Genomic DNA, 56710 nt, shown 5'->3' with positions numbered 1-56710 from the left:
GTGAAACCGGCCTTGGCATCTACCAGGAACAGAACGACATCCGCTTCTTCAATGGCCAGCAGCGACTGCTCGGCCATTTTTTCGTCCATACCGTGCTCGTCACCGGAGATACCGCCGGTGTCGACCAGAATGTAGGAACGCCCTTGCCACTTGGCCTCACCGTATTGGCGATCACGGGTCAGACCGGACAAGTCGCCGACGATGGCGTCGCGAGTCCTGGTCAGGCGGTTGAACAAGGTGGACTTGCCGACGTTCGGTCGGCCCACCAGGGCGATTACGGGAACCATGCGGCTCTCCACTTCGTTATTTCAGAAAATACAAAAGCCGCTGCGAGGCAGCGGCTGGTGCTCGGGGCATCACTGTGTGCGCGTTTGTGGGAGCGAGCCTGCTCGCGATAAACGCAAAGGCACCGCGTTTATTCAGGCCGCAAACGTTATCGTTGACGTCCATCGCGAGCAGGCTCGCTCCTACATTCATACATACAGGTGAAGCCGCTTGGGGGTTAAACCCCAAGCATAGTCAAACCTTTACTTAATGGTCAGGGCTTCCAGTTTGCCGCTGTTGCCATACAGATAAATCGTGTCACCCACCACCAGCGGACGGGCACGCAGGCCGTCGCTGTCGATGCGCTCGCGGCCGACGAAACGACCGTCCACCTGACTCAGCAGATGCAGGTAACCTTCCATATCACCGACTGCAACGTAGCTGGAGAACACTTCCGGAGCCGACAGTTGACGGCGGGCCAGCGAATCGTTGCTCCACAATGCAGTGGTGGAACGTTCGTCGACGCCTTCAACGGTGCCCGAAGACAGACTCACATAGACGCTGCCAAAACCCTGGGCAACGCCGGCATAGCTGGAAGCATCACGCTGCCAGAGCTGACGACCGCTTTCCAGGTCCAGTGCCGCAACGCGACCCTGGTAGCTGGCGACATACAGCGTACCGCCGGACAGCAGCAAGCCACCGTCGATATCGACCACACGCTCCAGCTCCGAACGACCTTGTGGAATCGCTACGCGCTGTTCCCACACCGGCACGCCGTTGGAAATATCCAGAGCGACCACTTTACCGGTCGACAGGCCAGCCACCGCGAGGCGGTTGGTGACGATCGGTGCGCTGGTGCCGCGCAGGGTCAGAACCGCTGGCGTGCTGTCATACAACCAGCGCTGGTTGCCGGTAGCGGCATCCAGACCGATCAGACGGTCATCCTGGGTCTGAACCACAACAACGTCACCGTTGGTGGCCGGCGGCGCGAGCACTTCACTGGTCACGCGAGCGCGCCATTTCTCTTCACCGCTGCTGGCGTCCAGGGCAACGATTTCGCCCTTGAGCGTGCCGATCATGACCAGACCGTAACCCACGCCAACGGCGCCGGAGACAGGCAGTTCGAGCTTCTTCTTCCATTTGACGTCGCCATTGCTGCGATCCATCGCCATCACCACACCGGTGACGTCGGCGGCATAAATGGTATCGCCATCGATCGCCGGAACCAGCATGTTGTAGGTTTCGCCCTGACCGTCACCGATCGAACGACTCCACTGCTTTTGCAGAACCACTTCTTCTTTGAAGTCGGTCAACTCGGCCGGTGGCAATTCTTTTTTGCTGTTGCTGCTGCAACCCGCGGCCAGTATGGCCAGAGCCAGCAATGCTGCATGTTTCCAACGGATCACGTCACGCATCCCCTTTGGCCAGATCGTCCAGCTTGATTTGTAGGCCACCGACCGCCGCTTCATCCGACAGTGCCGCCTTGGCTTTTTGATACGCCGTGTTCGCTTCGTCGGTACGACCCAACTGCACCAGCAGGTCGCCTTTGAGTTCTTCGCGAGTGGCCAGGAAGGCTTTGTCGGCATCGCCTTCGAGCAGTTTCAGGGCTTCATCGGCCTTGTTCTGCGCGGCCAGCACCTGCGCCAGGCGCTGACGGGCGATTTCGCCCAGCGCCGGGTTGGCCGGTTTGGCGACGATGGCTTTCAGCTCGCCGGCTGCGTCATCCAGCTTGCCGCTGTCGACCGCGACTTTCGCCACGAACAGGCTGCCGTATTGTGCGTAAGCGCTCCCGCCGAACTCGCTGTTGAGCTTGCCGGCCAGGTCCGCAACACGGGCGGCGTCTGGCTTGCCGTCAGGTGTCAGCGTGGTTTCGAGCAATTGCTGATAGAGCATCGAGGCGCCTTGCGACTGATTGCTCTGATACTTGTGATAGGCCTGCCAGCCGAACACGATGACCAGCGCCAACAGGCCGCCAGTGACCAGGGGCTTGCCATTGCGTCTCCACCAGTCCTTCAACTCCGCCAGATGTTCGTCTTCGGTACTCGACACCCCAATACTCCTTAATCGCTAAATCGGCTGTTTGACAGCTTCAACCCTGCACGACGCAGGTGGCCAGGTGTGCAGCAAGCGCATCCCAGGCAATGCTTTGTTGTTCGCCCTGGCCACGCAGGGGTTTGAAACCTACCACTTGCTGGGCCATTTCGTCGTCACCGAGGATCAGCGCGTACAGCGCGCCGCTCTTGTCGGCTTTCTTGAACTGGCTTTTGAAGCTGCCGGCGCCGGCATTGACTTGCAGGCGCAGGTTGGGCAATTGATCACGAACACGCTCGCTCAGAGCCAGGCCAGCCAGCTCGGCGGCTTCACCGAAGGCGCAGAGGTAGACATCGACCTGACGGGAGATTTCTTCGGGAATCTGTTCCAGGGTTTCAAGCAGCAGCACCAGACGCTCGATGCCCATGGCGAAGCCAACGCCCGGGGTCGGCTTGCCGCCCATCTGCTCCACCAGACCGTCGTAACGGCCACCGGCACACACGGTGCCCTGGGCGCCCAACTTGTCGGTGACCCATTCGAAAACGGTCTTGCTGTAGTAATCCAGCCCGCGAACCAGCTTCGGGTTGATCGCATAAGGAATGCCGGCGGCGTCCAGACGAGCCTTGAGGCCCTCGAAATGCACGCGGGATTCTTCATCAAGGTAATCGGCCATTTTTGGCGCGTCGACCAATGCCGCTTGAGTGTCGGGATTCTTGGTATCCAGAACCCGCAGCGGGTTGGTCTTCAGACGGCGCTGGCTGTCTTCGTCCAGTTGATCCAGGCGAGCGGACAGGTATTCGACCAGGGCTTCACGATAACGACCACGGGACTCGCTGGTGCCCAGGCTGTTGAGTTCGAGCTTGACCGCATCGCGGATACCCAGCTCGCCCCACAGGCGCCAGGTCAGCACGATCAGCTCGGCGTCGATGTCCGGACCGTCGAGGTTGAAGACTTCGCAACCGATCTGGTGGAACTGGCGATAACGGCCTTTCTGCGGACGCTCGTGACGGAACATCGGGCCGATGTACCAGAGTTTCTGCACCTGGCCGCCGCCGGTGATGCCATGCTCGAGCACCGCGCGCACGCACGCCGCCGTACCTTCCGGGCGCAGGGTCAGGGAATCGCCGTTGCGGTCATCGAAGGTGTACATCTCTTTTTCGACGATGTCGGTCACTTCACCGATGGAGCGCTTGAACAGCTCGGTGAACTCGACGATTGGCATGCGAATCTGCTTGTAACCGTAGTTATCCAGCAGACGCGAAACGGTACCCTCGAAATGACGCCACAGGGGAGTCTGTTCGGGCAGGATGTCGTTCATGCCACGAATGGCTTGCAGAGACTTGCTCACTTTAAATCCTTAAATTCGTTCGGCTCTTCAGTCAGGGTCAGCCGCGAGCGATTACCGCTGCGTCAGCTTCGACCTTTTCGGCCGCTTTCTGGCGGATCAGCTTTTCCAGCTCATCCACCAGATTGTCATTCGTCAGTTTCTGCGACGGCTTGCCGTCGATGTAAATCAGGTTTGGCGTGCCGCCGGTCAAGCCGATATGGGCTTCCTTGGCTTCGCCCGGCCCGTTGACCACGCAACCGATCACCGCGACATCCAGCGGCACCAGCAGGTCTTCGAGACGCCCTTCCAGCTCGTTCATGGTTTTGACCACATCGAAGTTCTGCCGCGAGCAGCTCGGGCAGGCGATGAAGTTGATGCCACGGGAACGCAGGTGCAGGGATTTGAGAATGTCGTAGCCGACTTTCACTTCCTCGACCGGGTCGGCCGCCAACGAGATGCGAATAGTATCGCCAATCCCTTCGGCGAGCAGCATACCGAGGCCCACGGCGGATTTCACCGTGCCTGAACGCAAACCACCGGCTTCGGTAATCCCCAAGTGCAGCGGCTGGACGATTTCCTTGGCCAGCAAACGGTAGGCTTCAACGGCCATGAATACATCGGAGGCTTTTACGCTGACTTTGAAGTCCTGGAAATTCAGGCGTTCGAGGTGTTCGACGTGACGCAAGGCAGACTCGACCAGCGCCGCCGGGGTCGGTTCGCCGTATTTCTTTTGCAGGTCTTTTTCCAGGGAACCGGCGTTCACGCCGATGCGGATCGGGATCCCGCGGTCACGGGCGGCATCGACCACCGCACGCACGCGGTCTTCGCGACCGATGTTGCCCGGGTTGATCCGCAGGCAATCGACGCCCAGTTCGGCGACGCGCAACGCGATCTTGTAATCGAAGTGGATGTCGGCCACCAACGGCACTTTGACCAGTTGCTTGATCTTGCCGAAGGCTTCGGCGGCGTCCATGTCCGGTACGGAAATCCGCACGATATCGACGCCAGCCGCTTCCAGACGGTTGATCTGGGCCACGGTGGCGGCCACGTCATTGGTGTCGCTGTTGGTCATGCTCTGCACAGCGATAGGCGCATCGCCGCCCACAGGCACGTTACCGACCCAGATCTTGCGGGATTCGCGACGTTTGATTGGAGATTCGCCGTGCATGACTTATTGACCCAACTTCAGGCGAGCAGTCTCGCCACTGGTGAACGGAGCGACATCAACCACCTGCCCGTTATAGCTGACCTGCGCGCCACGGGCGAAGCCCAGACGCACGGAAAAAGGCGGCTTGCCGCTGACGGTAACATTTTCGCCTTTACGCTTGAGACCGCTCAACAGCACCTTGCCGGCGCCATCGGTCACTTGCGTCCAGCAATCGGCGGTGAATTGCAGTTGAACCTGACCTTGGCCGGCCACCGGAGCCGCCGCCGTCGGCGCGGGAGTGCTCGGGGCGACCGGAGCTGTGATCACCGGAGCCGGTACGGCAGGAACAGCCGGAGCTGGCGTTGCCGGTGTTGCGACAACCGGAGCGGTGCTGTGGACCGGAGTCGCAGGCGTTGCTGCCGGAGCAGGAACCGGTGCGCTCGCTTCGGCGCTGGCGGGCTCCTCGGCCGATGTCTCGGCCTGAGGCAACGCAAGGGCCGTTTCACCTTCAGCCTGCCCCTGCGCGACGGCCTGGTCTTCCGGCTCGTCCAGCGGATGGATCTGGGTGGTGCCGTCAGCACCTTCGACTTCAACGTGTTCCGGGGCCAGGCTGACCAGGTCCTTGGTACGCAAGGAAGTTTGATCCTGCCACCAGACAAAACCACCGCCAATCACCGCGATCAGCAACAGCAGGCTGACAATTCGCAAAATGGTGTGGGAAACCCGGACCGGCTCTTCGATACGCCCCAGGCTGTGGACATTGCTGCCCTGGGAGTCGGTGCCGGTGGATTGATCGAACTGCTGGACCAGAACGGTCTGGTCCATGCCGAGCAATTTGGCGTACGCGCGAATATAACCACGGGCAAAGGTATGCCCAGGCAGCTTGTCGAAAGCGCCGGCTTCCAGATTGCTCAGGGAATTGACGGTGAGGTTGAGCTTGAGGGCCACTTCGGCCAGCGACCAGCCATTGCTTTCGCGGGCCTGGCGCAAGGTCTCACCGGGATTAACGCGATTCGCTGCTACAACTTCGGGATGCGCCGCTTTCATCATTGCTCCGACAGGTATTGCTGATATTCCGGCGTGCCGGGATAGAGTCGTTTTAGTTGCAGGCCAAAACTGGCGGCCTTGTCGCGATCTTCGAACACTTTCGCCAGCCGAACGCCGAGCAATAGACTACGTGCATTTTGCTCGGTGAGCAGGCTAAAACGGTCGTAATAGTCACGCGCGGGCACATAATGCCTGTCTTCGTAAGACAACTCAGCCATTTCCAGCAATGCACGTGGTTGTTGGCGGTTCAAACGCAGGGCTTTTTCCAGTTGCTGACGGGCCAGGTCACGCTGACCAAGCTTCGAAGCGGTCATGCCCAGGTTCTCGAATACCCGCGAACGTTCGGGATACAGGGTATCGGCGGCGGCCTGCTCAAAGCGCTCGTACGCTTCTTTGTAACGTTTTTCTTCGAAAAGAAAACTGCCGTAGTTATTCAGGATTCGCGCATCGGTGGGACGAGAAGACAGCGCCTTGCGAAAATGCTGGTCAGCCAGTTCCGGCTCCATTTCGGCCTGGAATACCAACCCCAGGGCCGCGTTGGCGTCAGGATCCGAGTCATCCAGCTCCAAAGCCTTTTTCAACGGGACTTTGGCACGCTCGGTCATGCCCTGCTGCAAGTACCCCAAGCCCAGCTGCACATAGGCGGCGCGCGCTTCGTCGCGGCCCTTGCTGGTCTTCATCGGGTTGAAATCGCCCGACAGGACACAACCAGCACAAAGACTGGCCAACAGCACAAGCAGCGCGAAGCGCAGGGACATAGAGATCCTCTCTTAATTATTGTTCGCAGCGCTTTGCGGCATATCGTTCTCGGCGCTCAATTCACGCACGGCGATATAACGTTCGCTGCGACGGGTGCGATCCAGCACCTGCCCTACCAATTGGCCACACGCGGCATCGATGTCTTCACCGCGGGTGGTGCGTACGGTGACGTTGAAGCCTGCATGGTGAAGCTGATCCTGGAAACGGCGAATCGCGTTGTTGCTCGGACGCTCGTAACCGGAATGCGGGAACGGGTTGAACGGGATCAGGTTGATCTTGCACGGGATGTTCTTGAGCAACTCGATCATCTCAACGGCATGTTCAACCTTGTCATTGATGTCCTTGAGCAAGGTGTACTCGATGGTCAGCACACGCTTTTCGCCCAGGGACGACATGTAGCGCTGGCACGACTCGAGCAGCATCTTAAGCGGATATTTCTTGTTGATCGGCACCAATTGGTTACGCAATGCGTCATTCGGTGCGTGCAGCGACAACGCCAGGGAGACGTCGATGTGCTTGGACAGCTCATCGATCATCGGCACCACGCCCGAAGTGGACAGGGTCACGCGGCGCTTGGAGATCCCGTAGCCCAGGTCATCCATCATCAGATGCATGGCGGCCACGACGTTGTCGAAGTTCAGCAGCGGCTCACCCATGCCCATCATCACCACGTTGGTGATGGCACGGTCGGCGGTCGCCGGGATGCTGCCGAACGATTTATTGGCAATCCACACCTGGCCGATGACTTCGGCGGCGGTGAGGTTGCTGTTGAAACCTTGCTTGCCGGTGGAGCAGAAACTGCAATCCAGGGCACAGCCTGCCTGGGACGAAACGCACAGAGTGCCGCGTTTGCCCTGGGGAATGTACACGGTCTCGACGCAGCTGCCGGACGCCACGCGCACCACCCACTTACGGGTGCCATCGGTGGAGATGTCCTCGCTGACCACTTCGGGGCCGCGGACTTCGGCAATGGCCTTGAGCTTGTCGCGCAAGGCCTTGCTGACGTTCGTCATGGCGTCGAAATCATCGACGCCAAGATGGTGAATCCATTTCATTACCTGACCGGCACGGAAACGCTTCTCCCCGATCGAGTCGAAGAATTTTTCCATTTCCTGCTGAGTCAGACCCAGCAGGTTGGTTTTTACAGTCGATGTAGTCATGGATTCACCTTCACTCTTAAGCCAATGCTTAGCGAGTGGTTACTTCAGTAGCTGCGAAGAAGTACGAGATTTCGCGAGCAGCAGCGGCTTCGGAGTCCGAACCGTGTACAGCGTTGGCGTCGATGGAATCAGCGAAGTCAGCGCGGATGGTGCCGGCAGCAGCTTCTTTAGGGTTGGTAGCGCCCATCAGCTCACGGTTCAGAGCGATAGCGTTTTCGCCTTCCAGAACCTGAACGACAACCGGACCGGAGATCATGAAAGCAACCAGGTCGTTGAAGAAACCACGAGCGCTGTGCTCAGCGTAGAAGCCTTCAGCTTCAGCTTTGGACAGTTGCTTCAGTTTCGAAGCTACAACGCGCAGGCCCGCTTTTTCGAAACGAGTGGTGATCTCGCCGATAACGTTTTTTGCAACAGCGTCAGGCTTGATGATGGAGAAAGTACGTTGAACAGCCATGGTGTAACTCCAGAAACGGTAATTTGCGAAAAATTAAACCCGCGAATTATACGCGGGTTCTTGGGTATTGCCTAACCTGCAGCGTGGCTCAGTCGCGTTCTTCGATCCAGTGGGCCTGAATGGCCTCCAGAATCTTTTCGCCACAATGCTCAGGCTTGTCGTCGAATTCGGGCAATTCCATCACCCATTTACGCAGATCGACGAAGTTGACCGACATAGGGTCAACATCAGGCTTGGTTTCAGCCAGCTGGATTGCGATCTCCAGCACATCAGTCCACTTGAGTTTCATGACAATTCCTTGAATCAGTGCGGAGCTTCAGCTGCGTGATTGAGCGAGTATTTCGGAATTTCGACGGTCAGGTCTTCAGTCCCGACGATCGCCTGACAGCCTAGACGCGAATGCGCTTCCAGACCCCAGGCCCGATCAAGAAAGTCCTCTTCCAGCTCATCCGCCTCTTCCAGCGAATCGAAACCTTCGCGGATGATGCAATGGCAAGTAGTGCACGCGCAGACGCCGCCACAGGCGCTTTCCATCTCGATATGGTGTTCATGGGCCAGTTCGAGAATGGAAATACCGGGCTCAGCCTCTACAACCATGCCTTCCGGGCAGAACTTCTCGTGTGGCAGAAAAATGACCTGCGGCATCAGTTATCCTCGATTTCATTCAGGTTGCGCCCCGCCAGAGCGGCTTTCACCGTCGAGTCCAGGCGGCGGGCAGCAAAGGCATCGGTCACTTGCGACAGACGCTTGGTCTGCTGCTCGATGGCGTAACCATCGGTGCCTTTCATCAATTCGGTCAGTTCCTGCATCTGCAATTCGATGACCATGCGCTCTTCGGCGTCGAGCAGGCGTTCACCGTCGATATCCAGAGCGCCCTGCACCGCCTCGATCAGGCGCTGGGCATCGACCTGCTGCTCACGTAATACCCGGGCGACCTTGTCGTCGTTGGCGTGCTGGAACGAATCCTTGAGCATTTTGGCGATTTCGCCGTCGGTCAGGCCGTAGGACGGCTTGACCTGGATGCTGGCTTCGACGCCCGAACCCAACTCGCGGGCCGAGACACTCAGCAGACCGTCAGCATCAACCTGGAAGGTCACGCGAATCTTCGCCGCGCCAGCCACCATCGCTGGAATACCGCGCAATTCGAAGCGTGCCAGAGAGCGGCAGTCGCTGATCAGCTCGCGCTCGCCCTGCAATACGTGGATCGCCATGGCCGACTGGCCATCTTTATACGTGGTGAAGTCCTGAGCCCGGGCGACGGGGATGGTGGTGTTGCGCGGAATCACCTTTTCCATCAGGCCGCCCATGGTTTCCAGCCCCAGGGACAACGGAATCACGTCGAGCAACAGCAGTTCACCGCCGTCACGCTTGTTGCCGGCCAGGGTATCGGCCTGGATCGCGGCACCAATGGCCACCACTTGATCCGGATCGATTTCGGTCAGCGGTTCGCGACCAAAGGCTTGCGCAACAGCTTCGCGAACGCGGGGCACGCGAGTCGAGCCGCCGACCATGACCACAGCGTGCACGTCGTCCAGCTCGATGCCGGAATCACGCACCGCGCGGCGGCAGGCTTTCAGGCTGCGAGCAACCATCGGCTCGATCAGCGCATTGAAGGCTTCACGGGTCAACTCGGCCTTCCAGTCACCATAAGCCACTTCGACGGACGAGGACTGGGTCAGGGCTTCTTTGGCCGCGCACGCGGTTTGCAGCAGATTGCGTTGCGCACCCGGATCGAGGTCGGCCGACAGACCGGCGCTCTCGATGATCCAGCCAGCAATGGCATGGTCAAAGTCATCGCCACCCAGGGCGCTGTCGCCACCGGTAGCCAGCACTTCGAACACACCGCCCGTCAGGCGCAGAATCGAAATATCAAAGGTGCCGCCGCCCAGGTCGTAAATGGCGACCAGGCCTTCCGCCTGCTGATCCAGGCCGTACGCCACCGCAGCAGCGGTCGGCTCATTGAGCAAACGCAGCACATTGAGGCCGGCCAGCTTGGCCGCATCTTTGGTGGCTTGACGCTGAGCATCATCGAAATAGGCCGGAACGGTGATCACCGCGCCGACCAATTCACCACCCAAGGTCGCTTCAGCACGCTGACGCAACACCTTGAGGATATCGGCGGAGACTTCGACCGGGCTTTTCGGGCCTTGCACAGTGTCGATGAACGGCATGTGCGACTCACCGCCGACAAAGCGGTACGGCAGTTGCTCGCCCAGCTGCTTGACGTCAGCCAGACCCCGGCCCATCAAGCGCTTGACCGACAGCACAGTGTTCAAAGGATCGGTAGCGGCAGCCAGTTTGGCCGACTCGCCGACTTCGACGCTATCAGCGTGATAGCGCACGGCAGACGGCAGGATGACCCGCCCTTGCGCGTCGGCCAGAGGCTCGGAAAGACCACTGCGCAACGCAGCGACCAGCGAATTGGTAGTGCCCAAGTCGATCCCCACAGCCAGACGACGCTGGTGCGGTTGAGGACTTTGGCCGGGTTCGGCGATCTGCAGTAGGGCCATCGTGATCAGGACTTATCTGTATATCAGGCGTGCGACCGGAGCGGCACTGGGTTAATCGTCGAGGCGCTCTTCTAACTGGCGCACTTCGTAGGTGAGCTTGTCGAGGAACTGCATGCGCCGCATCAGGCGTTCGGCCTGCTCACGTTGCGCTGCATCATCCCAACAGGCTGCGAAGCTTTCGTTCAGTTCATCCTGCGCGGTTTTCAGGCGGCGCTTGAACGCTGCAATACCGGCCATGTCGGCGCTGTCTTGCAGGTCTTCGAGCTCTTCACGCAGCTCCATCTGCTGCAGAAGGAACGCCGGATCATGCACCGTGACCTCCAGCGGCAGCTCGCGACCACCCATGGCGAGCAAGTAACGCGCGCGCTTGGGGGGACTTTTGAGCGTCTGGTAGGCCTCGTTGAGGCTCGCGGATTGCTCGAGCGCCAGCCGCTGCTCGCGCTCGGAAGCGTCTGCAAAGCGGTCCGGATGAACGCCGCGCGCCAACTCACGGTAGCGCGTGGCCAACTGATCGAGATCCAGACGGAAGCTCGGCTTCAGTTCAAATAAAGCGAAATGACAAGGAGTACCCACAAGCAGCCTCAGATGTTGAAGCTTTCGCCGCAGCCACATTCACCGCGTACGTTGGGATTGTTGAACTTGAAGCCTTCGTTCAACCCTTCCTTGACGAAATCGAGTTCGGTGCCGTCCAGGTAGGCCAGGCTTTTCGGGTCGATGATCACTTTCTCGCCGTGACTTTCGAACACCTGATCCTCTGCCACCACCTCATCGACAAACTCCAGCACGTAGGCAAGGCCGGAACAGCCTGTGGTGCGAACACCCAGACGTATCCCTTCACCTTTGCCGCGCCCGTTGAGGGAGCGTCGCACGTGTTGAGCAGCCGCTTCTGTCATGCTGATAGCCATCGGTGACTCCTTACTCGTCGCCAAATCTTGAAAGTCAGATCAAGCCTTTCTTCTGCTTGTAGTCGCGAACAGCCGCTTTGATAGCGTCTTCAGCAAGTACGGAGCAGTGAATTTTTACTGGCGGCAGGGCCAGTTCTTCGGCCAGCTGAGTGTTCTTGATGGTCTCTGCTTCATCCAGAGTCTTGCCTTTCATCCACTCGGTCGCCAGGGAGCTGGAGGCGATTGCCGAACCGCAACCGTAAGTCTTGAACTTGGCGTCTTCGATGATGCCTTGCTCGTTGACCTTGATCTGCAGGCGCATCACGTCGCCGCACGCTGGAGCGCCGACCATGCCGGTGCCGACATCAGGATCTTCCGCGTCCATCTTGCCGACGTTGCGCGGGTTCTCGTAGTGGTCGATGACCTTTTCGCTGTAAGCCATGATTCTTAATCCTCACTCATCAGGAGTCGCTCTTGAAACCCTGCCAATCGTGGATTCGCAGGGCCCGTTGCGGCGACTTGAATATCAGTGCGCCGCCCACTCGATTTTCGAAATGTCGACGCCGTCTTTGTACATGTCCCACAGCGGCGACAAGGTGCGCAGCTTGGTAACGGCCTCGCAGACTTTCTGCGCGGCATAATCGATTTCTTCTTCGGTGGTGAAACGGCCGAAGGTGAAGCGGATCGAGCTGTGTGCCAGTTCGTCGTTGCGGCCCAGGGCGCGCAGTACGTACGAAGGCTCAAGCGATGCCGAGGTGCAGGCCGAACCCGAAGAAACCGCCAGATCCTTGAGCGCCATGATCAGCGACTCGCCTTCAACGTAGTTGAAGCTCAGGTTCAGGTTGTGCGGTACGCGGGAGGTCATGCTGCCATTGACATACAGCTCTTCCAGGCCTTCGACCTGCTTGAAGAAACGCTCGCTCAGGGCTTTGATACGTACGTTCTCGGCAGCCATGTCTTCCTTGGCTACACGGAAAGCTTCGCCCATGCCAACAATCTGGTGAGTCGCCAGAGTGCCGGAGCGCATGCCGCGCTCGTGACCGCCACCGTGCATGGTCGCTTCGATGCGAACACGCGGTTTGCGGCTGACGTACAACGCGCCGATGCCTTTAGGGCCGTAGGTTTTGTGGGCGGAGAACGACATCAGGTCGACTTTCAGCTTCGACAGGTCGATCTCGACCTTGCCGGTGGACTGAGCGGCGTCGACGTGGAACAGGATCCCCTTGGAGCGGGTCAGTTCGCCGATGGCTGCGATGTCGTTGATGGTGCCGATTTCGTTGTTCACATGCATGATCGACACGAGGATGGTGTCGTCGCGCAGGGCTGCTTCGACCATCTCCGGGGTGACCAGACCGTCTTCGCGAGGATCGAGGTAGGTCACTTCGAAACCTTCACGCTCCAGTTGGCGCATGGTGTCGAGGACAGCCTTGTGCTCAATCTTGGTGGTGATCAGGTGCTTGCCTTTGGTGGAGTAGAAATGCGCCGCACCCTTGATTGCCAGGTTGTCGGACTCGGTGGCACCGGAAGTCCAGACGATTTCACGCGGGTCGGCGTTGACCAGGTCTGCGACCTGGCGACGAGCGTTCTCGACGGACTCTTCAGCTTTCCAGCCGAACACGTGGGAACGGGAAGCCGGGTTACCGAAGTTTCCGTCGACCAGCAGGCATTCACTCATCTTTTGCGCGACACGCGGATCAACCGGGGTGGTCGCAGAGTAATCAAGGTAAATCGGCAATTTCATGGACTATCTCCTAATCAGGCTGGCTGGCGTGCCGCTAGCTCTTTGGCTGTCATTCGACGGCGGACGCTTCAATCTTGTCCAGGCGTGGCGCCTTGCTGTTGCAACGGCGCTGATCCTGACGCTGGGCTACTTCTTGCACCTCACGGCGAGTTACAAGGTCAGCCAAGCTGATACCGCTCAGAAATTCGTGAATCTGCAGGCTCAGATCGCACCACAAGTGGTGAGTCAGACAGGTGTCGCCGGAATGGCAATCACCCTGGCCCTGGCACTTGGTAGCATCGACCGATTCGTTGACCGCATCGATCACCTGGGCCACCTGGATGCCCTGCATGTCGCGCGACAGCTGGTAGCCACCGCCTGGACCGCGAACACTGGAAACCAGATTGCTGCGGCGCAATTTGGCAAAAAGCTGCTCGAGGTAGGACAGGGAGATGCCTTGGCGCTCGGAGATATCGGCCAGGGACACCGGCCCGTGCTGCGCGTGCAACGCCAGGTCAAGCATGGCGGTCACGGCGTATCGGCCTTTTGTAGTCAGTCGCATGGACAATTACCACGGAGTTCGGAATGGGGCGAGTATGCAATTCCCGAGTATTTAAGTCAACTATAAGACCTAGTACTTTAGTCAGGTTTACCCGCAAAAGAGCGCGCGCATCATAGCAAAGGCTGGCCGTGTACAGCCAGCAATTGCGCGTTATCGTTCATCGCGAGCAGGCTCGCTCCCACAGGAAACCGCATTTCAAATGTGGGAGCGAGCCTGCTCGCGATGAGGTTGACTCGGTCTAGCCGGCCTGGCTCTGATCCTTGTCCTTCACACAGGCGAAGTCTTCTTCGCGCAGTTCAGGCAGATCTTTCGCACAGTAATTGCTACCCAGGTCCTTCAGCGCCCCGCACATCCCTTCAAGTCGACCATCGACAGCCTGCAGATGATCGAGCAACTGGTTAATGGCTCGAGCGACCGGGTCCGGCATGTCTTCGCCGACACCATAGGCATCGAAGCCGATTTTCTCGGCCATGGCTTTGCGCTTGGCATCCTGCTCATCATCGGACTTGACGATGATTCGCCCCGGAATCCCTACCACTGTCGCCCCGGGCGGAACCGCCTTGGTGACCACGGCATTGGAACCCACCTTGGCTCCGGCACCGACAGTGAACGGACCGAGCACCTTGGCGCCCGCCCCGACCACGACGCCATCCTCAAGAGTCGGGTGACGCTTGCCCTTGTTCCAGCTGGTGCCGCCAAGAGTCACGCCCTGATACAGGGTGACGTCGTTGCCGATTTCGGCGGTCTCACCGATAACGATGCCCATGCCATGATCGATGAAGAAGCGACGACCGACCTTGGCACCCGGATGAATCTCGATCCCGGTCAACCAGCGACCGAAGTTCGATACCAGACGCGCCAGCCATTTCCAACCCATGCCCCACAACGCGGACGACAGACGATGGATCCAGATGGCGTGCATGCCGGGGTAGCAGGTCAGTACTTCAAAGGCGTTGCGCGCTGCCGGGTCACGATGGAAAACACTCTGGATATCTTCACGCAAACGCTCGAACATTTTTAATCCTTCCGCTTTAGAAGCTCGCCACGGGCCGCTTTCTGGGTTTCCGTGAGGATGCCACGCAATATATTCATTTCCGCCCGGCTGACCGAGCTGCGTCCGTATAACCGGCGCAGGCGCGCCATCAAGTGCCGTGGTTTTTCCGGGTCGAGAAATTCGATGGCCACCAGGGTTTGTTCCAGATGCTCATAGAACCGCTCCAGCTCATCCATGGTCGCCAGTTCACCACTTTTGGTGGACGCCACTTCATCCTTCTCGACCTTGGTCGGCTGACCTTGGGCCGCCAACCAGGACATGCGCACTTCATAGCTCAACACCTGCACCGCCGCCCCGAGGTTCAGCGAACTGAATTCGGGGTCTGATGGAATGTGCACGTGATAATGACATCGCTGCAGCTCTTCATTGGTCAGGCCGGAATCTTCACGACCGAACACCAGAGCGATCTCTGCGCCCTGCCCTGCTTCCTCGACCACCTTCACACCGCATTCGCGGGGATCGAGCAGTGGCCAGGGAATGCGACGATCGCGAGCGCTGGTGCCAAGCACCAGATTGCAGCCGACCAAGGCATCCTCCAAAGTGGCGACGACTTGAGCGTTTTCAAGGATGTCCCCGGCGCCAGACGCCCGCGCATCGGCCTCGTGGTGCGGGAACAACCGTGGCTCGACCAGCACCAGCCGCGACAGGCCCATGTTCTTCATGGCACGCGCAGCACCGCCGATATTGCCGGGGTGGCTGGTATTGACCAGGACGACACGAATGTTTTGCAGCAAGGGAGGCGCTCTCGAACACAATAAGGGGGAGCCGAATCTTACAGTTCCTCAGGGTGTCCCGCCTCAAAAATAACTGCTCACTGTTGACGGCGTTCAATGTCGGCATGCTGCGTTGCCGCTTCTCCTCATAGCGAGCGATAAGTCAGCGCGGCGCCTTGCTTGCCAACATCAACCACTCGTCAAAAAGTGGACGTATTTCTGAGGCGGGACACACCGTTAAGCCATGAAAGCGAACACCGACCTTCACCTGTAGAAACTTTCTGATAGAATGCCCGGCTTTCTTTAACAACCTTAGGTGACACATCCATGCAGCCCATGCTGAATATCGCGCTGCGCGCCGCCCGCAGCGCCAGTGAATTGATTTTCCGCTCCATCGAGCGCCTGGATACCATCAAGGTCGACGAAAAAGACGCCAAGGATTACGTATCCGAGGTGGATCGTGCCGCCGAACAGAAAATCATCGATGCGCTGCGCAAGGCTTACCCTAATCACTCGATCCTGGGTGAAGAAACCGGCATGCACGCCGGTAACGGCATCGAAGGCGAAGAGTACCTGTGGATCATCGATCCGCTGGATGGCACCACCAACTTCCTGCGCGGCATTCCTCACTTCGCTGTCAGCATCGCCTGCAAATACCGTGGCCGCCTGGAACACGCGGTTGTTCTGGACCCGGTTCGCCAGGAAGAATTCACCGCCAGCCGTGGTCGCGGCGCTCAACTGAACGGTCGTCGCCTGCGCGTCAGCGGCCGCACCAGCCTGGACGGCGCCCTGCTGGGTACCGGCTTCCCGTTCCGTGACGACCAAATGGACAACCTCGACAACTACCTGGGCATGTTCCGCGCCCTGGTTGGCCAGACTGCCGGCATCCGTCGCGCCGGCGCTGCGAGCCTGGACCTGGCCTATGTCGCCGCTGGCCGTTTCGATGCTTTCTGGGAGTCGGGCCTGTCCGAGTGGGACATGGCAGCAGGCGCCCTGCTGATTCAGGAAGCAGGCGGCCTGGTGAGCGATTTCACCGGCGGTCACGACTTCCTCGAGAAAGGCCACGTCGTTGCTGGTAACACCAAATGCTTCAAGGCAGTTTTGACGGCGATCCAGCCGCACCTGCCGGCCTCGCTGAAGCGCTAAGCTTCCAGCGACAAAAAAAGCACCCTTCGGGGTGCTTTTTTTTATGCCTGGAATTTCATTCTGCGAATCACAACATAACCCTGTGGGAGCGGGCTTGCCCGCGATAGCGGAGTATCAGCACCATTGATGGCGCAGGTGACACCATCATCGCAGCAAGCCCGTTCCCACAGAGATTGGTGGCAGCACATAAATCCCGGGCACAAAAAAAGCACTCCAATCGAGTGCTTTTTTTGATCTGAACCAGAGCTGATTACTGAGCTGGCTGGCTCTGCCCCAGGATCAGCTTGCCTTCCTTGTCGACCGGAATCTGGTTACCCGGATCGCGATCCATCCGCACCTTGCCTTCCTTGCCATCCCGCGAATACCGAACATCGTAACCAACGACCTTGTCACTGATGTCATTCACCGTATTGCAGCGAGTTTGAGTCGTGGTGTAGGTGTCACGCTCCTGCATGCCCTCCTGCACCTTGTTGCCCGCATAACCGCCACCGACCGCACCGGCCACTGTAGCGATCTTTTTACCTGTACCGCCGCCGATCTGATTACCCAACAGACCACCAGCCAGCGCACCGACCACCGTACCGGCGATCTGATGTTGATCTTTCACCGGCGCTTGCCGGGTTACTGCAACGTCCTTGCATACTTCACGTGGCGTCTTGATTTGTGTCTTGACCGGTTCAACGGCTAGAACTTGCGCATACTCAGGGCCGTTTTTTTTAACCAGGCTGTAGGTGGCAACAGCACCCCCGGCCGTCACACCAACAGCACCCAATACTGCGCCAACCAGCATCGACTTGTTCACATGAACCTCCTGACCATCACATGCGGGACCTGCCCGCGCTTCTCCCAGCCTTGGAGCACAAAAAAAGGCGCGAGTTCAACTCGCGCCTTTTTGGGCCAACAACTGGAAAACGATAACCGTTATGGACGGTCGTCGACTTCCGTCTCGGTCGCCGCTGGAGGAATCAGATCCTCGGTGCTCAGGCTCAGCCAGATCAGCACCACGTTCGCGATGTAAATCGACGAGTAGGTACCCGCCAGAACCCCGATGAACAGGGCAATGGAGAAGCCGAACAGGTTATCGCCACCGAAGAACAACAGGGCCGCGATCGCCAGCAAGGTGGAGATCGACGTCGCCATGGTCCGCAGCAGGGTTTGCGTGGTCGAGATGTTGATGTTCTCGATCAGGCTGGCCTTGCGCAGGACACGGAAGTTCTCACGAACCCGGTCGAACACCACGATGGTGTCGTTGAGCGAGTAACCGATGATCGCCAGCACCGCCGCCAATACCGTCAGGTCGAAGGTGATCTGGAAGAACGACAGGATACCGACGGTCACGATCACGTCGTGGATCAAGGACACGATCGCACCGACCGCAAACTTCCACTGAAAGCGGAAAGCCAGGTAGATCAGAATGCCGCCCAGCGCCATCAGCATGCCGAGGCCGCCCTGGTCGCGCAGCTCTTCACCCACCTGCGGGCCGACGAACTCGACGCGCTTGACCTGGGCCGGGTTGTCGCCGCCGACTTTCAGCAGCGCTTCTGCCACTTGATGACCCAGCTGCGGGTCTTCACCCGGCATACGGACCAGCAAGTCGGTAGTTGCACCGAAGCTTTGCACGATGGCTTCGTGATAACCCGCTGTCACCAGTTGCTCACGCACCTTGGTGACGTCGGCCGGACGCTCGTAGGTCAGCTCAATGAGCGTACCGCCGGTGAAGTCCAGGCCCCAGTTCATGCCCTTGTGGAAGACGCTGAAAATGGCCAGCGCCGTAAGGAACAATGTGACGCCGAACGCAAAGTTGCGAACGCCCATGAAGTTGATTGTACGTAACATGGCAGCCCCTTAAATCCACAACTTCTTGAAGTCACGACCGCCGAAGATCAGGTTGACCATCGCGCGGGTCACCATGATGGCCGTGAACATCGAGGTAAAGATCCCGAGGGACATGGTCACTGCGAAGCCCTTGACCGGGCCGGTGCCCATCGCAAAGAGAATCCCGCCGACCAACAAGGTTGTCAGGTTGGCGTCGAGAATCGCGGTGAATGCCCGGCCGAAGCCTTCGTTGATTGCCCGCTGCACGGTCATGCCGGCCGCGATCTCTTCACGTATCCGCGAGAAGATCAGAACGTTGGCGTCGACCGCCATGCCCATGGTCAACACGATACCGGCGATACCCGGCAGGGTCAGCGTTGCACCCAGCAGCGACATCAAGGCCAGCAGCATCACCATGTTCACCGTCAGCGCGACGGTGGCGATGAGGCCGAAGAAGCGGTAGATGACCATGATGAACAGCGAGACAAACAGCATGCCCCACAGCGATGCATCGATACCTTTGGTGATGTTGTCGGCACCCAGGCTTGGGCCGATGGTGCGCTCTTCAGCGAAGTACATCGGTGCCGCCAGACCACCGGCACGCAGCAGCAGCGCCAGTTCGGACGACTCGCCCTGGCCGTTCAGGCCAGTGATGCGGAACTGGGCACCCAGCGGCGACTGAATGGTCGCCAGGCTGATGATTTTCTTCTCTTCCTTGAACGTCTGGACCGGCACGTCTTTCTCGACGCCGTTAACCACTTGTTTGACGTAAGTGGTGACCGGACGCTGTTCGATGAAGATCACCGCCATGCTGCGACCGACGTTGCTGCGAGTCGCACGACTCATCAGCTCACCACCGTGGCCATCCAGACGGATGTTCACTTCTGGCGTGCCGTGCTCGCCGAAGCCAGCCTTGGCGTCTGTCACCTGGTCACCGGTGATGATCAGGCCACGCTCGATCTGCGCCGGCGGGCGCTTGCCTTCACGGAATTCGAACGTTTCAGAGGTCGCTTTCGAAGCGCCAGGCTCAGCGGCCAGACGGAACTCAAGGTTGGCCGTCTTGCCGAGGATACGCTTGGCTTCTGCAGTGTCTTGCACGCCCGGCAGCTCAACCACGATGCGGTTGGCGCCCTGGCGCTGAACGATAGGTTCGGCAACACCCAGCTCGTTGACGCGGTTACGGACCGTGGTCAAGTTCTGCTTGATGGAGTATTCGCGGATTTCCGCCAGCTTGGCCGGGGTCATCGCCAGACGCAGTACCGGTTGGCCATTGAGGTCGGCCGGAACAATGTCGAAATCGTTGAAGCTCTTGCGGATCAGCACTCGCGCCTGTTCGCGGGCTGCTTCATCAGTGAAGCCCAGCTGAATGGCACCGCCCAGTTGTGGCAGGCTGCGATAGCGCAGTTTCTCTTTACGCAACAGGCTCTTCACATCGCCTTCGTACACTTTCAAGCGAGCGTCGAGGGCTTTGTCCATGTCCACTTCCAGCAGGAAGTGCACACCACCGGACAAGTCCAGACCCAGCTTCATCGGGTGCGCGCCCAGGCTGCGCAGCCATTGCGGCGTGGTTTGTGCCAGGTTCAGTGCAACGACATAGTCATCACCCAATGCCTTGCGCACGACGTCTTTGGCTGGCAGCTGATCTTCAGCCTTGGTCAGACGAATCAGACCGCCCTTGCCGTTGGCGGCCAAAGTGGCAGCCTTGACGTTGATCCCGGATTCCTTGAGCGCAGTGCTCACACGGTCCAGATCAGCCTGATTGACCAACAGTGCGGTACTTGCACCGCTGACCTGAATAGCCGGGTCATCAGGATATAGATTGGGAGCGGAATAAATCAGACCGACCGCCAGCACCGCCAGGATCAGAATGTATTTCCACAGAGGGTATTTGTTCAGCATCACGCCGCCCGCTTATGACGCGGGGCGCCTTGCGCGCCCCGTCGATTGAGTAGAAGTTGAAACTTAGATCGCTTTGAGCGTGCCTTTTGGCAGCGTGGCGGCGATGGCGCCTTTCTGGAATTTCATTTCGACGGTATCGGAGACTTCCAGAACAACGAAGTCGTCGGACACTTTGGTGATCTTGCCGGCGATACCACCGGTGGTCACCACTTCGTCACCTTTTTGCAGGCTGCCCAGCAGGTTCTTCTGCTCTTTGGCGCGCTTGGCCTGTGGACGCCAGATCATCAGGTAGAAGATGACCAGGAAACCGACCAGGAAAATCCACTCAAAGCCGCCGCCCATCGGGCCTGCCGCAGGTGCAGCAGCGTCAGCCATGGCATTAGAGATAAAAAAGCTCATTTAGCACTCCAGTTGCAAATGTTGAATCTTGGGGTCAGAAAACTCAGTCCAAAGGCGGAACAGGTAACCCGCGTTTGGCGTAGAAGGCATCGACAAAGGCGGCCAATGTACCCTGTTGAATAGCCTCGCGCAAACCAGCCATAAGCACCTGGTAATGGCGCAAATTGTGGATGGTATTCAACATGCTACCCAGCATTTCGCCGCACTTGTCCAGATGGTGCAGATAAGCACGGGAGAAGTTCTGGCAGGTATAGCAATCGCAGGTCGGATCCAGCGGCGAATCATCATGGCGATGGAACGCGTTACGGATCTTCAGCACGCCTGTATCAATGAACAGATGCCCATTGCGGGCATTACGGGTTGGCATCACGCAATCGAACATGTCCACACCGCGGCGCACACCCTCAACCAGATCTTCCGGTTTGCCAACGCCCATAAGGTAACGAGGTTTGTCAGCCGGCATCTGGCCCGGCAGGTAATCGAGCACCTTGATCATCTCGTGCTTGGGCTCGCCCACCGACAGACCGCCGATGGCCAGGCCGTCGAAGCCGATCTTGTCGAGGCCTTCCAGGGAGCGCATGCGCAGGTCCTGGTGCATGCCGCCCTGAACGATGCCGAACAGCGCCGCCGTGTTGTCGCCATGGGCTTCTTTCGAACGTTTGGCCCAACGTAACGACAGCTCCATCGAGACGCGAGCGACGTCTTCATCGGCCGGGTACGGGGTGCATTCGTCGAAGATCATCACGATGTCGGAGCCCAGGTCACGCTGGACCTGCATCGACTCTTCCGGGCCCATGAACACTTTGGCTCCGTCGACCGGAGAGGCGAAGGTCACGCCCTCCTCCTTGATCTTGCGCATCGCGCCCAGGCTGAACACCTGAAAACCGCCGGAGTCGGTCAGAATCGGGCCTTTCCACTGCATGAAATCGTGCAGGTCGCCGTGCTTCTTGATCACTTCAGTGCCAGGACGCAGCCACAAGTGGAAGGTGTTGCCCAGAATGATTTCCGCGCCCGTGGCGACGATATCCCGCGGCAGCATGCCCTTGACCGTGCCGTACGTGCCCACCGGCATGAACGCCGGGGTCTCGACGGTACCGCGCGGGAAGGTCAAACGACCGCGGCGAGCCTTGCCGTCTGTGGCAAGGAGCTCAAAAGACATGCGACTGGTGCGACTCATTCTGTTTCCTCTGGGCCACGTGGTGCGGGATTACGGGTGATAAACATCGCATCACCGTAGCTGAAAAAGCGGTATTCGTTGTCGACGGCGGCTTTATAGGCGGCCATGGTCTCGGGATAACCGGCGAACGCCGAAACCAGCATCAACAGCGTGGACTCGGGCAAATGAAAGTTGGTGACCAGGGCATCGACCACATGAAACGGCCGGCCCGGGTAGATAAAGATGTCGGTGTCGCCACTGAACGACTTGAGCACGCCATCGCGCGCGGCGCTTTCCAGTGAACGCACGCTGGTGGTCCCCACCGCCACCACGCGACCACCGCGAGCGCGGCAAGCCGCGACCGCATCCACCACGTCCTGGCCAACTTCCAGCCATTCACTGTGCATGTGGTGATCTTCGATCTTCTCGACCCGCACCGGCTGGAACGTGCCCGCGCCGACGTGCAAGGTCACGAACGCAGTCTCAATACCCTTGGCGGCAATCGCCTCCATCAGCGGCTGATCGAAATGCAGCCCCGCCGTCGGTGCCGCCACCGCGCCCAGGCGCTCGGCGTACACCGTCTGATAACGCTCGCGATCCGAGCCTTCATCAGGGCGATCTATATAAGGAGGCAGCGGCATGTGCCCCACGCGGTCGAGCAGCGGCAACACCTCTTCGGCAAACCCCAGCTCGAACAACGCATCGTGACGCGCCAGCATCTCGGCTTCGCCACCGCCGTCGATCAAAATCTTCGAACCCGGCTTGGGCGACTTGCTGGACCGCACATGGGCCAGCACGCGATGACTGTCGAGCACCCGCTCCACCAGAATTTCCAGCTTGCCGCCGGAAGCCTTCTGACCAAACAGCCGCGCCGGAATCACCCGGGTATTGTTGAACACCATCAAATCGCCCGGGCGCAAATGCTCGAGCAAATCAGTGAATTGACGGTGTGCCAGGGCGCCGCTGACCCCATCAAGGGTCAACAGACGACTGTTGCGACGCTCGGCCAAAGGGTGGCGAGCGATCAGCGAATCAGGGAGTTCGAAAGTAAAGTCAGCAACGCGCATGATGGGGTTCGTCTAGCAGGGCCGGGAAGTCTAGCGGAAATATCAAAAATTCTCCATGTACCTGATTGACCGACGGTTATCTCATCTCTATACTTCGCCGCCATTGAGCCCTGATGGCGGAATTGGTAGACGCGGCGGATTCAAAATCCGTTTTCGAAAGGAGTGGGAGTTCGAGTCTCCCTCGGGGCACCATATAGCAGTATCTGAAAGTCTCTACCAGACTCTCAGACCCAGAAAAACCGGCCACTTGAGCCGGTTTTTTTGTGTCTGGCCATCTACCTCTGTATCCCCTTATCCGTTGTATCCCTGTATCCCTACTTGTATCCTGAGGAAAATACCGAACTTTGGGATACAAGGATGAAGCGCGCAGATATCAAGCGCCGCCCTCTCGCAGACACGACGCTTGCGGGGCTGGAGCCAGAATCAAAGGAATACAGGGAGCTGGACGGAAACGGCCTCTACTTCAGGGTCAAACCTGATGGTGGTAAATCCTGGCAGCTCCGCTACAAACGTCCGGCGGGTAATTGGGCCTGGATGGGGCTCGGGGGTTACCCGGAAGTAAGTGGTGCGTTAGCTCGGGACAAAGCTGCCGAATTACGCAAGGTAGTTAGCAGCGGGGCCGACCCTCTCGAACAGAAACGCTCTGCGAAAGCTGCCATTGATGCTGCCAGGACTCGAACCTTCCGAGCTGCTGCTGAAGCTTGGCTCAAGGCTAAAGAAGAAAAGGGCCTCGCCCCCTCCACTCTTAACAAGATCCGCACTTACCTCGACAAAGACATACTCCCCGCGCTTGGAGATAAGCCCCTCGACGAAATAACCCGTACTGACTGCGCAGAACTCCAGGCATCCCTCGAGGCCCGAAACGCACACAACGTGGCGGAAAAGTGTCGCACTTGGGTCAATCAAATCTTCGGCCGAGCCATCGGCTTAGGGCTCACCGAAAACGATCCGGGCAGTCGCCTCCGTGACATTGCAGCCCAAGCCCCCAAGACTCAGCAGCATCCACACCTGCTGGAACCTGAGCTGGCTGAATTCCTCCACGCACTCAAAAACACACCAAGCAGACTGACAGCCCGCACCGCCGCTTGGCTTTGTGTCTGGACAGCATCGCGCCCTGGCATGGTCCGCTTGGCTGAGTGGAAAGAGTTCGACCTTGAGAAAGCCATTTGGACGACACCTGCTGCCAAGATGAAGATGCGTCGGGATTTTGTATGCCCCCTTCCCCATCAAGCTGTTACCGCTCTGAAGGATCTGCACTGCTTAACAGGACGGAGTCGCTGGCTTTTCCCCGGCGTAGGAGCCAAGAACCCAACTATTAGTGAAAACACAATCAACAAAGTCTTTGCCACCATCGGCTACAAAGGTCGCCTCGTTGGACACGGTACTCGACACACCGCAAGCACGTTGCTTCGAGAACATGGCTGGCCGAAGGAGCATGTTGAAGCGCAGCTGGCCCACAAAGAGGAAGGCATCTCAGGGGTATACAACAAAGCCCAATACCTTGAGCAACGCGTAACGATGATGCAGTGGTATGCCGACCACCTTGAGCAAATGGCAGCGGGTAATGTGGTGCAGGGACAGCTTGGAAAGGCGGTATGAGCGCACGTAATCGCCCCCCCTCAAAAATCGGTGTAACTAGTGTTACAGGTGTAACTACTCAATTTAACTCATTGATAATCATGAATTATTTATCAGTTACACGTTGCTCGCACCTCGAATACCTCAGGTGTAACGACACGAAGTCGTGTAACAGAAATATCCCCGAGTCCTTCCTGTCGGCAGCGGCTTTACCCAATCCACGACGCTGGAACAGCGCGCCTGTCTCGGGGCGAGGGGCGGCTTAAATGGATATCGAGCTAGGCATTGAAGCTGAAGAACTAGAAATCGCAGGTACCGACGTGAAGTGTCTGATTTGGGACATGGATGACGCCGAACTAGCAGTGCGTGAGTTAGCGTCGTATCCCCATTTCCACGAGCATTTCCGAGAAGCTTTCGACCTCATCGGCGTGGCAACTTCGTTCTGGCTTGAGGATGGCTCCTACGCGACCAGTGCAGAATCAGTCACAAGAACCTTGTTTCGACTCCGGGATGCCATCGGTGAACGTGCAAGCTCTGCGGAAGCAGCATCACTGCCTAACGTCATTCGAGGCTTTCTCGGGGTCGATCATCCAGCTACAGATTCACAACTCGCTGCGGCTTTTGCCCTGGTACTCGGCGTACAGGCTGTGGAAATACTTGCAAATTGGCTCTTCGAGCTCGAGGTCGCTACCTACGATATAGACGCGGATCTGATAGAGGGGCTAAGAAAGGACTCCCCCCGCCAATACGCGACCTTAATCGATAAAGAACGAGATCGCCGCGCTGGGCTTGAAATAGAAGCGAGAGAGCAGTTTGCCTCCTTAAAAGGTGAGGCTAACCAGGCATTGTTGATGGCAAACCTCTATCGCCAGGTAGAGAGCATCGACGTATCCCAAAATGGCTTCAACACATCGAGTCTGATGCTCCGACTACTAGACGAAGCTTTTTCAGCGAAGGCATCTAAGCGCGGACAAGAGGCTGGCAAAGGTAATCAAGATGCTAGCTCTAAAACACAAACAGAGACGATGGATCGGCGATCAAAGATAAAGACAGCCGCTGAGACGATTATTGCAGGGCGACGAATTGAGAAGCGAAACCTTACAGATGCAGAGCTAACCAACCTGCTTTTCGACCAGACCGTTCACGGCACCAAGAAAACCATCCGTGATCATTTGACTGCGCTAGGTCTTCGACCGCTCAAATAAAAAAGGGAACGGACACAGTCCGCTCCCCTCCCTATCCGTAGCGTATGGCCTGTCGTCTCAATAAACGCAGGTTTGGATCGCTATGACTACCGCAATAAAACACCTTGCTTCACACGACCCCGCCGCAACTCTCATCCGTATGCCCGAGGTGGTATCAATTGTTGGGCTTGCCCGTCCGACCATCTACAAGCTCATGCGCCAACCTGAGAGTGGATTTCCACTCCCGGTGAAGCTGAGTAACAGCAACGCCCGAAGTGCGCCAGTCGCGTGGGTGCTCGGAGAGATTCAAGCATGGACTCGCGCGCGCATCGCTGCACGTGATCGGGTGGCAGCATGAGAAAAAGACCTATCACTACCGCAGTATTGCAACCCTTCTCAATTCTGCGCCAAGTCGGTTTTTCGCCGCGTTACATGCAACGCCTTGAGCGCTATCGCAGCCGGCAGGAAAAACAAAGTCGCGTCGTTGGTGTGCTCAGCTGGCCTGATGGCACCTGGTGCGCCATTACCTTCCACACCGAAAAATTCAATGCAGTGACTGTCGACGAAGGCCAGCAAGCAGCCGCCTACGAAGATGCTCGCGCCATGATCGATGGTGACTTCCTGCCCCTGCTTTCCCTGCGCTGGGAAGTTCATGCCTGAAATGAAAACGCCCCCGGGAGCGATCCGGAGGCGTTGAGGTAAATCTACATGCCAGAACAATTTATGCTGCACCTGAAAATTTCGCAAGTTATACGCACGGTTGCACTTTCGAAAAACGGACGTTACTCTCTGGCCGTCGCTGCAGAATCAGCGACCGGGTTTGACGGCCCGAGTACATACAGGCGCACAGGCGCCCCCATATCGATTGCAGGCGCTTTTTTTGTGCCCGCATTCCCGTTTTATGGTGGCTGTGCGTGGGAGACCTTCGGGTCTGCCGGGGTCCTGTATGCCCGGTCCGTCAACCTGCGCACAGCTGCCACCCCAATTCGTTTGACGGCGAACCGTGGCAGCTCCTCACATACAGGAGCGTCACCCCATGCATACCCTCAATCCGTCCAAAATTCGCGCCGCTGCACACCGTGCAATGGCTCTCGCCGCTTTACATGCCAATTCCAGCCTCGCTACCCGTCTCTCCCGCTACAACAGCCACATGGCCAAAGCCCGCGCACTCGAAACCGCAGGCGGTGCCCAATGAACAGCGCCCTGAGTTTTGCCCTGCCGGAAGACCTGCTCTGCGTTAATCCGAAAGCAGAAGCTGGGGTTCCTATCGACGCCATCACCTGCGCCATAGATCGCGCAGACTCCGTGCTGACGCTGCTGGAGGATCACTTCGAAAGTGAATCCTCGCGCCTAGCCAATCATGTGATCGCCGCCGTCCTCTGGGACGTGCGCGGCACTCTCGGCCTGATCAAAACCCTCACCTTGCACGGTGACAACACCTCCATTCCGGCCGCGCAGAAAGGCGGTGCGCTATGACCACCTCCACCACCCGTGGTCACGCCACATTTACTCGCGTGAACGCCACCGATTTGAAGCTGTTCCGGGTCAACGCCGGAGTACCGGTCGAGGATGCACTGGAGATGGTTTCCCTGCTGCAGCATCACGCCAACCAACTCAACTTCGACGCCGCCATGAGCGACAGCAGCGAGCGTTTCAGTTGGCCTGCTCTGTACCTTGGAGAGATGGCCAAAGCCCTGATCGATGACATCAACGACGCACTGTTTCTGCCGAGGGCTGACACATGAGCCAGCACCCGAACAGCAACACAAAACGTCCAAGCTTCGCCGACGTGAAAGCCGCCGCTTTGAAAAACATTGATCGTGTCCTGTCGCACTGGCTGCCCAACGGCAAGCGCGTGGATGGGGGCAAGGAATACACCGCACCGAATCCGACCCGCAGCGACAAGCGCGCCGGTTCGCTCAAGATCAATTTGAGCAAGGGTACGTGGGCCGACTTCGCCACCGATGACAAAGGCGGCGACCTGATCGATCTGGTGCGCTATCTGGACGGCGGCACCGACGTCGAAGCCTGCAACAAACTGGCAGACCTGCTCAACGTGCCGCCCGGCGGCGCCCAGACGAAGGCCGCGCCTGCCAAGACGAAAGCGCCCGAGTGGAGAGCAATTCAGCCGATCCCGGCCGAGGCCATGAACAAGTGCCCGGTCAAGCATCGGCAGCACGGCGCGCCCTCCAAGGTGTGGATCTACCGGAATGCTCAGGGCCAGCCGCTAATGGCGCTCTACCGCTTCGACCTCACCCCCGATGACGACGGCAAGCCGAAGAAGGTCTTTGCTCCCCTGACATGGTGTCAGCGCGCCGATGGCCAAACCACACAATGGCGCTGGCAGGGTCTGCCAGATCCGCGTCCACTGTTGCGCCTTGATGAACTGGCCCAACGCGCTGACGCACCGGTTGTTCTCTGCGAAGGCGAGAAAGCCGCCGATGCCGCCGCCGAACTGTTGCCGGGTTACGTGGCCACCTGCTGGCCGAACGGTTCCAACTCCTGGCACAAAGCCGACCTGGCACCGCTCAAAGGTCGCGACGTGTTGCTGTGGCCGGACAATGACGTCAGCGGCAAAGCCTGCATGGAAACCGTCGCCGACAAGCTGCGCGAGATCGGCGCCGCCTCGGTACGGGTCATCGCGCTGGATGTGTTCAAACGCAAGCCTACGCTGAAGAACGAGCGCCCCGCCTTCGCCAAAGGTGGTCAATGGAACGACGGCGACGATGCAGCCGATGCACTCGCCAAAGGCTGGATAGCTGCCCACTTCGCCGAGCTGGAAAGCAACGGTGAGCTGTTCGGTTTGCCTGTGGAAGAGTCGGCGACACAACCGACCGAAGCCAAGCCGGAACCGAAAACCAAAGCACCAGCCAAGCGTCCGGCCAAATCGAAAAATGACCTGGTGCCCAGCGGCTTTCGCCTCACGTCCGAAGGTGTGTTTTATGCGGGCGATGACGGCGAATCGCGCCCAGTATGTTCGCCTCTGGAAATACTCGCCCGTACCCGCGATGACAAAGGTCAGAACTGGGGCCTACTGGTCGAGTTCGACGATCCCGACGGCGCCAAAAAACGCTGGAACATCCCGGCGCGCACCATGACCGGCGACTTCGGCAAAGACGTGCTTGGCCCGTTGGTGGATATGGGGCTGCGTCTCGCCGGTAGTCGCTCCGGACGCAATGCACGCAACGACCTGCAAAGTTATCTCGGCGGCTTCGACAGCGCACAACGGGCACGATTAGTCACCCGTTTGGGTTGGCACGACAGCGCCTTTCTGCTGCCCGAGCAACAGGTCGGCATGCACAGCGAACACCTGCACTTCTATGAGGCCGGTTCTCAGCTTCCGCCAATCAGCGAAGCAGGTTCGCTTGAGCAGTGGCAAGAGCAAATCGGCGCACTGTGCGTCGGCAATCATCGCTTGGCGTTTGTCGTCGGCGTGGCCTTTGCCGGGCCGCTGCTGCACATGCTTGGCCATGAGTCGGGCGGCTTTCACTTGTACGGCGACAGCTCGGGCGGCAAGACCACACATTTGCAGGTCGCCGCCTCGATCTACGGCGGGCCGCGTCTGGTGCGCTCGTGGCGTTCCACCGACAACGCGCTGGAGTCCATCGCCGCCGCACACTCCGACGGCCTTTTGGTACTGGATGAGATCGGCATGTGCGACCCGCGCATCATCGGCGAGACGGTTTACATGCTCGGCAACGGCACCGGCAAGGCACGCGCCAACGATCGAGGCCAAGCTGGCCGACAGGTACAGGAGTGGCGTTTGCTGTTTCTCTCCACCGGCGAGAAGACACTGGCCCAACATATGGCTGAGGCCAACAAGGAGCTGAAAGCGGGCATGGAGGTACGCATGCTCGCGGTCCCGGCTGATGCGAGTAAAGGCCTCGGCATGTTCGATGCGCTCAACGGTTTTGAGGATGCGGCGGCACTGGCCGACGCGCTCAAGGCTCGGGTAGCGAAGTATTACGGCACGCCACTTACCGCCTTCCTGACAGCACTGTGCGAACCCGGCAAACGTCACGGTTGGTCCGCCATCCTGCGTCGCACGCTCGAAGGTTTTATCACCCAATCGCTACCCGCCTCGGCGAGCGGGCAGGCGTACCGTGCAGCTGCTCGTTTCGGCCTCGCGGCCGCAGCGGGCGAGCTGGCCACTGCGATGGGGATTACCGGCTGGCCCGACGGCACAGCTACCACCGCCGCTCGCGTGTGCCTCAACGCGTGGATGAACGAGCGTGGGGGCGCCGGGAACTTCGAAGGCGATGCGATCTTGGCGCGGCTGCGCCAGGTCATTGAGCGCTTCGGCGAAAGCAGGTTCACCCGCTGGGAATCGGCGGCGGCAAAGATCGACGAACACGGCCCGCGCACCATCGACCGTCTCGGCTTTCGCAAGACGCTGGAGCACGGCTTGGGCGACTCCCTACACACCACCAACACCTATTACGTGCTGCCTGAGGCATGGCGCTCGGAGATCTTCCGGGGCATGAACATCAACGCCGTGAATAAGGAGCTGCTGCAGCGCGGTGTATTGGAACCGAGCAGCGACGGCAAGGCGTCGAGTCTGGTCCGGCTGCCCGGCCTCGGTCAGCAACGCTGCTACATCGTGAAGACGATTCCGGGAATGGATGAGAGCGAGGCTCGGGCTGCCTGAGGGCATCTCCGCTGATCGAGGTAGCGCCGGCTCATTCCCGGCCTCGCCAGCCGCTCATTCAACCCAAACCACATTTCAAGGAACAAGACAGATGAATGAATTTCAAGCATCCACAGATCAACGCGAACTACTGGCCAACGAGCTGGAAAGCAAGGCCACTGTCTTTGAACAGCCTATTTCGGGCGCCAGTGAAGCGACCGGGTATGGCGAAAAGAAACAGCTGCTGCTGGACGAAATCGAAAAGCTGAAAGTCCGCCGCGACAAACTCCTGAGTGAAGCCGAGCGACTGTATACAGAGATGGCTCCGCTGGAAGCGTTGTTGGAGGGCGATGAGGTCATGGACGCTGATCGCGCATATGAAATCCGGAAACAGTACAACGAACTGAAAATCCCCTACGACTCTCGAAAGCACCAAGCCAGCATCGTGAGCAATCAGATTGCTCGACGCGAGAAGCTCGCCAATCAAGACACTTTGATGGCGAGTTACACCGAATCGATGGCGAACTGGAAAGCGGATGAGCAAGAACTCAACGAGAAACGAGATAGCCTCAGCACCCGATTGGAACAGATCCAGCAGCAAGCAACCGAAGACATGGCCAAAGCCCGGCAAGCCGAAACCGACGCTGCAACCGCTTATGCCCAAGCCGTAGCCTGGGGAGACACCGAAGGCGAAAAGAACGCCAACACCGATGCGCAGAAGGCGGCGAAAAACCTCGCTACTGCGACCGAGCACAATCGTCGACAACACCTGATCATGAACGCACTGGAGCAGGAGCTGGTTACCGTCGACCAACATATTGCTGAAGCTCAAAGAGAATATATAGCCATCGAAAGAACAGCGCTGCTTCTTGCGCAAATGGTATTGGAGGAGCAGTGGAACGAACAAGCCCGAGCTTTGCTGGACATGGGGGGAAAGCTTTGGGCCGCCTATCGCCTGATTGACCGCGATCAAATCGGCCTCAGTAAATTGACCCTCCCTGAACAGGGTGAAAATTTTCATAACTGGACTAGCAGTGATTTGTCGGAGCGTTCCTATAAGTACACCGTGCGAGAGATTCTCTCGTTGTAACGCGCTGAGCCACCTGAAGCAGCCTGCGCACGTGGGCTGTTTAGAACCCCGACAGGATTAAAGTCATGATCACTCAAGTACAAAGCAGCGCGAGCTGGACCGAAACCTTGAAGGCGCGCAAAAATCATTTGGCCGCATTGCTAAAAATCGTGGATATCAAATCCGGAAACACCACGAAGGTCGAGTCGCTCACGGTCAATTTGATAAAGGCTGAGATGAGCCACGTCGAAAGCCAGTTAAAAGGCCGACAGTAACGCTGAACTTTTATATTAAAACTATTCAGATAAACATCTTCAAAACACATATCAGGAAACGTTTATGTCTAAACTTGTCGAATACCATCAGCTGGAAAAACATTTGACCGAGCAGCTCCGAGCCCTGGAGGCACTGAAGGGGGATGGCGCTCTGAAAACAGAAATCGAGTTCGAGACAAAGTTTCGATGCCTGCTGGACCAATACGGTTTCAGCTTGAAGCACATCATCAATTTGATCCACAGAGCACTAAACGCGGTCCAACTTCGGCTACCTCGACCGGCACTCGTAAGCCTCGCGAGCTGAAGACTTACAAGAACCCGCACACTGGCGAAGTCGTAGAGACACAAGGCGGTAATCAAAAGACGCTAAAGATTGGAAAAACGAGCACGGCTCCGACGTGGTGGAAGGCTGGCGGGCTAAATAAATCAATCCATTATCGCAGAAACGGACCACTGGGCCCATTTCTGCGATGATCCATTTATAACTTACAAAAGCAATGCATGAACATCAATTAAAGCAACCCCGCTCATCGCCATTAAACCCAACTTAGATAAGTTATTCGCCATCATCTTAACCCCCAACAAGCATCTGCAAGTAAAGATTTTGCTTCTAAGTTATTTTGCCAGTAATCCGAAAGACGATCTTTACCTTCTTGCGTAGGCTGACAAACTAGATCACGAATGAGCATTGAGAGCTTTATAGGAACCAACTCCTCATAACCAAACGTTTTCAACTCACCTGTCAATCTAACAATAAACGACTCTTTACCCTCATATCCTCTCCCGCACCAAACCCAGATATCGAAAAGGATTAACCAAGCGATCATATAGATGTCTTCTTCATCTATTTGTCTCAGGGAAATTTTTTTAATCAACGAATCCCACTGCTTCTGACTAAAAAATCTTGTGATAGCTCCAGGCACGGATTGAATTAACGACGTTTGCAAAGCTTCAACCCACAACCCTGTCATCTTGACTTCGGATGCTAGCTCTATAGTCCTACGATAATTCACGGTAAATATTTCAGAAGACCTAAGCATTGACCAAAAATAATCAGGCGCGGACTTTCTTTTCGAAAAAAATGACGTTTGAATTAGGTGAGCGTTCTCATCTATTTCACGACTATTGAACGGCTTCAAGAGTTTGTGGCTGATTCCCTGATCTTTGGCAAATGCCCTCAGATGATCCAACTTTGCCTTCCTGCGCTTTACAACCGACTCCCTTTTATCCGACATCTTCTTAAGATTTTCATCGATACATGCTTCAAGCGCTGAAAAGTCCCTGCCAATTTTGAACTTGTTTTTTGTATCAATGTAAGTCTCCAACGCAACGCTCACAGATTGCGGAAGATATTCAGTACCGGCGGAAGCGATGCTGACAATATTGACACCGTTATCACCATGTGGGCCATGACCTGGCATACCGAGCAGAGTCAACTCTCGAAGAAACATTCTTTTTACCGACTCTCGTCCGTCTAGCAAAATTGATGTACAGAAAGTTAGCACAGCTTCAAGATTGGTTCCTGGGCTATGAAACCCCCAGACTACCGACAGATGGAACAGCTTTTTAGATAGAACTTCAGCCTGACCTGCTTTTGATTCTGCGTAAAGCAATGAGGTGACAAGGCTATATTCTGGGGATGGAGGTGGTGGCAGAAGATGAACTAGATCTTTCTTATCGTCGTGTAGTACTAAGGCAGTGGCCAGTAACAGCATTTTTACGCGCTCTTCTGGTTTTGAGTGCGCATATACATCACCCCATATCTGAATACACGCCTCAACGTTAGATAATTCCTTGACCAGCCAATTGAGCATAGAGTTTATTATAACCCGGACATCATCAACTCCATCGACACCATCTATCTTTAGCAACGTATCAATGGAGTGTTCGATAATTTCTTTTGTTTTGATCTCGGCGGGTTCGATACCGTCCCGCAAAAGCCCAAGCAATAACAGACAAGTATCTCTTCTCTTCTTCTCAACTTGCTCATCAAGCAGCTTGTCTACAAAATAAGCTTGCGCCTGCGTTGATCTTAGGCTAGCAACTAAAAGCCGTACCACCTCACGCCACCGGGGATTTTGCAAATCCCCTCGTAGCTCTTTCCAAATGGAAAGCGTTCCGTCCCTCTCACCAAACGCAGCCAGATGAGTCGCGCACAAATACTCCTGAAAGGTTAAATGAATGAAGCTATAAAGCCCATCCCCTGCCTCAATCAACAGCCCTGCAGAGTTCCTGATAAAATCTACAAAGACCTCGGCCTGATCCTCAGCAAGATCATCCATTGGACGTATGGTTTCATTAGAGGCAATATAATCTGTGAGAAACGATATCAACTCTTCACGAGGAGCTACTGATCTCCCTTTGCCTTTTAAACTTCGGCGATGCATCCAATAGGCAATGGCCTCTACTCTGAGCCTATTTCGACGCTCAATTCGGCCTTTTACAGCGTCTTCATCTTGACGCTTTGCCTTATACCAAGTATTTAAAAGAGTTTCCGTACACTTCTGATATAACACAACACGTTGATCTGGAAGCACCGCGTCAATCCTGTGAACCAACGCGACAATTGTCAAAAGCAACGGGTTTCGCGCGAGCGCTCTAATTGAATCACTATCAGGCAAAGTAATAATCTTAATCAGATCGGCAGCATTTCGGTCTTTTTCAACTGAATCGTCAATCCGAGCCGTATACCAATCCACAATGAATTTTTCAATTTCATTTACTTTGAGTTTTGCTACTCGAAAATGGCCATAAGACTCATCAAATCTAATTTCCGCATCATAACCTACCAATCTGGAGGTAACTATAACCGTATTAGCAGGAAATCCTTGAACGAATGAATCTATCCTTTGACGAATTATCGACTTAAACTCCTTACTTGGCAGCTCATCCAGACCATCAAACAGTATTATCGCCTGACCACTTTCTACATAATAACTAAAGAATGACTGTGAAAGCCCACCCATACTAAAGTCAGCCCTTGCAACTTCCAATATGTAATCAAGCAAAGGTAAATTTTTTCGAGATTTTAGTTCATCTGCATACCGACGCAATGTTACTACAACAGTCAATCGTGAATCTTCAACAGTATCGCATCGAACTTGCAAATCTTTATTAATTCCCGCAAGCGCCAGGAAGCCTAGTAAAGTTGATTTACCTGAGCCAGGATCTCCGAGGATAATATTTTTTGCCCCTGGCTTGAGAAATACCAGCGGGTTCATTCTCGGTGTATCTTCAGTTTCCTCTACTGATCTTTCCGGCACAACGGAAAGTGGTATATAGATTTTCTCTAGAGGAATTCGGCGAGAAGCTTCTTCCTTATACACGGACATGCCGACAAACTCTATACGACCATAACGCTTTCGCATATTATCGTCATATTGCGCCCTGCATTCCTGAATAGATTTCTGTTGATCAACTCCTGAGATTATCAAAGAAGGGTAATAATACAAACAAAGAAATTGTGCCTCTAAAAACAAAGATAAAATTTTAGTGTGACCAAAATGTTCAATCTCAACACTAGAATTTTCTTCACGAAGTTTTTCAAACCAGCTTACATCACCACCATCCCTCCGCGTAGCGGAGTTCTTTAAATCGTCAGGAGTAACAAGTATCCACTTCTTCAGCTTTAGCTGATTCGTTCTCTCAAGTGCGTTCGCTAAAGATTTCTTAATATCGACACGATGGGCATCGCTTAACGGGGACGGATAAAATTTATACTGATAACCCACGGTATCTTTAGATTTATTTTTTCTTGAGTAACCATCTAACCCTTCGAAATCACCGGATGCGTCATCAAACAGGAAAAAACTTGTATTGTTTTTTCTTGCATTATTGAATAAAAGCAAGCCGATTATTCTAGCAAATTCTTTTCCACCTTCCGTTCCAGCGGGAAGAATTTTAGAGAGAGAAAGCACCGCCGGCAGGCGCTTAATATTTGTCAACTGCAATCCCTTATTCATGTTACTAATCCTCAATTACCGCAAAAACATTCGGCCTTTAAGTTTATGAATTTATCACTGCACTTATATTCAGCCCAAAATATTCATTAATAAAGACCCATAGGCACCAGACGAAAATAATTAACTTTAACTGTATAAGTGATAGCATATATTAAGCGTTTCGCAATAATAATTTCAAACGCCATATTGCCACTTTGAGCTAAGTGGAATTCCAGCGCATTGGACCTCTGCACCGGTGTGCACCTATGCAGCATTCATTCAGCGCTGGAGGCAGAAAACAATCAAAGGTGAGTCCTCTCTCGCGTTATGCGACTTGAGATTAGATAAGCCGGAAAGAAAAGCAACTTCAGTTACCGTCTCTAACATTCAGTCAAAACTAAAGCATTTGGGTCGATTCCAGTCGGCAAGGTGACTGAAATCGCGCCCACCTGGTGTAAACCAAGCAAAAAAACAAGAACAATATTTCACTCGCGAGGCAACGCTTCTTCGCCTCTAACGATTGAAACTTCAGCTTCCAGTTCTTTTAATTCTTTCTGGCTTCTAAAAATAGAATCCGCAAGTCTAGTGCCGGTTGATACTAGTTTAGACAAAACTCTTAATTGCTCTTTGCAGGAACGACTAGTCGTTGGCGTCGGATAGTTTATAGAGTGATCAATCTCACCCCATATCTCTTCAAATAGTGTTCTAACCTGTATCTCACAATAAATAGTTGAGTCGCGCTTTGGGCTCACCACATAATGGATACTGGTATAATATGTCTCACGGGTCTCGGCGGTGAGACCAAGTGACTCAAAAAATTTACTCGCTTCTGGATCCCAAGAATATGCAACTGGCGGTTCTCTAAAGAACCAGTCCCCCATATCGACTTGCTTAATTATATGAGCATGGATCTCAGGAAACTGATCCTGATAAAGATGAAGAACTCTTACTCCAGCAAGATCGGTCACCTGTGTAAAAAGATTTTCCGCAGTTATCGGCTTCTCACTCGACCACTTTCTCGAGATTTTTTCTTTTAAATGCTCAGTATTTTTAAGCCGACTTTTAATAGTATAAATTAATGGATTACCATAACGATTAAGGCTGGGCTCCAATCTAAATGAATCCACCACACCATTTAAAAACTTCTCAAAAAAATGTTTCTCATTTTTATACGCTTCAACCGCAGCATTTATATTGGCTTCTCTAGGCATTTTGGCTAATCCAGTAGCTTAATTCGAGATATGAGAGCCTCACCAAAAGCTATGTAGCTAGCTCTAGTATCTATGTAACGTTGAGTTGCACCTCTCAGGGTATTCACATGTTCTGCCTCAATGTTGCCAGCATAGGGCACCTGCCACATTGGCTTATGATAATGCTGAGCCATGGACGGAAAGGTATTATGACTATGCATAACAAGAGTTCCGCCTATCGGTTCGGCTAGCAGCTCTCGTGAAAGATGAGCTCGAAGTTCTTCACCTATACAGCGCTCAATAATTACTGGGATTTGATTAGCATAATTCAGATGCGCATGAGCTAGATCCCACTTATTATTATAACCGCTATATTTTTTTGCATTATATATTGTATACCCAAGAAAAGTTACGAACTTCTCTGGAAAGCTATGTCTTTTTTCAGCGGAAATAAGCTTATAAATTATCTCAAACTCTTCTTTCCATGCGGACAGAGCTTTACCAATGTTTCTAATTCCGTACAGGGAAAATAAATCAGGAGAGGCGGGAACAAAAAAGCCATCAACCGTAGAAATAATAACCTTGTTTAATGAACCTAAACTTGGTGATGTGTCAACAATTACGTAGTCATAACCATGCTCATCAGCATACTGCTCAGCGAGAGATCTGATTTTGGTAATTGTCCTAATTGCTAGTGGTTCTCCACGATACGCATCGGTCCAACGGCTAGCAATTTTCTCTTCATAAAGATGCAGTGTTAATCGACCAGGTACAATATGAAGTGTTTTACTTATCTTATAGGGGGGCGGAAGGTATTCTAACTCGCCCGTACCTTCCTCGGTGGGCTTCAGTAAATAATGGAGACTGCGCGTATTAGCATTTAACACGCCAAATTGGATTGATCCAATTCGTTCCTTCGATGACTCGAATCCTTCATCAATAAAGGAGTCTTCTGCATCCCAAATAGAATGAACAACCTCCTGTTCCAATGAGTAAATTGTCAGATTACACTGAGGATCAGCATCAATCATTAAAACCTTTTTACCGCTTTCTGAGAGAGCATGCGCTAGATGGTAAGTCAATGTAGTCTTACCGACCCCGCCTTTGTTGTTGAATACAGAAATAACTTTCACGCAGCCTCTCCTTGTAGTTTTACAACTTTAATATTTCGCAGGTAAACAAATCACAATCGGCGTCAAAACCTGGCTGAAGGCAACCCGTGAAAAATTGATCATCGAGGCTTCCTGGCGATACCGTTCCGGCCAAACAAAACTGAAGCGACATGCTCCATGCTAACGAAGAGCTGGGCTATCCGCCATTCTTGCGTGATGACAAAGTGATGCCATTCAACAAGGACGAATGCTCAGCAGGCTGCGGGTGTCAAAAAAAGAAGCTCCACCGCCCACCGCAAAGCGATAAAAAACACCTGGAAGCGGCTCCCAAATTGCTGGAAATACCCGCTCTCTTCAATGCGTGTGGCGGTTCATATACAACAGCTCCTCTGTGTAGATGCTGCGCCAGCCGGAATATCTGTTACACCGACGGCGTCTCTACATCTGGGTGTACGCACGGCTCCGAGCTGGTGTAACAGATTAATATTCAACGTATTCAGTTAGTTGGAGGACTCGTTACACGAATTACACGTGTTACACGGTTTTTTGAGGGGCACAAACCATCCCCACTCCCCTTTCTTTGTCATCCCATCAGCGAGCATAACCCGCCCGATCTTGTTAGCGGAAAGACGCCAGCTTAGCGAACAGGTGAACCACAGGTCACCACTGCATTTGCCCCGGGGCGTTGTTGGTCGCCGGGGCCCCTGGGCAATTGCGATTGGTACGGGGTCGGAAACCCGCGGGATCTTGTTAGCGGGAGAACTCCCAGCTTAGTGAACAGGTGAACCCGGTGAACTGCCTGTTCACCTGTGCATTTGCCCTACGAAATGACCGATCAGACCTCACCGTTACCATTCCGGTAACGATCTCCCTTTTTCTTCAAGATCCTTTCAATTTCAACGTTTGTATTTCAGTAAGCTGGGGCACCTTCCGCTATCAAAGCCCCGCGGGTTTCCGACCCCGTGTGGTCAACAATCCCTCAGGGGCCCCGGCAGTTTTGACGCGCCGAATGAGTCGTCGAGGACAAACTTATGAATTGGTTGTCCTCGACTGACTGCAACACAACAGGTATCTCAATGAGCGCGCAGTCTCATATGATCACTCACACTGATCAGGCTCTACGCCAACATTCACCCGGTAGCTCACCGGGGTTTTGGGCATGCGTAATAGCTCATCAGCAGACAGCCTATAGTCCTGGTACGTTTTCTTGCCGATATCCAGGGAGTGGACCCGTACAATCTCAAAGCTCTGCGGGTTAGCTGCTGCAAAATTCACCTCATTCTCAGAGATGAAGAACGCTGTGTTAGCACCTCCCGAGGTGGTTTTGACCTCTAGGTAATACGGGATGACACCTGAACCGGTGTCTCGCACAGAGCGGATGTCATAACCTGCACCATCCCCTTCAGTTACCGGCACATGCATAACCCGGCTAACGTACTCCTCACCATGCTCGATACGCACACGCTGCTTTTCTCTCTCAAATACGAGCAACTCACCTGCGAGGCCGAGGCTCTGATTATTAGCAGCCTCCTGCAGGTAGTCTCTCTTACGCGAATATGTGCCTTTTACCTCAGCTATAGATGGAGGCTTGGCTTTACTCTTTGTGGGCAGTCGCGTGCCCTCATAGGTAAACACCGACGGATCAAAGTCGGTGGTGGATGACGGAGTGAGAATCGGTTGATCAACTGCACCGTAGACAATGTGAGTTGCCAGTTGCGCTTGAACCTTGAAGAGCCCGGCAAGCTTGTCGGCGTTTTTTTTCAGGCGCCCGCCAGTGCCCATTGGGGCATATGTAAAGCCAACATCCTTCATCGCGTTGAGGGACAAGCGATTGCTTGCCAAGTGTGCAATATGAATGCCCAGGTCAAGCTTCTCTTCCGTGCATCCATCAATCATTGCCTGCACTGTTTGTGCAGGAATTTGGTCCACATTCCCCAACCAGAGCACATCGGAAAAGTGCACTAAATTCGGCCACATCATGGGGGATGAGACGTTCAAATTTTGGCTTTCGATCACTTCAGAGAGCCAGCGAGGTTCTGTTTTTTTCGAAATACGCTCAACAATCCCAGCCCCAATAAAGCCAGAAGTCTTCGTTTTTGGACTATGCCCTATGACGAAGTTGTTGTTCGGTGGAATCGACTGAAAGACCAGGACATCCCCCTCTTTCAGCTCGTTCCAAACACTTTCCTTATCAGCATCGAAGCCCCAAAACCCAGTGGCTAAGGTAGTCAGCCAATGCTCAATCGGGCCATTGGCCTTGCGGGCTTCACCCTTTGCAATTTCTTCAAGAATCCGTGAAGTGATGTCCATACCTAATTCATGTCCTTAGAGCTCGTTATATTTTTTGGCATTCCCGCGAGACTTATCAGCCGGGTATTTATCAGCGTTGATTCTCAGCTTCCGGTCAACTGCATCCTGCAGGTCCAAAGAAAGAACGTCAGCAAGACGTAATAGATACAAGGTTACGTCGGCAATTTCCTCCTCAATCCTGCGCATGCGCTCGGCGTCATCCTTGACCGAGCGTGCCTGCTCATCCGTTAACCACTGAAAATTCTCAAGCAGCTCGGCCGCCTCCACTGCCAGAGCAGACGCCAGGTTCTTGGGGGTATGGAACTGCTCCCAATCTCGTTCCTTCGCAAAGTCGCGCAATTGCTGCTGAACCTTCACCACGTCCATCTCATGTTCCTCTGCCTGTCATTTCGAAATAGGCTCCATTACCTATCCGGACAGCTGCGTTGCGCAACAGCAAACCACATCAAGAGGCAAAAAATTTTGTCAGTACCCGCAACCATGTATCCCTACCTGTATCCCCATCTGTACAATTGAGCTACAAGACACGGTCTATATGGAACGCACGAGTCTCCCTCGGGCACCAAAATTAAGAAAGGTCTTGCTTTGCAAGGCCTTTTTTTTCGCCTGTAGAAAAGTGACCTCGCCCCGCCGCCCCGTAGGAGCTGCCGAAGGCTGCGATCTTCTGATCTTGCTTTTCAACGCCACAACCGAAACCGCTCGGCTAACGAATCAAGGATTCACACAATGGAATTGCCACTGGAAACCGTTGCCCTTTTCGCTTTCAAGCTGGCTTATGAGACGGAAGGTGAAAGTCCGATTTTGCGGGATGATCCGATCATGAGTGATTATGAGCGGGAGGTGTTTGGGTTGTTGGTGCGGCGGGGGGATGTTGAGGGGATTCAGTTTAGAGTGGCGCATTGTGTGGGTTCGGCGATGGAAGCTTTAGGCGGTGTTGATACGCCACTGGGGCGGGAGCTGCACAGGTTGGCAGCTGACTTCAGCACTGCGCAGACGATGGATCAGCTTGAAGCGCCGCTCATCGCGCTCAAGGATTATCTGAAAGATATTCAGTAATGATTGGGTTGGAGCCCCTTCACACCTACTGATACTGGCAGGGGTATGGTTGAAGTGAGAATGGACCTGCCACTTATCCATTGCCCCAACTGACAACAACGAAAGATTTTTTCGGCACCACAAGGACGTATCAATGCGGCAAATCGCCCTCAGCAACAAGCCACTCAGAGGCATTCCCCGCCGCCTTCGCGCGCTGGAGCGCTGGGCCTCCAGTTTTCGTCACGAGTTTCACCCGCGCCCCAAGCAAATGGAACGCTACACACACTGGAAGATCCCGGTGCATGCAGCCCTGGTCGAAGGTCCTCAAGCCAGTATCGAAGTTCAAGCCTTCTGCCTTCAACAACTGCTCGAAGCCGCTAGCCACCTGTCCAACGCTGCTGACCACTCTCAGGGTTACTACCGCGTTGCTTGCCTGCTGGTGTGGCCATGGATTCATCAGAGTGAGGTCACCGTCTTCTATGACCGGGACTATTATCTGGGTTTTCTTGGTGAAACCAACGCTCTAATGACAGAGCGGATCAGTCAAGTTCTCGCGTTGCAGCCACCAGCGAATTTCATCGAACATGGGCATGACGTAACTCAACCTGACGATGAAGTCGCAGTACAGTGGTGGTGCATAGGGGAATCTGCTTGACGGCTTTGACGAGCAGGCTCGCTTCCACAGGGATTATGGTGAGCTGACAGGCATTACTTGCCGAGTGCGTGAATGTTCAATCTGTTCCTTTTCCAAAACTCCTTTCATACCTGTGCATAGGCCTTTTCAAAACTTTCAAAAGCTTGCTCGACCTTGTATCGAAGCATCAACGACGCGGAAAGCTTCACCATCGCTTCGAAAAGTATATGCCCTGATGGAATCTCACATTGATCAACGCATCGACCGGAATATTCGTCGGGTTCATACGCATAGACCTTGTAAAAAACACCTCGAGGCTCTCTACACAACCCGACAATGATGTGCGTAACAGAGCTTCCCCTACCAGTTGACTCAGGTGTTGTGGTGGCTGGCTTGAGTTTTTCGCGAGCTCGCTCCTACATTGCAGCGATGAGCTCACGGGGCGGCCCGCATTCTTTCGAGGCTGTCCGTCACTATAGCCAGGCAAAATGTTTAGAAGTCAGTTTTGAGTAAACAGGCAATTCACATTAGCGCTGAATCGCTTTGCATTTCAGTTCGAATCTCATTTAAACAAGCAGCACAAACCTGGCTTCAAGCTTGTGCAGCAACTCAAACGTATTCAAAAAAGGGACGTTAAGCTGCTCGCAAATATTAGGAATGATGAATTTTCGTCTTGCGTCGCGATTCAACCTTTCGTGAGTTACTAACGTCGCACCTGTCGTCAAAGCCTTTGCAATTAGCCAAGGGTCCGCACCCGCTAAGAACTCTTCCATGGCACCTATCTTCATTCTCGGCGCCTGATCTGCCACAAGCCCCGCCACTTGAGCGAATGCTTCTTGCGTAGAGTCATCGGTGGTGTTGTGGAAGAAACCAGCGTTCTCCTTCGCCCAATCAGCGAGTTCGTCATTCCCTTTGGTTAGCTCATCCATTACGGGGGCAATGCTAGATAAAGCCAACGCTTCATTTTTCAGCAATAACCATTGCCAAAAACCAGGACAGATAGTCATGCCGTAGTAGCGATTCTTCGCTTCGATCAGTGTGTTAGCGTCTAGTAAATAATTCATTCCGTGATCTTACTGGCGAGCGTCCTTAACTTGGCAGGTTGCACGCCGAGCAAGTGTCCAGCCTCGCGCAGCAGCATCCGGCCACTCATTGCTTCAGTCAGCACTGCCTTGCTTAGGCGAGGGCTGTTTTTCGCGGTGGCGTTACGGTAATAGTCACCCGCTCCACCTTTTTCATCCTGGAAAGCCTTGAGGGTCTTTAGATAGTAAGCGCTGTAATGAGCTTGGCTTATATATCCAAGATCCAATGCGCGGCGACCGATCGCCAATTTACTGATGTGAAACCGAGTGGCTAGCGGAGCTAAATTGTCCTCCCAGTTAACATCAGGGTTCCACAGGGCACGAAATTGGGCTTCGGGAGCCAGAAACTCACCTGCTACTGCATTGCAGAAGCGCTCCTCATCTCGACCATTGGCGGTATTTCCGTCAGACACTCCACTGCTACCAATCCAGATATGGGCCAGTTCGTGAAGTAAGGTGAACAGCCTGGCGGTGGGAGCATCGGAACTGTTGACGAATACAACGGGGGCGTGGGTATTACTGATGGCAAAACCCCGGAACTCGCTGACTTCAAGTTTTCGATGAGTATTTCCTAGAGCAATGCCACTGCGCATCACCAAAATGCCAGCCGCTTCTGCAGCCTCGATCAAGGCACGACTGTATTTGTCGTAATCCAATCGAGCAGCGTCAGGGTTTACGCCGAGCGTCCGGCGAATATTGTCCACCACCTCTGCGACTCGAGATCGGCTGTTGAAGCGGCCGACAAATGCCAGCGGCTGATGCTCCTGGTGTTGCAGATACTCCAGGTACCAGTCCTGCTTGCGCATGGAATCCCTGACGGTGTCCAACAATTCCAAGCTGGGACGGTGAGGCGCAATCCCACCCACGGTCCGAAGATCAGGTAAAGGCAGTTGTTCGACGGGCGGTTGCTGAAGAAACAGGAAGCCAAAAGGGATGTGAGCGAGACTCGCCCACTTCTGAGCCTGAAGGAATGTTGGTTTGGTCTCGCCAGCCTCCCATTCTTCTACTCGATCAGGTTTCACTGGCAGCTTTTTAGCAACCTGCTCAGTGGAGAGACCTGCACGCTCACGAGACCATGTGAGCAGGCTTGGATTGACTAAGGCAGCTTGGCTCATAGGGTCGCAGGCAGATCAGATGGGTCCAGCAAACGTTCGAGAGCATCCTTGGCAGCCGACTGACGCTGGTTCCAGTTATCTGGCATTGCCTTTCTCCTTGGCTGTTTAAGATCGGGTTGCAGCGACTACAGATTAGTCGAGAAGCAGAGCTACCGACGATAGGAGCGCGCGATTATGGGGTAAATCCGCAACGACCCGAAGCGCAAATATGTAACCTGCAGACAGATGGTATTGACCTGTTTCAATGCGTTTCATGACGCAAGTACCTCTCTCTTCAGCCCGCCGTCTCCTCATCACCCGAGTATCCGCAATGATTGGCCACATAGTCCCCAGCGCTCTCGAAGGTTGCAGGAAAAGGGGCTGCACGATACCCTTCCACCGTCGCTGCCAATTCAGCGACCGGGTGTGGAAACCCGTGTAATTCAAGGCGCAACAGCGCCCCCATCACGTTTGCCGGCGCTTTTTTTGTGCCTGCGGCGTGAGTTATGGCGGCTGTGCGTGGGACGTCTTCGGGCGTGCCGGTTTCCTTGATTCCCGGTTTTCCACCCTGCGCACAGCTGTCACCCATTCGTGTGGAAACGAACGTGGCAGCTCCTCATATCAAGGAGTCTGATAATGCGCAGCATGAATCCGTACAAATTTTGGCTGTTCCCTCAAGGCAGTTCCCAATCGAGTAACGCCTCACCATCCTCCCTCTCCCACCGCCTCTCCGTCATCGGAGGTGGCCAATGACCGAACAATCAGAACTCAAAACCATCGGCCTAACACCCGCCATCTACTGCGCGGATCAAGCCCTGTTCCATGTCACTAGCGGCGTTCCCCTCGGTGACGCGTTAGCCATGGCTTCTGACTTTCTGTTTCTCGCCAAAAAGCTGACCGAAGATGCTGCCTACGCCAAAGACACCGACCGCCACGCCTGGGCCGCGCATTATTTGACGGCGATGAGTAAGGCGGTGGTTGATGATGCGGTAAAGGTGCTTAGGCGGGATGGTTCTGATGCCAGTCGGTAAGGCATAAGGCCTGCGGGAGCCAACTGCTTGCGATGACGGCAGTGCACTCAGCATTGATGTTGGCTGACCTGGCGCTTTCGCGAGCAAGCCCGCTCCCACAGGGATTGCGCTTGACGGAAAGGCCTTGTTAGCCCCGAGATTGTCGGGGCTTTCGATCACTCAGCTCTCAGCAAATGCTGAGAAATCAGCGTCGAAATCTCCACCCTCGAAGTCCTGCCGGTGAATTCAAACTTCACCTTCCCCTACGATGAAAAACAACTCTCCAACTCGGAATCCAACCCACATCAAACAACAATGCCCTTCAGCCCAGAGCCATCATTTTGATATCTTGCCTCCATCGCCTCATCTCATCAAAGAAACCAAAGGCGGTTTCAGGGGCAGTGTTAACAAGGGAAAGGATTGAATGCAGCTAATCGGCATGTTGGTGTTCTTCGCTGCGACAGTGGGAATGTGGATTTGGGTGGTGAGGAACCGTGGCACCCTGAATCTGTGGCTCGCCAACCTGGCAGGTGCTGTGGGTAGTTTTATTGTCGGGATTGCGGTGCTGATTCTGTTCAACAGATGGTTTGTCCCCGGAGGAAACTCGGTACGGGGCGTTGTATTCATTTTCTATACGTTGATGGCGGTTTTAGGGGCCTTTGTCGGAACTTGGCTTTTGGTGATCGCTAGGTTCAATCAGTCTGAATCCCCCATCGTCCGTCATTTGATCGCCGGAGCGTGCAGTGTGTTGGCGGCACTGACCACGGTGGTGTTGTGGGCGATGATCCTTCCCGCCAAGTAATGTTTTGACACCCCGCTCATCGCGATCAAGGATTACCTGAAAAATACTCAGTGAGCGAACGCCCCGGGCTGTGCTCTTCTAGACTTAACAGGTAGTCGTAGACAGAATCGAACACGTCGCTTTGGTGCTGATGAATCAAAGGCAGCATGGCAAGCTGCCGGATATGCCCTGAAGAGGTGCGGCAAAGACCGTACCGGGCCCCACAAGATGCCCGCTCAGGGTGCCTGGCCAACGGCCTGAAAATGCCACGATACCGTGACGTGGTGTGACTGCCGCAGCCGACACTTTCGGACAACCGACAACCGCCTGGTTTGTCCGTGATCGTGAGGAATGCTGAATGCCTGATGAGATGTTGCACCTGCCTATGGTCAACAGCCTGCTGGAGCGCCACAAGCACTCCCCCGGCGCACTGTTGCCCATCCTTCATGAGATTCAGGAGGGCATCGGTTACATTCCCGATGCCGCCATCCCCGAGATTGCCCACGCGCTGAACCTGAGTCAGGCCGAGGTTCGCGGGGTGATCAGCTTCTACCATGACTTCCGCACCGCGCCTCCAGCCCGGCATATTCTGCGTCTGTGCCGCGCTGAGTCCTGCAAGAGTCGCGGCGCCGAGCAGCTTGCCGCGCAGTTGCGTGAACGCCTGCAACTGGATGATCACGGCAGCAGTGCCGACGGCAGCATCAGTCTGCGGCCGGTGTATTGCCTCGGTGCCTGCGCCTGTTCGCCGGCTCTTGAGCTGGATGGCCGGGTGCATGCGCGGCTCAGTGCTGAGCGTCTGGATGCATTGCTCGATGCTTGCCAGGAGGACGCATGATGCCGCGCCTCTATCTGCCCTGTGATTCTCTTGCCCGTGCCGTGGGTGCCGATGAAGTGGCTGTGGCCCTTGCCACTCAAGCTGCGGAACGCAATCTGGACTTGCAACGTACCAGTTCTCGCGGCCTGTACTGGCTGGAACCGCTGCTGGAAGTGGACAGCCCGCAAGGCCGTATCGGCTTCGGTCCGCTGACCGCGGCCGATGTGCCGTCGGTGCTCGATGCGCTGCAAGGCAAGTCGTCCGACCATCCGCTGGCCTTGGGTCTAGTGGAAGAGTTGCCTTATCTCAAGACTCAACAACGCCTGCTGTTCGCCCGTGCTGGCATTACCCAGCCGTTGTCCCTGGAGGATTACCGGGCTCACGGCGGCTTTGAGGGTTTGACCCAGGCCATCGCCCTGGGCGGCGAGCAGACCGCGACCGCAGTGTTCGATTCGGGTCTGCGTGGCCGTGGCGGCGCGGCCTTTCCGGCCGGGATCAAGTGGCGCACGGTGCGCGCTACCCAAGCAGCGCAAAAGTACATTGTGTGCAACGCCGACGAAGGCGACTCCGGCACTTTCGCCGACCGCATGTTGATGGAAGGCGACCCCTTCCTGCTGATCGAAGGCATGGCCATTGCCGGTATCACCGTCGGCGCCAGTTACGGCTACATCTACGTGCGCTCGGAATATCCGGATGCCGTGGCCACGCTGCGTGCAGCGTTGAACATCGCACGAGATGCCGGTTACCTCGGCGCCAATGTCGGCGGCAGCGGCCTGGCCTTCGATATGGAAGTGCGAGTCGGTGCTGGCGCTTATATCTGCGGTGAGGAAACCGCGCTGCTGGACTCTCTGGAAGGCAAGCGCGGGATCGTCCGCGCCAAACCGCCCATCCCTGCCTTGCAAGGGCTGTTCGGCCTGCCGACGCTGGTACACAACGTGCTGACCCTGGCCTCGGTGCCGCTGATTCTGGCCAAGGGCGCGCAGTTCTATCGCGATTACGGCATGGGCCGCTCCCTGGGCACGATGCCTTTCCAATTGGCGGGCAATATCCGTCACGGCGGGCTGGTGGAACGGGCCTTTGGCCTGACGCTGCGGGAACTGGTGGAAGACTACGGCGGCGGCACCGCCAGTGGTCGGCCGCTGAAAGCCGCACAGGTCGGTGGCCCGCTCGGTGCCTGGGTGCCACCGTCGCAATTCGACACGCCGCTGGATTACGAAGCCTTCGCCGCCATCGGCGCGATGCTCGGTCACGGTGGTGTGGTGGTGGCTGACGACAGCCTCGACATGGCCCACATGGCGCGCTTCGCCATGCAGTTCTGCGCCGAGGAATCCTGTGGCAAATGCACCCCATGCCGCATCGGCTCGACCCGGGGCGTGGAGGTGATCGACCGCCTGCTGGCCGCACCTGACCAGAACGGTCGCGATGAGCAGGTGATCATCCTCAAGGACCTGTGCGACACCCTGCAATACGGTTCGCTGTGCGCCTTGGGCGGCATGACTTCCTATCCGGTGGTCAGCGCCCTCAAGTACTTCCCCGCCGACTTCGGTCTGCAGTCCTCGGAGGCCGACCAATGATTACTCTCTTCGACCCGAAAACCGATATCGATTTAGGCACGCCAGCCCGCGAAAGTCAGGTGCAGGTCACCGTGAACATCGACGGCCGCAGCATCAGCGTGCCCGAAGGTACCTCGGTGATGCGCGCCGCCGCGCTGCTGGGCACCACCATTCCCAAATTGTGTGCCACCGACAGCCTGGAAGCCTTCGGCTCCTGCCGCATGTGCCTGGTGGAGATTGATGGCATGCGCGGCTACCCGGCGTCCTGCACCACGCCGGTCAGCGAAGGCATGAGCGTGCACACCCAAACACCGAAGCTCGCCACCCTGCGCCGTAATGTCATGGAGCTGTACATCTCCGATCACCCGCTGGACTGCCTGACCTGCTCGGCCAACGGCAACTGCGAGCTGCAAACCGTCGCTGGCCAGGTCGGCCTGCGGGAGGTGCGTTACGGCTATGAAGGCGACAACCATCTGGCCGACGTGAAGGACACTTCCAACCCCTACTTCGACTATGACCCGAGCAAGTGCATTGTCTGCAACCGCTGCGTGCGCGCCTGCGAAGAAACCCAGGGCACCTTTGCCCTGACCATTACCGGACGCGGTTTTGAATCCCGGGTCGCGGCCGCCGGTGGCGAGAACTTCCTCGACTCCGAATGCGTATCCTGCGGCGCCTGTGTGCAAGCCTGCCCCACCGCGACCCTGATGGAAAAAAGCGTGGTCGAACTGGGTCAGCCCGAACACAGCGTGATCACTACCTGTGCCTATTGCGGCGTGGGCTGCTCGTTCCGCGCCGAGATGAAAGGCGATCAGGTCGTACGCATGGTTCCAGACAAGAACGGCCAAGCCAACCACGGCCACTCTTGCGTCAAAGGGCGCTTTGCCTGGGGCTACGCCACCCACCCGGATCGCATCACCAAACCGATGATCCGCAAGCACATCAATGACCCTTGGCAGGAAGTCAGCTGGGATGAGGCGGTGACCTATGCCGCCAGCGAATTCCGCCGGCTGCAGCAAAAATATGGCCGCGACTCCATTGGTGGCATCACCTCCAGCCGCTGCACCAACGAAGAAACCTACCTGGTGCAAAAACTGATCCGTGCCGCCTTCGGCAACAACAACGTCGACACCTGTGCGCGGGTCTGCCACTCGCCGACCGGCTATGGCCTGAAACAAACCTTGGGCGAGTCCGCCGGCACCCAGAGTTTCGACTCGGTGATGCAGGCCGACGTGATCCTGGTGATGGGCGCCAACCCCAGCGACGCCCACCCGGTGTTCGCCTCCCAGCTCAAACGCCGCCTGCGTGAAGGCGCGCGACTGATCGTCATCGACCCACGACGCATTGATCTGGTGGACTCGGTGCATGCCCGCGCCGAAGTGCACCTGGCCCTGCGCCCGGGCACCAACGTCGCCATGCTCAACGCGCTGGCCCACGTCATCGTCACCGAAGGCCTGCTCAACCAGGCCTTTATCGACGCTCGTTGCGAGGACATTGATTTCGCCCACTGGCGCGAGTTCGTCAGCCGCGCGGAAAACTCGCCGGAAGTCCTTGCCGACGTCTGCGGCGTCAACCCTGCCGACATCCGCGCCGCCGCCCGTCTGTATGCCACCGGCGGCAACGCGGCGATCTACTACGGCCTGGGCGTCACCGAGCACAGCCAGGGCAGCACCGCTGTCATGGGCATCGCCAACCTGGCCATGGCCACTGGCAACATCGGCCGCGAAGGCGTGGGCGTGAACCCGCTGCGTGGGCAGAACAACGTTCAGGGCTCCTGCGACATGGGTTCCTTCCCCCACGAGCTGCCCGGCTACCGTCACATCTCCAACGAGGCGGTACGGGCGCAGTTCGAACGGGCGTGGAACGTCACCCTGCAACCCGACCCGGGCCTGCGCATCCCCAACATGTTCGAAGCAGCCCTGAGCGGCAGCTTTAAGGGCCTGTATTGCCAGGGCGAAGACATCGCCCAGAGCGACCCCAATACCCAACACGTCACCGCGGCCCTGTCGGCCATGGAATGCATCGTGGTGCAGGACATTTTCCTCAACGAAACCGCCAAGTTCGCCCACGTGTTCCTGCCGGGCAGCTCGTTCCTGGAAAAAGACGGCACCTTTACCAACGCCGAGCGGCGCATCTCCCGAGTGCGCAAGGTCATGGAGCCTCTGGGCGGCAAGGCCGACTGGGAAGGCACCGTGGCCCTGGCCAATGCGTTGGGCTACCCGATGAACTACAAACATCCGTCAGAAATCATGGACGAAATCGCCAGCCTGACGCCGACCTTCACCAACGTCAGCTACGCCGAACTGGATCGCCATGGCAGCCTGCAATGGCCGTGCAACGCCGCGGCACCGGACGGCACGCCGACCATGCACATCGAGGAGTTCGTGCGCGGCAAGGGGCGCTTCATGCTCACCGGCTACGTGCCCACGGAGGAAAAGGTCAACAGTCGTTATCCTCTTCTGCTGACCACCGGGCGCATCCTCAGCCAGTACAACGTCGGCGCCCAGACCCGGCGTACCGACAACGTCGCCTGGCACCACGAAGACCGCCTGGAAATCCACCCGACCGACGCCGAAAGCCGTGGTATCAACGAGGGTGATTGGGTCGGCATCGGCAGCCGCGCCGGACAGACCGTATTGCGCGCGCGGATCACCGAACGGGTAGCACCGGGCGTGGTGTACACCACCTTCCACTTCCCTGAATCGGGGGCCAACGTCATCACCACCGACAACTCCGACTGGGCCACCAACTGTCCGGAGTACAAGGTCACCGCCGTGGAAGTCAGCCGCGTCTACCACCCTTCCGAGTGGCAAAAACGCTACCAGGAATTCAGCGACGAACAACAACGACTGCTCGATGAGCGCCGCCAGGCACGCACCGCCGGAACAAAAGCCGAGGTACGCCGATGAGCACTGACAACCTGATCAAAATGGTCAACCAGATCGCCCAGTACTTCGCCAGCGAACCGGACCAGCAACAGGCCGTGCTCGGCGTGCGTAATCACCTGCAGATGTACTGGACGCCCGGCATGCGCAAGGAGTTGCTGGCCTGGCAGACCGAACATCAGGGGGCAGACTTGCACCCACTGGCGCAGGCAGCGGTCAGTGGGGCGGGCTGGGAGGCTTAGGTTTACACGATCCTTGGGGAGGATTGCCCCTTGGCTTGTTGACTGAAAACTGTGGCGAGGGAGCTTGCTCCCGTTGGACTGCGCAGTAGCCCCATTCTTTTTGAAGATAAGGGGGGGCCGCTTCGCGATCCAGCGGGAGCAAGCTCCCTCGCCGCATGTGAGCATGTATTGCGAGTTTTTCAGGACTAATGCACCGGCAACACCACCAACGCTTCCAACCCGCCCATCGACCGATTACGCAGGGTCAGCTCGCCTCCGTGTTCCAGCACAATCGCCCGCGCCGCCGATAACCCCAAGCCAACACCCCCGGTACTTTTATTGCGCGAGCCTTCCATGCGAAAGAACGGCGCGAATACTTGTTCAAGGCTGGCATCTGGAATACCCGGCCCACGGTCCAGTATTTTGATCCGCACCTCTCCAGCACTGGGAATCAGTTCAATCTCCGGCTCGCTACCGTACTTGATGGCGTTATCAAGCAAGTTGGTGATCACCCGTTTAAGCCCTAACGGTCGCCCGAAATACACCAACCGCAGCGGCCCGCTGAAGGCAATCTCGATGCGCTGATCACGATAATCATCGAGCAACGTTTGCAGCAGCTCCGCCAGATCAAACTGGGTCGCCGGTTCAAGCCGGGCATCATCTCGGAAGAACTCCAGCGCCGAGTTGATCATCGCCTGCATTTCATCCACGTCACGAAACAGCCGCTGCTGTTGCTCGGTATCTTCGATGAACTCACCACGCAGGCGCATCCGCGTCAGAGGGGCGCGCAGGTCGTGGGAGATGGCGGCAAGCATTTGCGTGCGGTCGCGGATGAAGTGCTGCAACTGGGCCTGCATGGCATTGAACGCGAGAATCGCCTGACGGATTTCGTGGGGACCGAGCGGTTCGATCGGCGGTGCGCGGAAGTCCACGCCGAAGCGGCGGGCGCCTTCGGTGAAGTGATGCAAAGGTGTGGCGAGGCGCCGGGTGGCGATCAGCGCGACCAGGGCGGTGGAGATCAGCACCAGCAGGATCACGATCAGGTAGCGTGGCGCTTCGTCGAGACCCCAACTGCGCGACGGCGCGGAGAACATCAGCCACGATGCGTCCGACAGCTCGATCAGCAGCGCGTAATGTGCATCCGCCGTGTGCTCCTTCCAGTCGGCCGGTTCATAGGCTTCGATGCGCCGGTCAGGGGCTCTGAGCATCGGCTGCAGGATGCTCGAACCGATGCCGGACTTCGGATCTTCCACGGTCGGCAGATTGAGATCGTGCCTATCAGGGTGCCAAGTGATCGTGAAGCCGCTCTCGTTGGCGGCTTGCGCCAATGAGGGGCGCAGGGGCGCCGGAGCGGCCTCGATGACGCGGGTGATGGCGGCGGCTTTTTCCAGCAAGCCGATTTCGGTCAGCGGCGGACGCGCCCAAACCCCGGCCAGTTGGATAAACAGCCCGTTTAGCGCCAGTGAAATGAGCATGGCCAGAATGATCGTCAATGCGATCCAGCGCGCCACCGTATCTTGCGGCCAGTCTCGGGCGCGAATCCGTTTGAGCCAGCTCATCGCCGCGTCACGCTGGGGGTAAACAGGTAACCGCCATTGCGCACGGTGCGAATCATTGCCGGGCGCTTGGTATCGGATTCGAGTTTGCGTCGCAAGCGGCTGACTTGAACGTCGATGCTGCGATCGAACGCCTCATGGCAATGCCCGCGTGCCAGGTCCAGCAACTGCTCCCGGGTGAGAATACGCTGCGGGTGTTCGACGAAGACCAGCAGCAGGTCAAACTCACCGGCCGAGAGCGGGATCATCACGTTGTCCGGCGAGCGCAGCTCACGGCGAGTGACGTCCAGGTGCCAGTCGGCGAAATCAATCAGCGGCCGTGGCCGTTCCTGCGGCACCGGACGGCGCTCGTCCACGCGCCGCAGCACGGCGCGCACTCGGGCCAGCAGTTCACGGGCGTCGAAGGGTTTGGTCAGATAATCATCGGCGCCCAGCTCCAGGCCGACCACCCGGTCACTGAGTTCGCCCATGGCCGTGAGCATGATCACCGGCATTGCATATCGAATCCGCAGTTGCTGACACAGGATCAGCCCGCTGTCGCCGGGCAACATCACGTCCAGAATGATCAGGTCCGGTGCCTGGCGCTCTATGGCCGCCCACAGCGACGCGCCGTCTGTGGCGACCTCGACACTGTAGCCGTGCTGCACGAAGAATTTTTTCAGTAGATCGAGGACTTCAAGGTCGTCGTCCACAATTAAAAGGCTGTTCACCGAAAGTCACTTAAGGGGGCGAATGGAGCCGCCATCTAAAACCATTCACGGCAGCGCGTCATTTATTTCAATCGTGCAACAAAACGTCATCGCCGCAATAAACCAGACATCTTCGCGCAAGGCACGGGGCTCAGTATCTCGGCGAATTCCTCCCGAGACTCATCCATGTTGCCTTTCAAGTGTGCTCCCTGGCTGGCCCGTAATACTTCGATTGCTGTGCTGACCGCAGGGTTGGCGGGTTGCAGCAGCCAGCCGCCGTCCACCACCAACGTGAGCTGCGCCGACGTCGCCTATGCGGTATACGACCCGGCGGAACCACTCAATCGCGGAGTCTTCGCGTTTAACCGGGTGCTCGACGACTACGCTCTGGCGCCGGTCGCTCGCGGCTATCGTTACATGCCGGATTTTTTCCAGACCGGTGTGCATAACTTTGTGGCGAACTTCGGTGAGCCCAAGGTCTTTATCAATGACCTGCTGCAAGGCAACCCGATGCGCTCGGCTAATACCATGGGGCGTTTCGTGCTCAACACCACGGTCGGGGTGGTGGGCTTGATCGACGTTTCCGGCATGGCCGGTATCCCGCGTCACGATGCGGACTTCGGCCAGACCTTCGGCGTGTGGGGCATCGGCAATGGTCCGATCGTCGAACTGCCGTTGTTCGGCACCTCCAACAGCCGCGACGCTGCCGGCCGCGTGCTCGGCTTTGTGGTCGATCCGTTCGGCAACAGCAGCGATACCGTGGACACGCTGTCCACTATCAGCACTGTCGGTGGCATCGTCGATGGTCGGGCAGAAGCCTTACCGTTGACCGACAGCCTGCAAAAACTGCCGGACTACTACAGCGCTCTGCGTAACGTGGTTGCCGAGCGTCGTGCCGCTTACGTAGCCGATGGCAAACAAGGCTCGCCAGAGCACACCACCCCACAGTGCACAGGAGCAGCGGCCGATGGGTTCTGAAAGCAATAGCCTGACTCTGCAGAAACGGGTAATCCAGCAAGACCCGGCCAATCTGCATTGTCGGGAAATCACCCTGCGCCTGTCAGCGGACTGTCGCCAACTGGTGCTCAGTCGCTACACCGAACACTACGGCCAGGCGGTGGTGCGCTGGATCGAGCGTAGCCATACGGTGTCAGTGGCAGAACTGTTGCGCTGGCTCGTGGCCAATGGCGAGGTGGAGGTCACGCAATCGGGTAGCCAGTCACTGTCTTGATTTCAGGGTGATGACAAGGAGGATGGAAGTCTTCCGATCGTCATCCCGCCCGAAGCCTACAGCGAAACAGAGACAGATCTGTTTCCTCTCGTACAGTTACTGCGGCCCTTACCAGCAATCAGGCTCGCACATAGACCCAGGCGCTGATGCCGGACTTGAGGGTCACACTGACGCGTTTGTAGTCCGCCACCTCGTATTCATCGGCCGCGACCAGCTCTTGGGCCGTGATCTCGAAAACAGTGCCGGCGATCTCGTCCCACAGGTCGCCACTCTCCTGAACGATGGGATGATGGGTTTTCCCACTAGCGGCCAACACTGCCGGATCGGTTATCTCGACCAGGTTCTGCTTGTAACCTGGCAGGCGGTCCAGGCGCCCTTTCAACTCGCGCCCGAAGGTGGACAGCTGGACTGCCTGATCCTGCAAGGTGCCGTAGGAAAACAGCAGAACCGGTTGCTCTGGTTGGCTTGGCATGAAGTTTCCTCGATCAGATAAGCAAGTCTTCGTAGAACGCTCCGAAAGGGCGCTCCGGGTGGGCGATCTGGATTTCCAGAATCCACAGGCCTGTCGTCGGGCATTTGTCTAAATCCCCGAGGTCGCCACCAAGGTGAATTGCATGAGGAAAATCGCTGACTCTGTGGCCTTTGATGTCCAGGTTGAGCTTCCACCCCATGGCTTGCGCCTGGTCGGCCGCATAGCGGTAAAGCTCCATGCCGCAAACCCGCTCACTACACCAAAAGCCTTCGACCCGATTGAAAAGCTCCCGGGCAGCTGCGGCACAGTCGATCATTTCCGGGTCGGACCCCGTGGTGAAAGTCGCCCCTGCATCACCTTCGTGCCCTTGCCAGACTGCGCCTATGTCGATGAAGAAAATGTCTTGGTCACCCAGTACAGGATCGCCATCGGAGCGCTGTTTGAACGTTTTGAGTGTGTTGGCTCCAAAGCGGATCAGCAATGGATGCCAGATTCGATCCATGCCCAGTTCGGACAAGATCTGCTTGCCTCGCAATTGGGCTTCGGACTCGCGCATGCCGGGAGAGATAACCTGGGCGATCTGTTCGATGGCCTTCCAGGCCATCTGCTGGGCATGGCGCATCGTTTCCAGCGTGTAACACTCGCCTACCGCCTCTTTGCCGCTCAAGGCCGTTGTCATCAGTCATTCCCTTTGTAAGAAAGCGCAGGCCATGCGCTATATATTTTTATACATTGCGATATTCAATAATAAAAATATAGCCATGACCCTAGCTTCAATTCATCGCCATGACGCCTGAGCAAGACTGTGACAGCCGGGAGCAGTCCGATGGTGCTGTACGAACTTTCCTGCGGACAAAACAAAACCCCTACCTGCATACGCAGATAGGGGTTTCGGAATTTAATCTTGACGATGACCTACTCTCACATGGGGAAACCCCACACTACCATCGGCGATGCATCGTTTCACTGCTGAGTTCGGGATGGGATCAGGTGGTTCCAATGCTCTATGGTCGTCAAGAAATTCGGGTACCGAACCGTCTTTCGACGCTTCAGCAAATTGGGTATGCGATAGTTTGTGTGTTTTACCCGAACTTTCGGTTCGTTTCGTCTTCACACACCGCAATCTGGTGCCTCTTCAGGTCAGCAAATTGCTTGGGTGTTATATGGTCAAGCCTCACGGGCAATTAGTATTGGTTAGCTCAACGCCTCACAGCGCTTACACACCCAACCTATCAACGTCGTAGTCTTCGACGGCC

At 56.3% G+C, this 56710-nt stretch carries 57 protein-coding genes, 1 tRNA gene, 2 rRNA genes and 2 pseudogenes (1 of these 62 cut by a window edge); 23 read left to right on the top strand and 39 right to left on the bottom strand.

All coding sequences use genetic code 11. The annotated features are described in order from the left end of the window. From der to trmJ, 19 genes are all read right to left on the bottom strand, one after another. Positions 1-287, bottom strand: the beginning of a protein-coding gene (gene der / locus KGB14_RS23570) for a ribosome biogenesis GTPase Der (protein WP_150798797.1). It extends 1183 nt beyond the left edge of the window; 287 of the gene's 1470 nt are visible here — the first part of the coding sequence; its start codon is at positions 285-287; its stop codon lies off the left edge, out of view. Positions 288-527: 240 nt separating this feature from the next. After that, positions 528-1679 (bottom strand): outer membrane protein assembly factor BamB, encoded by a 1152-nt coding sequence (gene bamB, locus KGB14_RS23565; RefSeq protein WP_223489037.1) that lies wholly within the window; start codon positions 1677-1679, stop codon positions 528-530. Continuing rightward, on the bottom strand, positions 1672-2313 hold the full coding sequence (locus KGB14_RS23560) for a tetratricopeptide repeat protein (RefSeq protein ID WP_223489036.1): 642 nt from the start codon (positions 2311-2313) through the stop codon (positions 1672-1674). The genes bamB and KGB14_RS23560 overlap by 8 nt, the downstream gene beginning before the upstream one ends. Before the next feature lie 40 nt (positions 2314-2353). Further along, a complete protein-coding gene (gene hisS / locus KGB14_RS23555) occupies positions 2354-3643 on the bottom strand; it encodes a histidine--tRNA ligase (RefSeq protein WP_223489035.1) in 1290 nt (429 codons plus the stop codon). Positions 3644-3680: 37 nt separating this feature from the next. After that, on the bottom strand, positions 3681-4790 hold the full coding sequence (ispG, locus tag KGB14_RS23550) for a flavodoxin-dependent (E)-4-hydroxy-3-methylbut-2-enyl-diphosphate synthase (RefSeq protein ID WP_223489034.1): 1110 nt from the start codon (positions 4788-4790) through the stop codon (positions 3681-3683). 3 nt (positions 4791-4793) lie between these two features. Next, positions 4794-5816: a helix-turn-helix domain-containing protein gene (locus tag KGB14_RS23545; protein ID WP_223489033.1), complete on the bottom strand. Its 1023-nt coding sequence runs from the start codon at positions 5814-5816 to the stop codon at positions 4794-4796. Further along, positions 5816-6574, bottom strand: coding sequence for a type IV pilus biogenesis/stability protein PilW (pilW, locus tag KGB14_RS23540; protein WP_223489032.1), 759 nt, complete (start codon positions 6572-6574; stop codon positions 5816-5818). The genes KGB14_RS23545 and pilW overlap by 1 nt, the downstream gene beginning before the upstream one ends. 12 nt (positions 6575-6586) lie before the next feature. Continuing rightward, positions 6587-7735, bottom strand: a complete 1149-nt coding sequence (gene rlmN, locus KGB14_RS23535) for a 23S rRNA (adenine(2503)-C(2))-methyltransferase RlmN (RefSeq protein ID WP_223489031.1) — start codon at positions 7733-7735, stop codon at positions 6587-6589. 28 nt (positions 7736-7763) lie between these two features. Then, on the bottom strand, positions 7764-8189 hold the full coding sequence (gene ndk, locus KGB14_RS23530; protein ID WP_007903599.1) for a nucleoside-diphosphate kinase: 426 nt from the start codon (positions 8187-8189) through the stop codon (positions 7764-7766). Between the two features lie 88 nt (positions 8190-8277). Beyond that, entirely contained in the window at positions 8278-8478 is a 201-nt protein-coding gene (iscX, locus tag KGB14_RS23525) for a Fe-S cluster assembly protein IscX (RefSeq protein ID WP_223489030.1), read from the bottom strand. Positions 8479-8492: 14 nt separating this feature from the next. Continuing rightward, the gene (gene fdx, locus KGB14_RS23520; RefSeq protein ID WP_123719422.1) at positions 8493-8834 is read right to left on the bottom strand and encodes an ISC system 2Fe-2S type ferredoxin; all 342 of its coding nucleotides are present in this window, start codon (positions 8832-8834) and stop codon (positions 8493-8495) included. After that, positions 8834-10699, bottom strand: a complete 1866-nt coding sequence (hscA, locus tag KGB14_RS23515) for a Fe-S protein assembly chaperone HscA (protein ID WP_223489029.1) — start codon at positions 10697-10699, stop codon at positions 8834-8836. Before hscA ends, fdx begins: the two co-directional genes overlap by 1 nt. 51 nt (positions 10700-10750) lie before the next feature. Further along, positions 10751-11272 carry a co-chaperone HscB gene (gene hscB / locus KGB14_RS23510; RefSeq protein ID WP_223489160.1) on the bottom strand — a complete coding sequence of 174 codons (522 nt, stop codon included), beginning with the start codon at positions 11270-11272 and terminating at the stop codon, positions 10751-10753. 8 nt (positions 11273-11280) lie between these two features. Beyond that, complete coding sequence (gene iscA, locus KGB14_RS23505; RefSeq protein WP_007903589.1) at positions 11281-11604, bottom strand: iron-sulfur cluster assembly protein IscA; 324 nt, start codon at positions 11602-11604, stop codon at positions 11281-11283. A 34-nt stretch (positions 11605-11638) separates the two neighbouring features. Further along, positions 11639-12025, bottom strand: coding sequence for a Fe-S cluster assembly scaffold IscU (iscU, locus tag KGB14_RS23500; RefSeq protein ID WP_003443374.1), 387 nt, complete (start codon positions 12023-12025; stop codon positions 11639-11641). An 84-nt stretch (positions 12026-12109) separates the two neighbouring features. Next, positions 12110-13324, bottom strand: a complete 1215-nt coding sequence (locus KGB14_RS23495) for an IscS subfamily cysteine desulfurase (RefSeq protein ID WP_223489028.1) — start codon at positions 13322-13324, stop codon at positions 12110-12112. A 49-nt stretch (positions 13325-13373) separates the two neighbouring features. Then, positions 13374-13865, bottom strand: coding sequence for a Fe-S cluster assembly transcriptional regulator IscR (iscR, locus tag KGB14_RS23490; RefSeq protein ID WP_003227911.1), 492 nt, complete (start codon positions 13863-13865; stop codon positions 13374-13376). Positions 13866-14103: 238 nt separating this feature from the next. After that, a complete protein-coding gene (gene cysE / locus KGB14_RS23485; protein WP_223489027.1) occupies positions 14104-14880 on the bottom strand; it encodes a serine O-acetyltransferase in 777 nt (258 codons plus the stop codon). A 2-nt stretch (positions 14881-14882) separates the two neighbouring features. Further along, positions 14883-15653 (bottom strand): tRNA (cytosine(32)/uridine(32)-2'-O)-methyltransferase TrmJ, encoded by a 771-nt coding sequence (gene trmJ, locus KGB14_RS23480; RefSeq protein WP_223489026.1) that lies wholly within the window; start codon positions 15651-15653, stop codon positions 14883-14885. Between the two features lie 306 nt (positions 15654-15959). Between trmJ and suhB the strand changes: the two genes are divergently transcribed. Beyond that, on the top strand, positions 15960-16778 hold the full coding sequence (suhB, locus tag KGB14_RS23475) for an inositol-phosphate phosphatase (RefSeq protein WP_223489025.1): 819 nt from the start codon (positions 15960-15962) through the stop codon (positions 16776-16778). A gap of 250 nt (positions 16779-17028) precedes the next feature. Here suhB and KGB14_RS23470 read toward each other — a convergent pair whose 3' ends face one another. From KGB14_RS23470 to queA, 6 genes are all read right to left on the bottom strand, one after another. Then, positions 17029-17580, bottom strand: a complete 552-nt coding sequence (locus KGB14_RS23470) for a glycine zipper 2TM domain-containing protein (RefSeq protein ID WP_223489024.1) — start codon at positions 17578-17580, stop codon at positions 17029-17031. A gap of 119 nt (positions 17581-17699) precedes the next feature. Next, positions 17700-18614 carry a protein translocase subunit SecF gene (gene secF / locus KGB14_RS23465; RefSeq protein ID WP_223489023.1) on the bottom strand — a complete coding sequence of 305 codons (915 nt, stop codon included), beginning with the start codon at positions 18612-18614 and terminating at the stop codon, positions 17700-17702. A 9-nt stretch (positions 18615-18623) separates the two neighbouring features. Beyond that, positions 18624-20492 carry a protein translocase subunit SecD gene (secD, locus tag KGB14_RS23460; RefSeq protein WP_223489022.1) on the bottom strand — a complete coding sequence of 623 codons (1869 nt, stop codon included), beginning with the start codon at positions 20490-20492 and terminating at the stop codon, positions 18624-18626. Between the two features lie 63 nt (positions 20493-20555). Beyond that, a complete protein-coding gene (yajC, locus tag KGB14_RS23455) occupies positions 20556-20891 on the bottom strand; it encodes a preprotein translocase subunit YajC (protein WP_008014002.1) in 336 nt (111 codons plus the stop codon). Positions 20892-20934: 43 nt separating this feature from the next. Continuing rightward, a complete protein-coding gene (tgt, locus tag KGB14_RS23450) occupies positions 20935-22050 on the bottom strand; it encodes a tRNA guanosine(34) transglycosylase Tgt (protein WP_176466924.1) in 1116 nt (371 codons plus the stop codon). A gap of 14 nt (positions 22051-22064) precedes the next feature. Continuing rightward, the gene (queA, locus tag KGB14_RS23445) at positions 22065-23114 is read right to left on the bottom strand and encodes a tRNA preQ1(34) S-adenosylmethionine ribosyltransferase-isomerase QueA (RefSeq protein ID WP_223489021.1); all 1050 of its coding nucleotides are present in this window, start codon (positions 23112-23114) and stop codon (positions 22065-22067) included. A 107-nt stretch (positions 23115-23221) separates the two neighbouring features. Here queA and KGB14_RS23440 point away from each other — a divergent pair. The 12 genes and pseudogenes from KGB14_RS23440 to KGB14_RS23385 all read left to right on the top strand — a co-directional run bounded on the left by KGB14_RS23440 (position 23222) and on the right by KGB14_RS23385 (position 32272). Then, a tRNA-Leu gene (locus KGB14_RS23440) sits at positions 23222-23306 on the top strand. Positions 23307-23471: 165 nt separating this feature from the next. Continuing rightward, the gene (locus KGB14_RS23435; RefSeq protein ID WP_223489020.1) at positions 23472-24713 is read left to right on the top strand and encodes a tyrosine-type recombinase/integrase; all 1242 of its coding nucleotides are present in this window, start codon (positions 23472-23474) and stop codon (positions 24711-24713) included. A 245-nt stretch (positions 24714-24958) separates the two neighbouring features. Next, positions 24959-25897, top strand: a complete 939-nt coding sequence (locus KGB14_RS23430) for a hypothetical protein (protein ID WP_223489019.1) — start codon at positions 24959-24961, stop codon at positions 25895-25897. 82 nt (positions 25898-25979) lie between these two features. Next, the gene (locus KGB14_RS23425; protein WP_223489018.1) at positions 25980-26234 is read left to right on the top strand and encodes a helix-turn-helix transcriptional regulator; all 255 of its coding nucleotides are present in this window, start codon (positions 25980-25982) and stop codon (positions 26232-26234) included. Continuing rightward, positions 26231-26536, top strand: a complete 306-nt coding sequence (locus KGB14_RS23420; protein WP_172791592.1) for a hypothetical protein — start codon at positions 26231-26233, stop codon at positions 26534-26536. The genes KGB14_RS23425 and KGB14_RS23420 overlap by 4 nt, the downstream gene beginning before the upstream one ends. Positions 26537-26912: 376 nt before the next feature. Beyond that, a complete protein-coding gene (locus tag KGB14_RS23415) occupies positions 26913-27071 on the top strand; it encodes a hypothetical protein (protein WP_223489017.1) in 159 nt (52 codons plus the stop codon). Beyond that, the gene (locus KGB14_RS23410) at positions 27068-27352 is read left to right on the top strand and encodes a hypothetical protein (RefSeq protein ID WP_223489016.1); all 285 of its coding nucleotides are present in this window, start codon (positions 27068-27070) and stop codon (positions 27350-27352) included. The genes KGB14_RS23415 and KGB14_RS23410 overlap by 4 nt, the downstream gene beginning before the upstream one ends. Beyond that, positions 27349-27621, top strand: a complete 273-nt coding sequence (locus KGB14_RS23405) for a DUF3077 domain-containing protein (protein WP_223489015.1) — start codon at positions 27349-27351, stop codon at positions 27619-27621. Before KGB14_RS23410 ends, KGB14_RS23405 begins: the two co-directional genes overlap by 4 nt. After that, the gene (locus KGB14_RS23400; protein WP_223489014.1) at positions 27618-30524 is read left to right on the top strand and encodes a DUF927 domain-containing protein; all 2907 of its coding nucleotides are present in this window, start codon (positions 27618-27620) and stop codon (positions 30522-30524) included. The genes KGB14_RS23405 and KGB14_RS23400 overlap by 4 nt, the downstream gene beginning before the upstream one ends. A gap of 91 nt (positions 30525-30615) precedes the next feature. Then, a complete protein-coding gene (locus KGB14_RS23395; protein ID WP_317851050.1) occupies positions 30616-31593 on the top strand; it encodes a chromosome segregation protein SMC in 978 nt (325 codons plus the stop codon). Positions 31594-31658: 65 nt separating this feature from the next. After that, positions 31659-31847, top strand: a complete 189-nt coding sequence (locus tag KGB14_RS23390; RefSeq protein WP_223489013.1) for a hypothetical protein — start codon at positions 31659-31661, stop codon at positions 31845-31847. Positions 31848-31911: 64 nt separating this feature from the next. Next, a pseudogene (locus tag KGB14_RS23385) lies at positions 31912-32272 on the top strand (histone-like nucleoid-structuring protein, MvaT/MvaU family). 141 nt (positions 32273-32413) lie between these two features. Here KGB14_RS23385 and KGB14_RS23380 read toward each other — a convergent pair. From KGB14_RS23380 to KGB14_RS23360, 5 genes are all read right to left on the bottom strand, one after another. After that, a complete protein-coding gene (locus KGB14_RS23380; RefSeq protein ID WP_223489012.1) occupies positions 32414-35809 on the bottom strand; it encodes an NACHT domain-containing protein in 3396 nt (1131 codons plus the stop codon). Between the two features lie 464 nt (positions 35810-36273). Then, complete coding sequence (locus KGB14_RS23375) at positions 36274-36999, bottom strand: RelA/SpoT domain-containing protein (protein WP_223489011.1); 726 nt, start codon at positions 36997-36999, stop codon at positions 36274-36276. Positions 37000-37004: 5 nt separating this feature from the next. After that, on the bottom strand, positions 37005-38111 hold the full coding sequence (locus KGB14_RS23370; RefSeq protein WP_223489010.1) for a ParA family protein: 1107 nt from the start codon (positions 38109-38111) through the stop codon (positions 37005-37007). 1077 nt (positions 38112-39188) lie between these two features. Beyond that, positions 39189-40400 carry a DUF3883 domain-containing protein gene (locus tag KGB14_RS23365; protein ID WP_223489009.1) on the bottom strand — a complete coding sequence of 404 codons (1212 nt, stop codon included), beginning with the start codon at positions 40398-40400 and terminating at the stop codon, positions 39189-39191. 15 nt (positions 40401-40415) lie between these two features. After that, the gene (locus KGB14_RS23360) at positions 40416-40766 is read right to left on the bottom strand and encodes a nucleotide pyrophosphohydrolase (protein ID WP_223489008.1); all 351 of its coding nucleotides are present in this window, start codon (positions 40764-40766) and stop codon (positions 40416-40418) included. A 360-nt stretch (positions 40767-41126) separates the two neighbouring features. On the opposite strand from KGB14_RS23360, the gene KGB14_RS23355 reads away from it, so the two are divergent. Next, a complete protein-coding gene (locus KGB14_RS23355) occupies positions 41127-41456 on the top strand; it encodes a hypothetical protein (protein ID WP_223489007.1) in 330 nt (109 codons plus the stop codon). Between the two features lie 133 nt (positions 41457-41589). Continuing rightward, positions 41590-42090 carry a DUF3916 domain-containing protein gene (locus KGB14_RS23350; protein ID WP_223489006.1) on the top strand — a complete coding sequence of 167 codons (501 nt, stop codon included), beginning with the start codon at positions 41590-41592 and terminating at the stop codon, positions 42088-42090. Positions 42091-42635: 545 nt separating this feature from the next. Here the strand turns inward: KGB14_RS23350 and KGB14_RS23345 are convergent. Together KGB14_RS23345 and KGB14_RS23340 are read right to left on the bottom strand one after the other, a co-directional pair. Then, positions 42636-43133: a DUF4411 family protein gene (locus tag KGB14_RS23345; protein WP_223489005.1), complete on the bottom strand. Its 498-nt coding sequence runs from the start codon at positions 43131-43133 to the stop codon at positions 42636-42638. Next, positions 43130-44266, bottom strand: coding sequence for an ImmA/IrrE family metallo-endopeptidase (locus tag KGB14_RS23340; protein WP_223489004.1), 1137 nt, complete (start codon positions 44264-44266; stop codon positions 43130-43132). Before KGB14_RS23340 ends, KGB14_RS23345 begins: the two co-directional genes overlap by 4 nt. A 728-nt stretch (positions 44267-44994) precedes the next feature. Between KGB14_RS23340 and KGB14_RS23335 the strand changes: the two genes are divergently transcribed. Beyond that, a complete protein-coding gene (locus KGB14_RS23335; RefSeq protein ID WP_223489003.1) occupies positions 44995-45276 on the top strand; it encodes a DUF3077 domain-containing protein in 282 nt (93 codons plus the stop codon). A gap of 155 nt (positions 45277-45431) precedes the next feature. Here the strand turns inward: KGB14_RS23335 and KGB14_RS23330 are convergent. After that, positions 45432-45554: pseudogene (locus KGB14_RS23330) on the bottom strand (PH domain-containing protein); the annotation flags it as partial. Between the two features lie 125 nt (positions 45555-45679). Here KGB14_RS23330 and KGB14_RS23325 point away from each other — a divergent pair. From KGB14_RS23325 to KGB14_RS23305, 5 genes are all read left to right on the top strand, one after another. Beyond that, the gene (locus KGB14_RS23325; protein WP_223489002.1) at positions 45680-46057 is read left to right on the top strand and encodes a hypothetical protein; all 378 of its coding nucleotides are present in this window, start codon (positions 45680-45682) and stop codon (positions 46055-46057) included. Between the two features lie 337 nt (positions 46058-46394). Further along, the gene (locus KGB14_RS23320) at positions 46395-46871 is read left to right on the top strand and encodes a formate dehydrogenase subunit gamma (protein WP_223489001.1); all 477 of its coding nucleotides are present in this window, start codon (positions 46395-46397) and stop codon (positions 46869-46871) included. Continuing rightward, positions 46868-48424 (top strand): formate dehydrogenase beta subunit, encoded by a 1557-nt coding sequence (locus tag KGB14_RS23315; RefSeq protein WP_223489000.1) that lies wholly within the window; start codon positions 46868-46870, stop codon positions 48422-48424. The genes KGB14_RS23320 and KGB14_RS23315 overlap by 4 nt, the downstream gene beginning before the upstream one ends. Next, the gene (gene fdhF, locus KGB14_RS23310) at positions 48421-51309 is read left to right on the top strand and encodes a formate dehydrogenase subunit alpha (RefSeq protein ID WP_223488999.1); all 2889 of its coding nucleotides are present in this window, start codon (positions 48421-48423) and stop codon (positions 51307-51309) included. Before KGB14_RS23315 ends, fdhF begins: the two co-directional genes overlap by 4 nt. Then, positions 51306-51527 carry a formate dehydrogenase subunit delta gene (locus tag KGB14_RS23305; RefSeq protein ID WP_223488998.1) on the top strand — a complete coding sequence of 74 codons (222 nt, stop codon included), beginning with the start codon at positions 51306-51308 and terminating at the stop codon, positions 51525-51527. Before fdhF ends, KGB14_RS23305 begins: the two co-directional genes overlap by 4 nt. A gap of 185 nt (positions 51528-51712) precedes the next feature. Here the strand turns inward: KGB14_RS23305 and KGB14_RS23300 are convergent, their stop codons facing one another. Continuing rightward, positions 51713-53065 (bottom strand): ATP-binding protein, encoded by a 1353-nt coding sequence (locus KGB14_RS23300; RefSeq protein WP_223488997.1) that lies wholly within the window; start codon positions 53063-53065, stop codon positions 51713-51715. Continuing rightward, a complete protein-coding gene (locus KGB14_RS23295) occupies positions 53062-53772 on the bottom strand; it encodes a response regulator (RefSeq protein WP_223488996.1) in 711 nt (236 codons plus the stop codon). Before KGB14_RS23295 ends, KGB14_RS23300 begins: the two co-directional genes overlap by 4 nt. 165 nt (positions 53773-53937) lie before the next feature. Here KGB14_RS23295 and KGB14_RS23290 point away from each other — a divergent pair, with 165 nt between their 5' ends. Both KGB14_RS23290 and KGB14_RS23285 read left to right on the top strand, forming a co-directional pair. Continuing rightward, entirely contained in the window at positions 53938-54729 is a 792-nt protein-coding gene (locus KGB14_RS23290; protein WP_223488995.1) for a VacJ family lipoprotein, read from the top strand. Then, positions 54719-54982, top strand: coding sequence for a hypothetical protein (locus tag KGB14_RS23285; RefSeq protein WP_223488994.1), 264 nt, complete (start codon positions 54719-54721; stop codon positions 54980-54982). Before KGB14_RS23290 ends, KGB14_RS23285 begins: the two co-directional genes overlap by 11 nt. Before the next feature lie 118 nt (positions 54983-55100). On the opposite strand, the gene KGB14_RS23280 is transcribed toward KGB14_RS23285, so the two are convergent. The 4 genes from KGB14_RS23280 to KGB14_RS23265 all read right to left on the bottom strand — a co-directional run. Next, positions 55101-55454 carry a gamma-glutamylcyclotransferase family protein gene (locus KGB14_RS23280; RefSeq protein WP_223488993.1) on the bottom strand — a complete coding sequence of 118 codons (354 nt, stop codon included), beginning with the start codon at positions 55452-55454 and terminating at the stop codon, positions 55101-55103. Between the two features lie 13 nt (positions 55455-55467). Then, the gene (locus KGB14_RS23275; protein ID WP_223488992.1) at positions 55468-56133 is read right to left on the bottom strand and encodes a M24 family metallopeptidase; all 666 of its coding nucleotides are present in this window, start codon (positions 56131-56133) and stop codon (positions 55468-55470) included. Between the two features lie 223 nt (positions 56134-56356). After that, positions 56357-56472: ribosomal RNA gene (gene rrf / locus KGB14_RS23270) — 5S ribosomal RNA — on the bottom strand. Between the two features lie 145 nt (positions 56473-56617). Further along, positions 56618-56710 (bottom strand): 23S ribosomal RNA (locus KGB14_RS23265); the annotation flags it as partial.

It is taken from the genome of Pseudomonas sp. A-RE-19 (assembly GCF_019956555.1).
Taxonomy (GTDB): domain Bacteria; phylum Pseudomonadota; class Gammaproteobacteria; order Pseudomonadales; family Pseudomonadaceae; genus Aquipseudomonas.
This window is presented reverse-complemented; position numbering and strand designations above follow the sequence as displayed.

What these genes read in the sequence shown, in the direction of transcription:
- KGB14_RS23420 (WP_172791592.1), top strand. Translation starts at nt 26,231, where the DNA reads ATGAGAAAAAGACCTATCACTACCGCAGTATTGCAACCCTTCTCAATT.
- suhB (WP_223489025.1), top strand. Translation starts at nt 15,960, where the DNA reads ATGCAGCCCATGCTGAATATCGCGCTGCGCGCCGCCCGCAGCGCCAGT.
- queA (WP_223489021.1), bottom strand. Translation starts at nt 23,114, where the DNA reads ATGCGCGTTGCTGACTTTACTTTCGAACTCCCTGATTCGCTGATCGCT.
- KGB14_RS23395 (WP_317851050.1), top strand. Translation starts at nt 30,616, where the DNA reads ATGAATGAATTTCAAGCATCCACAGATCAACGCGAACTACTGGCCAAC.
- KGB14_RS23400 (WP_223489014.1), top strand. Translation starts at nt 27,618, where the DNA reads ATGAGCCAGCACCCGAACAGCAACACAAAACGTCCAAGCTTCGCCGAC.
- KGB14_RS23365 (WP_223489009.1), bottom strand. Translation starts at nt 40,400, where the DNA reads ATGGACATCACTTCACGGATTCTTGAAGAAATTGCAAAGGGTGAAGCC.
- KGB14_RS23495 (WP_223489028.1), bottom strand. Translation starts at nt 13,324, where the DNA reads ATGAAATTGCCGATTTACCTTGATTACTCTGCGACCACCCCGGTTGAT.
- KGB14_RS23430 (WP_223489019.1), top strand. Translation starts at nt 24,959, where the DNA reads ATGGATATCGAGCTAGGCATTGAAGCTGAAGAACTAGAAATCGCAGGT.
- yajC (WP_008014002.1), bottom strand. Translation starts at nt 20,891, where the DNA reads ATGAGCTTTTTTATCTCTAATGCCATGGCTGACGCTGCTGCACCTGCG.
- fdhF (WP_223488999.1), top strand. Translation starts at nt 48,421, where the DNA reads ATGATTACTCTCTTCGACCCGAAAACCGATATCGATTTAGGCACGCCA.
- KGB14_RS23375 (WP_223489011.1), bottom strand. Translation starts at nt 36,999, where the DNA reads ATGCCTAGAGAAGCCAATATAAATGCTGCGGTTGAAGCGTATAAAAAT.
- pilW (WP_223489032.1), bottom strand. Translation starts at nt 6,574, where the DNA reads ATGTCCCTGCGCTTCGCGCTGCTTGTGCTGTTGGCCAGTCTTTGTGCT.
- KGB14_RS23360 (WP_223489008.1), bottom strand. Translation starts at nt 40,766, where the DNA reads ATGGACGTGGTGAAGGTTCAGCAGCAATTGCGCGACTTTGCGAAGGAA.
- iscX (WP_223489030.1), bottom strand. Translation starts at nt 8,478, where the DNA reads ATGAAACTCAAGTGGACTGATGTGCTGGAGATCGCAATCCAGCTGGCT.
- hscA (WP_223489029.1), bottom strand. Translation starts at nt 10,699, where the DNA reads ATGGCCCTACTGCAGATCGCCGAACCCGGCCAAAGTCCTCAACCGCAC.
- KGB14_RS23305 (WP_223488998.1), top strand. Translation starts at nt 51,306, where the DNA reads ATGAGCACTGACAACCTGATCAAAATGGTCAACCAGATCGCCCAGTAC.
- rlmN (WP_223489031.1), bottom strand. Translation starts at nt 7,735, where the DNA reads ATGACTACATCGACTGTAAAAACCAACCTGCTGGGTCTGACTCAGCAG.
- KGB14_RS23345 (WP_223489005.1), bottom strand. Translation starts at nt 43,133, where the DNA reads ATGAATTATTTACTAGACGCTAACACACTGATCGAAGCGAAGAATCGC.
- KGB14_RS23415 (WP_223489017.1), top strand. Translation starts at nt 26,913, where the DNA reads ATGCATACCCTCAATCCGTCCAAAATTCGCGCCGCTGCACACCGTGCA.
- cysE (WP_223489027.1), bottom strand. Translation starts at nt 14,880, where the DNA reads ATGTTCGAGCGTTTGCGTGAAGATATCCAGAGTGTTTTCCATCGTGAC.
- KGB14_RS23335 (WP_223489003.1), top strand. Translation starts at nt 44,995, where the DNA reads ATGACCGAACAATCAGAACTCAAAACCATCGGCCTAACACCCGCCATC.
- iscU (WP_003443374.1), bottom strand. Translation starts at nt 12,025, where the DNA reads ATGGCTTACAGCGAAAAGGTCATCGACCACTACGAGAACCCGCGCAAC.
- ispG (WP_223489034.1), bottom strand. Translation starts at nt 4,790, where the DNA reads ATGCACGGCGAATCTCCAATCAAACGTCGCGAATCCCGCAAGATCTGG.
- KGB14_RS23410 (WP_223489016.1), top strand. Translation starts at nt 27,068, where the DNA reads ATGAACAGCGCCCTGAGTTTTGCCCTGCCGGAAGACCTGCTCTGCGTT.
- tgt (WP_176466924.1), bottom strand. Translation starts at nt 22,050, where the DNA reads ATGTCTTTTGAGCTCCTTGCCACAGACGGCAAGGCTCGCCGCGGTCGT.
- KGB14_RS23435 (WP_223489020.1), top strand. Translation starts at nt 23,472, where the DNA reads ATGAAGCGCGCAGATATCAAGCGCCGCCCTCTCGCAGACACGACGCTT.
- KGB14_RS23355 (WP_223489007.1), top strand. Translation starts at nt 41,127, where the DNA reads ATGGAATTGCCACTGGAAACCGTTGCCCTTTTCGCTTTCAAGCTGGCT.
- KGB14_RS23380 (WP_223489012.1), bottom strand. Translation starts at nt 35,809, where the DNA reads ATGAATAAGGGATTGCAGTTGACAAATATTAAGCGCCTGCCGGCGGTG.
- KGB14_RS23325 (WP_223489002.1), top strand. Translation starts at nt 45,680, where the DNA reads ATGCAGCTAATCGGCATGTTGGTGTTCTTCGCTGCGACAGTGGGAATG.
- KGB14_RS23405 (WP_223489015.1), top strand. Translation starts at nt 27,349, where the DNA reads ATGACCACCTCCACCACCCGTGGTCACGCCACATTTACTCGCGTGAAC.
- secD (WP_223489022.1), bottom strand. Translation starts at nt 20,492, where the DNA reads ATGCTGAACAAATACCCTCTGTGGAAATACATTCTGATCCTGGCGGTG.
- KGB14_RS23285 (WP_223488994.1), top strand. Translation starts at nt 54,719, where the DNA reads ATGGGTTCTGAAAGCAATAGCCTGACTCTGCAGAAACGGGTAATCCAG.
- KGB14_RS23425 (WP_223489018.1), top strand. Translation starts at nt 25,980, where the DNA reads ATGACTACCGCAATAAAACACCTTGCTTCACACGACCCCGCCGCAACT.
- KGB14_RS23300 (WP_223488997.1), bottom strand. Translation starts at nt 53,065, where the DNA reads ATGAGCTGGCTCAAACGGATTCGCGCCCGAGACTGGCCGCAAGATACG.
- KGB14_RS23280 (WP_223488993.1), bottom strand. Translation starts at nt 55,454, where the DNA reads ATGCCAAGCCAACCAGAGCAACCGGTTCTGCTGTTTTCCTACGGCACC.
- iscA (WP_007903589.1), bottom strand. Translation starts at nt 11,604, where the DNA reads ATGGCTATCAGCATGACAGAAGCGGCTGCTCAACACGTGCGACGCTCC.
- iscR (WP_003227911.1), bottom strand. Translation starts at nt 13,865, where the DNA reads ATGCGACTGACTACAAAAGGCCGATACGCCGTGACCGCCATGCTTGAC.
- KGB14_RS23340 (WP_223489004.1), bottom strand. Translation starts at nt 44,266, where the DNA reads ATGAGCCAAGCTGCCTTAGTCAATCCAAGCCTGCTCACATGGTCTCGT.
- KGB14_RS23545 (WP_223489033.1), bottom strand. Translation starts at nt 5,816, where the DNA reads ATGAAAGCGGCGCATCCCGAAGTTGTAGCAGCGAATCGCGTTAATCCC.
- KGB14_RS23390 (WP_223489013.1), top strand. Translation starts at nt 31,659, where the DNA reads ATGATCACTCAAGTACAAAGCAGCGCGAGCTGGACCGAAACCTTGAAG.
- ndk (WP_007903599.1), bottom strand. Translation starts at nt 8,189, where the DNA reads ATGGCTGTTCAACGTACTTTCTCCATCATCAAGCCTGACGCTGTTGCA.
- KGB14_RS23350 (WP_223489006.1), top strand. Translation starts at nt 41,590, where the DNA reads ATGCGGCAAATCGCCCTCAGCAACAAGCCACTCAGAGGCATTCCCCGC.
- KGB14_RS23315 (WP_223489000.1), top strand. Translation starts at nt 46,868, where the DNA reads ATGATGCCGCGCCTCTATCTGCCCTGTGATTCTCTTGCCCGTGCCGTG.
- KGB14_RS23275 (WP_223488992.1), bottom strand. Translation starts at nt 56,133, where the DNA reads ATGACAACGGCCTTGAGCGGCAAAGAGGCGGTAGGCGAGTGTTACACG.
- bamB (WP_223489037.1), bottom strand. Translation starts at nt 1,679, where the DNA reads ATGCGTGACGTGATCCGTTGGAAACATGCAGCATTGCTGGCTCTGGCC.
- KGB14_RS23320 (WP_223489001.1), top strand. Translation starts at nt 46,395, where the DNA reads ATGCCTGATGAGATGTTGCACCTGCCTATGGTCAACAGCCTGCTGGAG.
- fdx (WP_123719422.1), bottom strand. Translation starts at nt 8,834, where the DNA reads ATGCCGCAGGTCATTTTTCTGCCACACGAGAAGTTCTGCCCGGAAGGC.
- KGB14_RS23290 (WP_223488995.1), top strand. Translation starts at nt 53,938, where the DNA reads ATGTTGCCTTTCAAGTGTGCTCCCTGGCTGGCCCGTAATACTTCGATT.
- secF (WP_223489023.1), bottom strand. Translation starts at nt 18,614, where the DNA reads ATGTTACGTACAATCAACTTCATGGGCGTTCGCAACTTTGCGTTCGGC.